Raw genomic sequence first — 54538 nt, forward strand, 5'->3', positions numbered from 1 at the left:
GATGCGCGAGGGCTCGGATCTGATTCGTTTCTCGCAGACCTATCCCGAGCGTTACTACGACGTGGCGATCGCCGAGCAGCATGCGGTGACGCTGGCGGCGGGCATGGCCTGCGAGGCGATGAAGCCGGTCGTCGCGATCTATTCGACCTTCCTGCAGCGCGGCTACGACCAGCTGATTCACGATGTCGCCGTCCAGCACCTCGATGTGACCTTTGCCATCGACCGCGCCGGTCTCGTCGGCGAGGATGGCCCCACCCACCACGGTGCCCTGGATCTCTCCTATCTGCGCTGCGTGCCGGAGATGATCATTCTGGCGCCGGCGGACGAGGCCGAGTGCCGCGCGATGCTGTCGACCGCCTACCACCATCCCGGCCCCGCCGCGGTGCGCTATCCGCGCGGTACCGGGCCCGGCAGCGAGCTGCCGACGGATCTGGCCGCTCGGGTGCCGATCGGCAGGGCCGAACGGCGGCGTGAATCGGCCGCGTCGGAGAAGCGCGTTGCGCTGTTGGCCTTCGGCAGTCTCAACACGCCGGCGGCCGAAGTCGCCGAGCGGCTCGATGCGACGCACCTCAACATGCGCTCGGTCAAGCCACTGGACCGGGAGGCGATCCTGGCGGCCGCACGAGATCACGACTTGCTGGTGACGCTGGAGGAGAACGTGGTGGCCGGCGGCGCGGGCAGCGCCGTCAACGAACTGCTGGCGGCGGAAGGCGTCGAGGCCCAGGTGCTCAACCTGGGCATTCCCGATGCTTTCGTCGAACATGGCAAGCCCGCCGAGCTACTGCGCGATTGCGGCCTGGACGCCACGGGAATCGAGGCCGCCATCCGCCAACGCTTGAACACCAACAACGACCGATAGGACTTTCATGTCAATTGCCATTCTGATCGGCGCCGTCATCGGCTATCTCTTCGGCAAGCTGCCGGGCCTTCTGATCGGTGCCGCCATCGGCTGGTGGATCAGCCGCAAGCTGCGCAGCTCGCTGGTGGGACGGGTCGTCAATATCCAGCACCAGTTCCTGGAGTCGACCTTCGCGGTGATGGGGTGCGTGTGCAAGGTCGACGGCCATATCACCCAGGACGAGATCCGCACCGCCGAGATGCTGTTCGATCGCCTCAATCTGAGCGGACAGATGCGCGAGCGGGCCAAGGCGGCCTTCAATCGCGGCAAGTCGCCGGAGTTCGACCTCGACGCCGAGGTGGAAACGGTGCGCCGCGTTACCGGCGGCCAGCGCGCGCTGCTGCAGGTGTTCCTGCAGGTGCAGCTGGCGGCCATCGCCGCCGACGGCCAGATGCACCCCGCTGAGCACGACATGCTGCTTCGCGTGGCCCGGGGCCTCGGCTTCTCCGAAGCGGAGATCCAGCAGATCGAAGCGATGTTGCGCGGTGGCGCCCAGCAGGGGGCCGGCGGGGCGAGCAGCGGTCAGTCGCTGGAGGACGCCTATCGCGTGCTGGGCGTCTCCGAGGATGCCTCCGATGCCGAGCTCAAGCGCGCCTATCGCAAGCTGATGAGCGAGAACCATCCCGACAAGCTGGCCGGCAAGGGCTTGCCCGAGAGCATGCGCGAGATGGCCAAGGAGCGGACCAGCGAGATCAGCAACGCCTACGATCTGATCAAGAAGACACGGGAGCAGCGCGCGGGCTGAAGCCGTCCCGCGCCGAGATCGGTCGCTATTGTCTCGTGGCAGGTAACACGCTTAGATAGAGGTACGAACGCCGAGACTCCCACCACAGGGACGTGACTGGATGCCAGCGAAGGCCGATCTCTACCGCACTGCCGCCCGCATGCTGGGCACGATCGACAAGAGTGGATGGATACTGCGTTACCGCTACGGCGACCGGAGACTGCTCGAGGACGTGGTGTTGCCCGCGCTCGACCGCGACCCGGCGGTGGAGTCGCTGCTGCTCGTCGGGTGTGCCTGGTATACCCGCCACTATCCGGCGCTGCTGCCGCGCAAGCAAGTGATGACCATGGAGATCGATCCTGCCAAGGCGGCTTTCGGTGGTGACCCGCACATCGTCGCGAACATGACCGACATCACCGAGCACATCGCTCCGGCAAGCCTCGATGCGGTCATCTGCAACGGTGTACTGGGATGGGGGCTGGACGAGCCCGACGCGGTGGAGACGGCTTTTGCTGGCGCGGCGGTCTGCCTCAGGCCCGGCGGCCTGTTCCTGCTGGGGTGGAACGACATACCGCCGCGTAACGACTGCCCGCCCGACTCCATCGCCGCGCTGGATGGATTGGAGATCGCCGACATCCCCGGCCTCGACACCCACTCGCTGGTTGCCCTCGAGCGCAACCAGCACTGCTATCAGGCGTATCGCAAGCCCGAAGGCTGATCAGTCCGCCTTCACGCCCGCCCAGAATACCGACCAGACGCCTTCGAACCGGCGCTCCAGTTCAGGCCTTTCATACATGAAAGTTTCCGATAGCAGCCCGTCGACGACGCAGTAGAAGGCGGCGACGAAGTGATCGTCAGCCAAGGTCTCGCGCAAGGCGCCGGTTCGGTGTCCCGCCTGGACGAAGGCGAGCAGGCGCCGATCGATTCGTGATTCGCCCTGCTCGGTGATCGCCTCGGTCTCGGCGACGAGGTCGTGAGGAGGAAACAGCAGGAAACGCTTGTAGAAAACGCCTTGATGCTCACGATAGGCGAAGGTTGCGCACTGCTGCAGCAGGTGTCGCAGCCGCCGTTCGAACGGGGCGTCCGCCATCTCGGCCAGGCTGGCGTCGATCAGCGCGATCATGTCGTCGTCGGCATCGCGGGACAGCTCCAGGAACAGCGCGGCCTTGCTGTCGAAGTGATTGTAGATCGAGGGCTTCTTGATGCCCGCTGCGGAGGCGATCTGGGCCAGCGTCGTGGCTTCGTAGCCGTGGCGGGCGAACAGCGAGAGGCCGATCTGCTTGAGGCGGTCGCGGGTCTTCAAGGGTCGTCTTCCAGTGGGGTAGAGGGCGTAGCTTGCCAAGTTTGATGGGGTGAAATAAACTAACGACCGTTAGTTAGTCATTCTTTGCCGATGGGTGCAAGTCATGATGCGACCGCAGTGGATCATCCTGCCGCTGGCGGGCCTGGCCGAGGTCGGCTGGGCAGCCGGCCTGAAGCATGCCGAAACCGTGCCGGACTGGGTGCTCACCGTCGTGCTGGCGGTCACCAGCCTGTGGCTGGCCTCGAGGGCGGTGCGCTACATGCCCACCAGCACCGTCTATACGGTCTTCGTCGGCCTGGGCGCGGCGGGCACGGCCGTCGCCGACTGGCTGCTGTTCGGCGTGGCGTTTCACTGGCCGGTCTTGGCCTTCATCGCGCTGCTGCTGACCGGCGTGATCGGATTGCAACGGGTGAGCGACTGATGGAACCGACCACACTGCACTGGATCGCCCTGCTGGTGTCGGGCGCTTTCGAGATCGTCGGCGTCGCCGGCTTCGACCGCCTCAATCGCGGCCAGCGTCTGCACGGCCTGCTGCTGCTCGTCGTTGGTTTCGGCAGTTCGCTGGGCCTGCTGTCGATCGCCATGCGCTCGATCGACATGGGCGTGGCCTATGCCATCTTCACCGGGATCGGCACCCTCGGCAGCACGCTGATGGGCATGCTGCTGTGGGGTGAGTCGCGCAGACCGCTGCGCCTCGCCTTCGTGGCGATGATCGTCTCGGCGGTGGTGGGGCTGAAACTGGTGAGCTGAGTCGTTCTTGATCGAGAGCCTGTGCTGGGATCGGGGCGTCACGGCTGGCGGCATCGGCACAAGCCGCCTAGGCTGACAGATCGCTGCTCACTCGTTCACGGGGTTCGTTCATGCCGCCTGTCCTGCACACCATCGTCGTCGGCATCATCAGCTATCTGGTCCTGATCGCCATCATCCGACTGTCCGGCAAGCGTACGCTATCGAAATGGAATGCCTTCGATTTCGTGGTCACCATCGCCTTGGGGTCGACGCTGTCGACGGCGCTGGTATCCACGCAAGTATCGCTGGCGCAAAGCATCACCGCCTTCCTGTTGATCGTGCTGTTGCAGTTCGCGATCACGTTCACGTCCGTCCGCTCCCGCGCGATCAAGAACCTGGTCAAGTCGCAGCCGACGCTGCTGCTCTTCCAGGGGTGTTTTCAGCAGGCGACCATGACCCGGGAGCGCGTCGCCGAAGCCGAGGTTCGCGCGGCCATCCGCGAGAACGGGATCGCCGACGTCGAAGGCGTCCATGCCGTGGTGCTGGAGACCGACGGCACCTTCAGCGTGATTCCGGACGCTGGCCGCAGCGACTCGGCGCTGCAGGGGGTATCGGGACTGCCCTCCTACCGAAGCTGACCGCGCCGGTTCCCACCGCGCGGCCTGGCTCAGCGAACCTCCTGTGTCGATGGCGGCGCGGCTTCCGCTTCCAGGAAGCCGCCGGACTGGCGCCGCCACAGCCGCGCGTAGAGACCGTTGTGGCGGATCAGTTCGGCATGGCTGCCCTGTTCGACGATGCGTCCTTGCTCCATCACCACCAGCCGGTCCATGGCCGCGATGGTGGAGAGCCGGTGAGCGATGGCGATCACCGTCTTGCCCCGCATCAACTGGTCGAGGTTTTCCTGGATCGCCGCCTCGACATCGGAGTCCAGCGCCGAGGTAGCCTCGTCGAGGATCAGGATCGGCGCATCCTTGAGCATCACCCGGGCGATGGCGAGCCGCTGGCGCTGGCCGCCCGAGAGCTTGACCCCGCGCTCGCCGACATGCGCCTCGAACCCCTCTCGACCGTGAACGTCGCGCAGTGACTCGATGAAGTCCGAGACGTGGGCCTGCTTCGCCGCCTGCCAGGCCATCTCGTCGCTGGCGTCGGGGCGACCGTAGAGCAGGTTGTCGCGCACCGAGCGGTGCAGCAGCGAGGTGTCCTGGGTGACCATGCCGATCTTGGCGCGCAGACTCTCCTGGATGACCTCGGCGATATCCTGGCCATCGATGCGGATGGCCCCGCCCTCCAGCTCGTAGAAGCGCAGCAGCAGGTTGACCAGGGTCGACTTGCCGGCGCCGCTCGGGCCGATCAGGCCGATCTTCTCGCCGGGCCGGATGGTCAGCGACAGGTCGTCGATCACGCCGCCGCCCTTGCCGTAGTGGAAGCGGATATGGTCGAACGCGATCTCGCCGCGATCGATGGCCAGCGGCCGTGCCTCGGGTGCGTCCTCGATCTGGCGCGGCAGCGACAGCGTCGCCATGCCGTCCTGGACCGTGCCGATGTTCTCGAACAGGCCCGAAACCTCCCACATGATCCACTGCGACATGCCCCACAGCCGCATCACCAGGCCCAGCGCCACGGCGACGGCACCCACGCTGATCGCTTCCCCCAGCCACAGCGCGATGGAGAGCCAGCCGACGCTGAACAGCAGTAGCGCATTGAGCAGGTAGAGCATCCCGTAGAGCCCTGTCACCAGGCGCATCTGACGGTACACGGTGACCAGGAAACCGTGCATGCCCTCCTTGGCGAACGACGCCTCCCGCTGGGCGTGGGAGAACAGCTTGACGGTCTGGATGTTGCTGTAGCTGTCGACGATGCGTCCGGTCATGCGCGAGCGGGCGTCGGCCTGGGATTTCGACACCCGGCCCATGATCGGCACGAATACCCGCAGCAGCAGCAGGTAGCCGGCCAGCCAGGCCACCAGCGGCATCGCCAGGCGCCAGTCGGCATTGCCCACCAGCAGCAGCGTGCCCAGGAAATAGACGCTGACGTAGTTGAGCACGTCGAACAGCTTGATCACGCATTCGCGCACGGCCAGCGAGGTCTGCATCACCTTGGTGGCGATGCGTCCGGCGAACTCGTCCTGGTAGAAGTGCATCGACTGGCGCAGCAGGTAGCGGTGCGCCTGCCAGCGGATACGCATGGGGAAATTGCCCATCATCGTCTGCTGCTGGAACAGCGAGTGCAGCCACACCATGCCGGGCAGCAGGATCAGCACCACGAAGGCCATGCCGGCCAGTTTCCAGCCCTGGCTGGCCAGGAACGTCTCCCGATCCTGGGCGGCAAGCCAGTCGACGATGTTGCCCAGAAAGCCGAACATCCACACCTCGATGCCGGCGATCAGTGCCATCAGCGCCGTCGCCGTCAGCAAGTAAGGCCAGGCACCCCGGGTATAGTGGAGGCAGAAGGCGACCAGGGTATCGGGGGGACGCTGAGGTTCCTGGGGCGGAAAGGGATCGAGGCGGTTTTCGAACCAGCGAAACATGGCAATCCTGGAGTCTGGTTTCATGATCGGGGCGACGACTCGCGAGCGCGGTCGTTCGGTCGCCCGGGGGGCAGCCTTGATTGTACGCCGGTTCGGCTACCCTGGAGTCATCGATTGGCCCCTGCGTGACCTGGCTTTACTGCCGGAGACGAGGGTAACCACGGCAGCTGGCGGCGGTCGAGCGTGTCGAGAACTGCCCCGGCTCGGCGGTTGAGGCGTATCGGATGGCATGGTGTCGCTCGCTTGCGAGAAGGTTGGAATCGCTGCACTCTAATTCCTCAAGCAAGCTTGAGGTCAAGCGTGGAACATGACGACGAGAGCACCGCGGAGGGGGGCGATCTCCGCCACCAAACAGGCATTGAGCGTCGGTGATGTGGCCCGGCGAAGCGGCGTTGCGGTATCGACGCTGCACTTCTACGAGACCAGGGGATTGATCCACAGCTGGCGCAACGCCGGCAATCAGCGGCGCTATACCCGAGACGTGCTGCGCCGTGTGGCGGTGATCAAGATCGCCCAGCGTACCGGTGTGCCGTTGACGGAAATCCGCGAGGCACTGGCAGCGCTACCCGACTCGCGCACCCCCACGGCGGCGGACTGGCGGCGGCTGTCGGAGCGCTGGCGCGCGGCCCTGGACGAGCGCATCGCCCAGCTCACCCTGCTGCGCGACCAGCTCGATGGCTGTATCGGCTGCGGTTGCCTGTCGCTGTCGCAGTGTCCGTTGCGCAATCCGGGCGACGTGCTGGGCGGTAACGGGGGCGATTGATAGCGTCTGGAGCGAGATCGCCGGAGGCCAGTTCAGGTCTCGAACGGCAGCACTGCGGTGTAGACGGCCAGGAAGTGACAGACGCTGCCACCGATGACGAACAGGTGCCAGATCGCGTGATGGAACGGGATTGCCCGGATGGCGTAGAAGATCACGCCCACGGTGTAGGTGATGCCGCCAGCCACCAGCAGGGCGAGGCCGTTGGGGGACAGCTGTGCAGTGAGGCTGTCGGAGGCGATCAGGATCAGCCAGCCCATGATCAGGTAGATGAACACGCGCAGTATGTCGAATCGATGGGGCCAGATCAGACGCAGCGCGATACCGCCGAGTGCCAGGCTCCAGATGACGGCAAACAGCGCCCAGCCCATCGGCCCGCGCAGGTTGACCAGCAGGAAGGGGGTGTAGGTGCCGGCGATCAGCAGGTAGATGGCGCAGTGATCGAAGGCCTGGAAGACGCGCTTTAGGCGCTGGCCGCGAAAGCCGTGGTAGAGGGTCGAGGCGGTGTAGAGCAGCAGCAGGCAACTGCCGTAGAGCGAGACGCTGACGATCTTCCAGGGGTCGACGTGGGCGGCGACGCTGGCGAGCACGATCAATACGATCATGCCGACGAGACTCAGCGCCGCGCCGATGCCGTGGCTGATGCTGTGCAACCACTCCTCTAACCGGGAGAATTCGTCGAGTTCATGCGCGCTGGCGGACTCTGGCGGCTGATCGGACATGATTTTCGAGACCTCACTGTTCGAGGCGGCTGCCACTACGGCGGCAGAATTCGGAAAGCTGTCTCTTATGTGACTGAATCGAGACCTCGGCGTTCAGTCTGTGTGGCCATGATGACGCCAATATGACGCCGGAAGAAGTTCGCGGGTGAGGAGGCGGTCGTTCAGGCGTCGCGTTCGATATCCACGTCGCTGGCGGGCGTGAAATCGTCGAGATCCATCATGTGGTCGAGCTTGCCGACCTTGGTGGTCAGGTAGTGCTCGTTGAACGGGTTGCGACCGGTGGTGATCGGCAGGCGCTCGTGGATCTCGACGCCATCCTGGCTCAGCGCCTCGACCTTGCGCGGGTTGTTGGTCATCAGCCGCAGCGACCGAATGCCCAGGTGTTCCAGCATCGGCACACAGATATCGTAGCGGCGCTGGTCGGCACCGAAACCCAGGCGCTCATTGGCTTCGACGGTGTCGGCGCCATCGTCCTGCAGCGCATAGGCACGGATCTTGTTGAGCAGGCCGATGCCGCGGCCTTCCTGACGCAGGTAGAGCAGGGCGCCGCGCCCCTCGTCGGCGATCCGCTTGAGCGCTTCCTGAAGCTGATAGCCGCAGTCGCAGCGCATCGAGAACAGGGCATCGCCGGTCAGGCATTCGGAGTGCACCCGCGCCAGCACCGGTTCCGACGTGGTGACGTCGCCAAGGGTGAGCACGACGTGCTCCTTGCCGGTGGCCTCTTCCTGGAAGCCGTGCAGCATGAACGTCGCCCAGGGAGTGGGTAGTTGCGATGCGGCGATGAAGCGGATCGTCACGATGACCTCGCGGTAGGAGGGGCTCCGGCGTCGAATGCTGGCCGAGAGCGCCGGACAATTAAAAAGGGCGGCATTATAACAGGCCTGGCGGCCGATCCGTTACAATGCCGGCAAATCTCGAACGCAAAAGGCCGTCATGACTCTGTCCCGTGATTCCCAGTCGCAGGCGCTTTCCGACGCTGTCCAGCCGCCGGCGCTGCATAACGACCGCCTGCTGCGGGCGCTGGCCCGCCAGCCGGTGGACCGCACGCCGGTCTGGATGATGCGACAGGCGGGCCGCTATCTGCCGGAGTATCGTCAGACCCGGGCCCACGCCGGCAGTTTCATGGATCTGTGTCGCAACGCCGAACTGGCCTGCGAGGTAACGCTGCAGCCGCTCGAGCGTTATCCGCTGGATGCCGCCATTCTGTTCTCGGATATCCTGACCATTCCGGACGCCATGGGGCTCGGGCTCTATTTCGAGACAGGGGAAGGCCCCAAGTTCCGCAAGACGGTGCGCTCCGCCGCCGAGGTGGCCGCGCTGAGCGCGCCGAACGCCGAGCGCGATCTCGACTACGTGATGAACGCCGTCTCCACGATCCGTCGCGAGCTCGGTGGCCGGGTGCCGCTTATCGGCTTTTCCGGTAGCCCGTGGACGCTGGCGACCTATATGGTCGAAGGCGGCTCGAGCAAGGATTTCCGCCACCTCAAGGCGATGCTCTACGGCGACCCCGACACCCTTCATGCGTTACTCGGCGTACTCGCCACCGCGGTCACCGACTACCTGAATACCCAGATTCGCGCCGGCGCCCAGGTGGTGCAGATCTTCGACACCTGGGGCGGGGCATTGTCGACGCCGGCCTATCGCGAGTTCTCCCTGGCCTACATGCAGCGCATCGTCGATGGCCTGATTCGCGAGCACGACGGCCGCCGGGTGCCGGTTATCCTGTTTACCAAGAACGGCGGGCAGTGGCTCGAGTCGATCGCCGACAGCGGCTGCGACGCGGTGGGCCTGGACTGGACCACCGAGCTGAGCGACGCCCGTCGGCGCGTCGGCGAACGGGTGGCGCTGCAGGGCAATCTCGACCCCAACGTGCTGTTTGCGCCGCCGTCGCGGATCCGCGAGGAGGTTGCCCGCATCCTCGAAAGTTTCGGCCCGGGCGAAGGTCATGTCTTCAACCTGGGACACGGCATCAGTCAGTTCACCGATCCGGATCACGTCACGGCGTTCATGGATGCCCTGCATGAGCTCAGCCCCGCCTATCATCGATGAGTCCGCTGGCGGCGAGGCCGGCAATGGCCTGCTGCTGTTCGATGCCGACTGCCCGTTCTGTCGGCGTTCGGTTCGCTGGCTGCTGGCCCGCGAAAGGCCGGACAGCCGGCTGCGCATCGCGGGGCTGGAGGGCTCGGTCTCGCATCGGCTCGGCGAGCATTTCGGCATCGACTTCGCGCGTTCAGACAGCATCTGGTGCTTCGCCGACGGCGAACCCCGCCGTAACAGCGATGCCGTCTGGCGCCTGGCCGCCCGGCTGCGGGGTGGTTGGCAGCGACTCGAGTGGTTGCGCTGGATTCCGCGTCCTCTGCGCGATGGCGGCTACCGTCTCGTCGGCAACCACCGGCATCGACTCTCGTCGCTTGGTGCCGCGCGTCTCGAGGATCATCCACGCTGGGTGAATCATCTCTCTGCCGGGCTCTGCCATCGCTGCGGGCTGCCTGGCGAACTGGCGGACGAGCCATGAAAGCCGGCCGCCGCCGAGAGTGGGACGACGCTGGGCCATCGCGCTGGCCAAGAGTGGCCGCGGTGGTGGCGACGCTGGTCTGGGCGGCGGGGATCGCCTGGGGAAGCTTGAGTCCCGCTCAAGAGTTGCCGCAGCACCTGCCCTGGGACAAGTTCAACCACTTCATCGCCTACGCCGGCCTGGCGCTAGGGCTGCGTCTCTCCGGGTGCCGCTGGCTGTCGGCCTGGCTGGCGGCGGTGACATTCAGTATCGCCATCGAATACCTGCAGCTCTACGTGCCGGGGCGTCAAGGCGGTGACTGGGACGATATTCTCGCCAATGCGCTCGGCGCCAGCGTCGCCCTGGGCGTGTCATCGATCGGATCGCGGTACCGACGCGGTCGCGGAATTCAACGTTAGTCGAATCAAGCACCAGGGTCTCCCGGCGGGCATGGGTCCGGGAAGGATCTTCAGCGCGGGCACCACCATGGTGCAGGTGTGTTATTTAGGCACTGTTTTGAAACAATTTGTTGTCATTTCGGCGCCCCGGGCGGTCCGCCGAACTGGATGTGGGCAGGATCGTCGAGGCTAGGGTAGCGTTGAAACAGGGTTTTACGGCCCTCGGCGCGAAAGTGGAACGAACTTTGCTAATTTCATCTGGGCATGTTCCGGCATGCACTCAAATGATAATGCGAGGGAGTTGATTCCATATGCGCCACAAGAACAAAAGCCTGATCGTACTGCCAGCCGCCATGCTTGCCGCGGCTGCCGTCACCCAAGTTCAGGCTGCCACTCTGGATGATGTCAAAAGCAGCGGCGAGTTCACCTGTGGTGTCAGCACGGGGCTGACCGGGTTCTCGTCTCCCGATGAAAATGGCAAATGGACCGGTATCGACGTTGAAGTCTGCCGTGCCGTTGGCGCGGCCGTCCTGGGCGACCCGGAAGCCGTTGTTTTCTCCCCGCTGACCGCCAAGGAGCGTTTCACCGCGCTGCAGTCCGGTGAAGTCGACGTGCTGTCCCGCAATACGACCTGGACCGCCACCCGCGACAACTCGCTGGGGCTAAACTTCACCGGGGTCAACTTCTATGACGGCCAGGGTTTCCTGGTGCGCAAGGATCTCGGCGTCAAGAGCGCCAAGGAACTGGATGGCGCTTCCATCTGCGTGCAGGCCGGTACCACCACCGAACTCAACATGGCCGACTACTTCAAGGCCAACGACATGCAGTTCCAGCAGGTCGCCTTCGATACCTCCGACCAGACCGCCCAGGGCTTCGACAGCGGCCGCTGCGACGTGCTGACCTCCGACTCCTCGCAGCTGGCCGCCCTGCGTCTGCAGCTGGCGGATCCGGACGGTGTCGTGATTCTGCCGGAACGGATCTCCAAGGAGCCGCTGGGCCCGGTCGTGCGTCAGGGCGACGATCAGTGGTTCAACATCGTCAAGTGGACGTTGTTCGCCATGCTCGACGCCGAAGAGCTCGGCATCACCAGCGAGAACGTCGACGAAATGCGCGAAACCCCGCCGAATCCGGACGTCGCCCGCCTGCTGGGCAAGGACGGCAACTTCGGCGAGCAGATGGGCATCAGCAACGACTGGGCCTATAACATCGTCAAGATGGTGGGCAACTACGGTGAGGTGTTCGACCGCACCGTGGGCGCCGACTCGCCGATGGGACTCGAACGCGGCATCAACGCACTGTGGAACGACGGCGGCATCCAGTACGCACCGCCGGTTCGCTAAGCGTTACCTCGTGCTCTCGACACCGCGCCCCTTCGGTCTGAGCGCCGGGGCGCGGTGCCTCTCCACGCTCGAGTAGAGACAACTCATGCTGCGTCCATCCACTACCTTACCGCGACGGGGGCACGGGCCCTTGTGGCGGAACCCCGCCATACGCGCCCTGATCGTTCAGGCCGTGCTGTTTCTGGTACTGGCGGCTTTCATCGGTTATCTGGTTCACAACACGCTGCTCAACCTGGAAGCCCGCGGTATTCATACCGGTTTCGGCTTTCTGGAGGGGCGAGCCGGCTTCTCGATTCCACAGACGCTGATCGAGTACACCAGCGACAGTACCTATGGCAGAACCTTCGTCATCGGCCTGCTCAATACGCTGCTGGTGTCGGCGCTGGGTATCGTCGCCGCCACGATCATCGGGTTTCTGGTCGGAATCGCGCGCCTGTCGCCCAACTGGCTGCTGGCGCGCCTGGCGACGATCTACGTCGAAACCTTCCGCAATATCCCGCTGCTGGTTCAGATCCTGTTCTGGTACTACGCCGTACTGCGGGCCCTCCCGTCGCCACGACAGAGTCTGTCGCTGTTCGACGCCTTCTTCTTCAACGTGCGGGGCATGGTGATGCCAGACCCGCAGCCGCTGGATGGCTTTGCCGCCACGCCCTGGGCACTGCTGGTTGCCGTCGTCGTCACGATCCTGTTCGGCGTGTTCGCCAAGCGTCGCCAAGCGAGCACGGGCAAGTCGCTTCCCGTCTACTGGATTGGCCTGACGATCATCGTCGGGCTGCCGCTGATCGTCTTCCTGGCTACCGGGTCACCGCTCGAGTGGACGCTGCCGGAAATGGCGGGTTTCAACTTCCGCGGCGGTATCAACATCCTGCCGGAACTGCTGGCGCTGTGGCTGGCGCTGTCGATCTACACGGCGGCGTTCATCGCCGAGATCGTGCGGTCGGGCATTCTGTCGGTCTCCCACGGTCAGACGGAAGCCGCACGCTCGCTGAGCCTGCCGGAGGCGATCACGCTGCGCAAGGTCGTCATTCCTCAGGCGATGCGCGTGATCATCCCGCAGATGACCAGCCAGTATCTCAATCTGATCAAGAACTCGTCACTGGCGACCGCCATCGGCTATCCCGATCTCGTGGCGGTATTCGCCGGTACCACGCTGAACCAGACCGGGCAGGCGATCGAGATCATCGCCATGACCATGGCGGTCTATCTGGTCATCAGCCTGACGGTCTCGTTTTTGATGAATCTCTATAACGCGCGCACGCTGCTGAAGGAGCGTTGAGATGACGACTGACTCTACCTTCCGCACTGAAATGATCGAAGCGCGTGATGCGCCTGATCAGCGTCGGGGTGTGATCGGCTGGTTTCGAGCCAATCTGTTCAACGGCCCTATCAACAGTATCGTCTCGATCGTCGTCATCTACCTGCTGGCACGACTGATCTGGCCGTTCCTCGAATGGGCGGTGATCGACGCTGACTGGATCGGTACCACGCGGGACGCTTGTACCGGCCAGGGCGCCTGCTGGGTGTTCATCTCGGCGCGCTTCGAATCCATCATCTACGGCTTCTATCCGGAAGCCGCGCGCTGGCGCGTCGACATCGTGTTCGCGCTGTTGGCGATCCTGGTCGCCTGGCTGGCGGTCCCCAAGCTTCCCTACAAGAAATGGGTGGCGCTGTTTGCGCTTATCGGTCTGCCGATCATCGCCTACTTCCTGCTGGTGGGGGGCTCGTTCGGGCTCGAGTACGTGCCGACGCGCGCCTGGGGTGGCCTGATGCTGACGCTGACGATCGCCGTGCTGGGCATCGTCGGTTCGCTACCGCTGGGGATCATTCTGGCCCTCGGTCGACGCTCCAAGATGCCGTTCGTCAAAGGCATCTGCGTGATCTTCATCGAGTTCTGGCGCGGCGTTCCGTTGATCACGGTACTGTTCATGGCCTCGGTCATGCTGCCCCTGTTCGTGCCCGGGAATTTCGATTTCGACAAGCTGCTGCGTGCACTGATCGGGATCATGTTCTTCTGGAGCGCCTACATGGCGGAGGTGATCCGCAGCGGCCTTCAGGCGATCGGCAAGGGGCAGACGGAAGCGGGCCAGGCGCTGGGTCTGAACTACTGGCAGAGGACCGGCCTGATCGTGCTGCCGCAGGCACTCAAGCTGGTGATCCCGGGGATCGTCAATACCTTTATCGCGCTGTTCAAGGATACGTCGCTGGTGCTGATCATCGGCCTTTTCGATCTGCTGGCGATCATTCGCGCCGGCCTCACCGACTCCAACTGGCTGGGCTTTTCCACGGAAGGCTATGTCTTTGCGGCGGCCGTCTACTGGATATTCTGCTTCAGCATGTCCCGCTACAGCCTGTACATCGAGCGACGTCTGAACACCGGACATAAACGGTGAGTGCGACCAGCGACTGCGCCTTCACGCACTCCCATAACAAGATTGTCATCAGGAAATCATTGCCATGAGCGAAGCGACAGCGTCTCAGACAACCGCGTCCGGCAGCGACCGACCGATGATCGAAATCGATCATCTCAACAAGTGGTACGGCAGTTTCCATGTGCTGCGCGACATCAACCTGACCGTGACCAAGGGCGAGCGGATCGTCATCTGTGGCCCTTCCGGCTCTGGCAAGTCGACGATGATCCGCTGCATCAATCACCTCGAGGAGCACCAGCAGGGCTCTATCGTGGTCAACGGCGTACCGATGACCAACGACGTCAAGCGGATCGAGCAGATCCGCCGCAACGTCGGCATGGTCTTCCAGCACTTCAATCTGTTCCCGCACCTGACCGTGCTCGAGAACTGCTGCCTATCTCAGATCTGGGTACAGAAGAAGCCGCGTGCCGAGGCGGAGAAGACCGCGATGGAATATCTGGAGCGGGTTCAGATCGCCAATCAGGCGCTGAAATATCCCGGTCAGCTCTCGGGGGGGCAGCAGCAGCGGGTGGCGATCGCCCGGGCGCTCTGCATGCGCCCGGAGGTGATGCTGTTCGACGAGCCGACTTCGGCGCTCGATCCGGAGATGATCAAGGAAGTGCTCGACGTCATGATCGAGCTTGCCCACGAAGGCATGACGATGCTCTGCGTCACCCATGAGATGGGCTTCGCCAAGACCGTCGCCGATCGGGTGATCTTCATGGATCAGGGGCAGATCATCGAAGAAGCGCCGCCGCACGAGTTCTTCAACAACCCGCGCTCCGAGCGAACCCAGCTGTTCCTGAGCCAGATTCTGGGGCATTGAGGATAGATCAGATGGGTATCGAAAAACTTTTCGTCAGCGGCGCCCCGCAGCCGATCGCACCGTTCTCCCACGCCTGCAAGGTGGGGGAGCTGGTCTTCATCACCGGCCAGATGCCGACAGTGCCGGAGACCAACGAGATGCTGCTGGGCACGTTCACCGAGCAGACGCACCGGGTGATGCAGAATCTGGAGATCGTCCTAAAAGCCGCCGGCACCAGCTTCGAGCATGTGGTCCAGAGCCGTGTCTTCATCACCAACATGGGGCACTTCGAGGAGGTGAACGGTGTCTACGCCAGCTATTTTGTGGACCCGCTGCCAACGCGAACCTGCATCGGTGTCACCGGCCTCGCCGGCGGTGCCGATGTCGAGGTGGACATGATTGCCTGGATTCCGCCTGTGGAATGATCGACCGACGTTCGGTCTTGGCGACTTCGCCCCGCACCTGCGGGGCGAAGTCGTTTCTGTCGGCGTGAAGGTTGAGCGATGAAGGAATCTCTACCAAGCTTGGATCACGATCCACGGAACAGGAGAGAGTGATCATGGAAAAGACCTTCGTCGTTGCTGCCGACGCGTCCCGCGCGCGTATTTTCGCCCTGGAGGCTCGGGTGCTGCGTGAAATCGAGACACTGACGCATCCGGAATCCCGGCTGCATACGGGGGATCTGCGCACGGGAGGCGAGGGGGCGGTCACTTCCGGGCCCAGTCAGCGTCAAACCGGCAACGACAATGCCACCTCGGAGAAACAGGCGATGTTTTTCGCCAAGGAGGTCGCCGGCTACCTGCGCAAAGCGAGAACCCAGGGCAAGGCCGACAAGTTCGTGCTGATTGCCGCGCCGCAGTTCCTGGGCCATCTGCGCGACAAGCTCGACAAGCCAACGCTCGACTGCGTGGTCCAGACGCTCGACAAGGACCTCTCGAAAGCCAACGAGGACGAGATCATCAGCAAGCTCGATTGATCTTCGATCAGGGCCGACGATGACTCTCTGTCAGGGGATCGTCGGCAGGTCGATCTCGTCGCTGCGCTGAATGCCGGTTGTCATCTCGCGACACAGGCGCAGGAACTCGCGCATGCCGGTCGTCAGGTATTTCTGACGATGCCAGATGAAGGCGAAGCGGCGGGAAAGATCCAGCTCCGGTGTCGCGATCGGCACCAGGCTGCCGCGTCGGAAAGCGTCTCTCAGCGCCAGGCGAGAGACGCAGCCGATGCCGAGACCGGACTCCACGGCGCGCTTGATCCCTTCGGTATGCTCCAGTTCGAGCAGAATATTGAAACGCCCTCGGCGGTGACGCATGGCATGTTCCAGCGTCCGACGCGTGCCTGAACCCACTTCGCGCATGATCCACGCCTCGCGCAGCAGCCGTTCGACATCGGCGCTTCCAGCCTCGGCCAGAGGGTGGCGTGGCGAGCAGAACACCGTCAGGTCGTCTTCGATCCAGGGTTGGATGACGACGTCGTCGTGCTGGCAGTCACCCTCGATCAGGCCCAGGTCCAGCTCGTGCAGCGCGATGCGCTCGACGATGGAGGCGGTGTTGCGGACGTGCAGCCGGACCCGGCTTTCCGGGTAGCGCTGCATGAAATCGCTGATCAACAGTGTCGCCAGGTAATTGCCGATCGTCAGCGTCGCGCCCACCTCCAGCGAGCTGATACCGCTCTGGCCCTGCAGCAGTTCCTCGATCTCCTCGCCGCGATCCAGTAGCGCGACCGCCTTGGGCAGCAGTTGAAAGCCCAGCGCATTCAGCTTGAGGCGCTTGCCGAGCCGATCCAGCAGTTGGCAGTCGAACTGTCTTTCCAGTTCCGCCAATGCGGTACTCGTTGCCGACTGCGACATCGACAGAGTCTGCGCGGCCCGAGACACGCTCTGATGCTGGGCAATCGCCACGAAAACCTCGAGCTGTCGCAGGGTGTAGCGCATGAGTTGCGGCCCTTATCGATTTTATGGATATAGGATATCCAAATAACCCACTTAACAGAATACCTACGCTTTCTTATAGTCGTCACATCTACTCGGCATCCCGTTTATGCCTTTTCGCTATTATTGATTAACGTCATCGCAAGGAGCCGGTCATGAGCAAATTTGCGCTGGAAGAAGTCTTGAGCGTTCACCACTGGAACGACACCCTGTTCAGCTTCCGGACCACGCGTGAGCGCAGCCTGCGCTTCAAGAACGGGCAGTTCGTGATGATCGGCCTGGAAGTGAACGGCAAGCCGTTGGTGCGTGCCTACTCCGTCGCCAGCCCCAATTACGAAGACCACCTGGAGTTCTTCAGCATCAAGGTCCAGGACGGTCCGCTGACGTCGCGCCTGCAGCATCTCAAGGTCGGCGACCAGATCATGGTCAGCCGCAAGCCCACGGGTACGCTGGTCTGCGACGATCTGCTGCCGGGGCGCAATCTCTACATGCTCTCCACTGGCACTGGCCTTGCGCCGTTCATGAGCCTGATCCAGGATCCCGAGGTTTACGAGCGTTACGAGAAGGTCGTGCTGATCCACGGCGTGCGTACCGTCAGCGAACTGGCCTATGCGGACTTCATCTCCAAGGAGCTGCCGGCACACGAGTACCTGGGCGACGAGATTCGCGACAAGCTGGTCTACTACCCGACGGTGACCCGTGAGGAATTTCATACCATGGGCCGTCTGACCGACCATATCCGCAGTGGCAAACTGGTCGAGGATACCGGCCTGCCGCCGCTGGATCCGAAACAGGACCGGGCCATGATCTGCGGCAGCCCGGCGATGCTCGAAGAGACCAGCGAGCTGCTCGACGAACTCGGATTTGCCATCTCGCCGCGCATGGGCGAGCCGGGCGATTACGTCATCGAGCGGGCCTTTGTCGAAAAGTAAGGTCGAAAAGTAAGGTCGAGAAGTAACCCTAGCCAAGAGTCGCGAGCTACGGGCTTCGCGCAAGACCAAAAGCCGGTTCCCAGTTCCGAACGAAAGATGCCAGCAACGCTATCGTCGCTGGCATCTTCTCGTTCAAGGGCAATATTCTGATTTTCGTGGCTCGTGGCTCGTGGCTCGTGGCTCGTGGCTCGTGGCTCGTGGCTCGTGGCTCGTGGCTCGTGGCTCGTGGCTCGTGGCTCGTGGCTCGTGGCTTTAGACGGCGTCCTTGCCGGTTTCACCAGTACGAATCCGAATGACCTGCTCCAGCGGCGAGACGAAGATCTTGCCGTCGCCGATCTTGCCGGTATTGGCCACCTTGGTGATGGCATCGATTACCTGGTCGCTCATGCCGTCGTCGACGGCGACTTCCAGCTTGATCTTGGGAAGGAAGTCGACCACGTATTCGGCGCCACGGTAGAGCTCGGTGTGGCCCTTCTGGCGACCGAAGCCCTTGACCTCGGTCACGGTGACGCCCTGCACGCCGATCTCGGACAGAGACTCACGCACGTCGTCCAGCTTGAACGGTTTGATAATGGCGGTAACCAGTTTCATGGAAGTTCTCCTCACGTGCGATAGGCGGATGATGTGCGCTCAACTCATCGAGTGGCCGTTCGAATGCCCGACGACTAGTAGTTTAAGCATACACCGCCGATCGCGGGAATTAAAAAAGGCCCCCCGAAGGGGGCCAGGGGAGCACGCCAGCTCACTCGGTGTGTCGGCTCACTTCTTGCCGACGTTGAATTCAGGATAGGCTTCCATACCGCATTCCGCGATATCGACGCCTTCATATTCTTCTTCTTCGGAGACTCGGATACCCATCACGGCCTTGATGATGCCCCACACCACCAGGCTGGCGATGAAGGTCCAGGCGAAGATGGTCGCGATACCCAGGAGCTGAGCGCCGAACGTGGCGTCGCCGTTGGAGAGCGGTACGGCGAGCAGGCCCCAGATGCCGACGACGCCATGGACCGAGATCGCGCCGACCGGGTCGTCGATCTTCACCTTGTCGAGCGTCACGATGGCGATGACCACCAGCAGACCACCGACAGCGCCGATCAGCGTTGCGCCAAGGGCAGTGGGAGCCAGCGGCTCGGCGGTGATGGCGACCAGGCCGGCCAGCGCGCCATTCAGCGCCATGGTCAGGTCCGCCTTGCGGAACCACAGCTTGGCCAGAATGATCGCGGCGATGACACCGCCGGCAGCCGCCGCGTTGGTGTTGACGAAGACCTGAGCAACGGCGTTGGCTTCATCGACATTGGACACCATCAGTTCGGAGCCGCCGTTGAAGCCGAACCAGCCCAGCCACAGGATGAAGGTCCCGAGCGTTGCCAGCGGCAGGTTGGAGCCAGGGATCGCGTAGATGGCGCCGTTCTTGCCGTACTTGCCCTTGCGAGCGCCCAGCAGCAGCACACCGGCGAACGCGGCCGTGGCACCACAGAGGTGGACGACGCCAGAGCCGGCGAAATCCTGGAAACCGGCCGCGTCGAGGAAGCCGCCACCCCATTTCCAGTAGCCCTGAATCGGGTAGATGAAGCCGGTCATGACGACTGCGAAGAGCATGAATGCCCACAGTTTCATACGCTCGGCGACGGCGCCGGAGACGATCGACATTGCGGTGGCAACGAAGACGACCTGGAAGAAGAAGTCGGAGCGTGCGGAGTAGTAGACGTCGCCGCCGCTGGACATCACGTCGTCGACGCTGTTCTCTGCGCCGATCAGGAAGCCGAGGTTGGGCAGGAAGCCACCGCTCTCGCTGGAGTACATGATGTGATAGCCCACCAGCAGGTACATGGTGCAGGCGATGGCGTAGAGAACGACGTTCTTGGTCAGGATCTCGGTGGTGTTCTTGGCGCGGACCAGTCCCGCCTCGAGCATGGCGAACCCTGCCGCCATCCACATCACCAGGGCGCCCGTCACCAGAAAGTAGAAGGTGTCGAGTGCGTAGGAAAGTTGAACTACTTGATCATTCATTCTTTTGTCTCCTCGTTCCGCGCCGTCAAACGGCGTCGGCCCCGCGTTCCCCGGTACGAATCCGGATCACATCTTCGAGTGGCGTGACGAATAGTTTGCCGTCGCCGATCTTGCCGCTGTTGGCGGCATTGCGGATCGAGTCCAGCACACCATCGACACGATCGTCTTCGACAGCGATCTCCACTTTCACCTTCGGCAGGAAATCGACGACATACTCCGCGCCGCGGTAAAGCTCTGTATGGCCTTTTTGACGACCGAACCCTTTCACTTCGGTGACGGTGATGCCTTGCACGCCGTTATCGGCCAGCGCTTCGCGCACATCGTCGAGCTTGAAGGGTTTAATGATGGCGGTGATGAGTTTCATCCCTTGTCTCTCCCGTAATCGGCTTGCGCCTTCAGGTGATAGGCAGGACACATGCCATTTGCCGATGAGGGTAAAAAAATCAATAAGTTGTTGGTGGTCTCGAGTGCGGCCGCTAGCGATGCGTCGCCGCCGAGACCGGTGGTTGCACCAGAATCATGCAGACCGGTTTTGTGGCTGCACCTTTTATGCGCAGGCGTAAAGCCGGGAGTTTACGTTATGCGCAGGCGTAAAGCCGGGAGTTTGCGTAGACTTGAGTGACAGGCCATCGAAGACATCGGGAAATCAAGGAGACAATTTCATGTCGGCACAGGATCGGTTCGAGCGTCTGACCAGGCAGCTGAGTGACAAGCTCCATGGTGCCTCCCAGGCGCCGGGTGACATCCAGCGCAACGTGCAGGGGGTATTGCGGGGCGCCATGGAGCGTATGGAGATCGTTTCCCGGGAAGATTTCGACATCATGATGGAAGTGCTCCAGCGCACGCGTGAGCGTGTCGAGGCGCTGGAGGAGCAGGTGGCGGCGCTGGAGAACACACTGCAGAGCGAGCAGGCGGCCCAGCCCCGCGTGGAGCCCAGCACTCCGCCAGGCGACGACACCGATGGCAGCGCCCACGGAACCAAACCCTGACCACGCCGGAGCTGACTCCAGTTGATTCGTGTCGCCGCCGGGCATCCTCGCCCGGCTGGTGGCGGCGATCGAGTTGCGATATCACGTAACATTATGTAGTTGTAGGGCCATGAAGGATGTCGCCCCGGCATCTCCTGGCCTGCGGCAACTGCCCAGGTGCCGACCTGGGAGCTCCCATGACGCTTGCCATCGTGCGCGCCCGCGCCAGCCTCGGACTCGAGGCCCCCGAAGTGCTGATCGAGGTTCATCTGAGTAACGGTTTGCCAGGGTTGACGCTGGTGGGCCTGCCCGAGGCCGCGGTCAAGGAGAGTCGCGAACGGGTTCGCAGCGCGCTCATCAACGCCGGTTTCGAGTTTCCTTCACGTCGCATCACGCTCAACCTGGCGCCTGCCGACCTGCCCAAGGATGGCGGTCGCTTCGATCTGCCCATTGCGCTGGGCATTCTGATGGCGTCCGGCCAGGTTCCCGTCGAGGCGGCCGAACGGCTCGAAGTCGTCGGCGAGCTGGCGCTGGACGGTGCGCTGCGGCCGGTCACGGGCGCACTCCCGACGGCACTGGCGGCGCGGCGCTCAGGCCGGGGGCTTATCGTTCCGCTCGCCAATGCCGATGAGGCGGCATTGGCCGACGGCGTCGAGGTGTTCGCGGCGGGGCATCTGCTCGAGGTCGTGGGCCATTTACTCGGTCGCGAGAAGCTCGTTGCGCACCAATTTGGCGCGCCCGTCAACGCGGAACTGCCCCAACCGGACATGGCAGATGTCAAAGGGCAGCATCAGGCGCGCCGGGCACTGGAGGTCGCGGCGGCGGGTGGTCACAACCTGTTGCTGGCGGGGCCGCCAGGCACGGGCAAGACCATGTTGGCGAGCCGGCTGGCCGGCATTCTGCCACCGCTGACACAGGATGAGTCGCTCGAGGTGGCGGCGGTACGGTCGGTGTGCGGGCTGCCGATCATGGAGCGCTGGGGGCAGCGGCCGTTTCGCAATCCGCACCACACCTCGAGCAGCGTGGCGCTGGTGGGCGGCGGTGCGCGGCCGCGGCCCGGCGAGATCTCGCTCGCGCACCAGGGCGTGCTGTTTCTGGATGAACTGCCGGAGTTCGACCGCCACGTGCTGGAAGTGCTGCGGGAGCCGATGGAGTCGGCGCAGATCCTGATCTCCCGGGCCAATCATCAGCGCCGCTTTCCGGCCCGTTTTCAGCTCGTCGCGGCGATGAACCCCTGCCCCTGTGGCCATCTCGGCGATCCGCGTCAGCGCTGCCACTGCAGCTCCGCCCAGATCCAGCGCTACCAGTCGCGTCTGTCCGGCCCCTTGCTGGACCGGATCGATCTGCAGGTCGAGGTGCCGGCGCTGCCGGCCACCCAACTGACCGATCAGACGCCTGGTGAGTCTTCCGCCAGCGTGAGGAAGCGGGTTCTCGCCGCCCGCCGGCGCCAGCAAGCGCGGGGCCATCTCAACGCCCATCTGCCCGGCCCCGAGCTGGAAGCCGCCTGCGCCTTGTCCGCGTATGAGCGGCAGTGGTTCGCCAGCGTGCTGGATCGACTCAATCTTTCCGCGCGGGCCTATCACCGCGTATTACGGGTGGCGCTGACCCTGGCCGACCTCGGCGGGGAAGCGCGGGTCGGCAAGGCGCAACTGATGGAGGCGATCGGCTATCGCCAGCTGGACCGCATGCTGAAGTCCAACGATCCCATGCGAGCGTAATTCGGGATACGACTCATCCCCCGTTCCGCAGTGTCGACGCCAATGTCTCGAGCCTGCCCGGCACCAGGGCGTCATCCAGCGCGCTGATCCGCAGTAGATGGCCCAGGGCCGGATGCGCCGGGCGGTGGATCACCGTGCCTTCCCCCAGCAGTTGCCGATGGATCGCGCTGGCGCGCTCGGCGTCGCTCAGACGCAGCGCCACGAAATTGGTCGTGCTGGGGAGCACATCGCCGCCGCATTCCCGCAGCCAGGCACTCAGGGCCTCGCGCCGGTTTACCACCGCGGTCACGTGCTCGCGGGTCTCGTCGGGGTGCGCGAGAACGGTCTCCGCGGCCGCCAGGGCCAGCGACGAGACGGCGTAGTGAATCCTCACTTTCAGCAGCATGGCGTGGGTTTCCGGCGTGGCGATGGCGTAGCCCACGCGCAGCCCGGCGAGGCCATGGGCCTTCGAGAAGGTGCGCAGGCGAATCACCCCTGGCCACACCGCACTCGCCGCTGGTGCCCAGGCGTCGTCGCGGAAATCATGATAGGCCTCGTCGAGGACCAGGGTGCAGTCGTCGGGGAGGGCGTCGCGAAGCGCCAGCACGTCGGCGTCGTCGTGGAGATGGCCGCTGGGATTGTCGGGGTTGGCGAGATAGACCACGCGGGCACGCTCGCGATTGGCCTCGGCCGCCAGGGCGGCGAGATCCGGCGCCAGCAGGTCTGCGCGACTGGTGTAAGCGACTTCCCGTTGGCGGCAGCCGTGTCCCTGCACGAAGTAGCTCCAGGTGGGGTAGGTACCGGCGCTGGTGACCACGGTATCGCCCGGTTCGCAGAGGGCGCGCAGTGTCAGCGCCATCAGGCTGTCCGCGCCCGCATCCACCAGCAGCGCCTCCATCGGCAACCCCAGGGTCTCGGCCAGTCGCTGGCGAACCTGCCACGCCTCGGCATCGCCGTAGGTGCGGGCGAGGTCGGCGACATCCTTTCCGAACCGGGCCTTCAGAGCCCGATGCGGCATGTCGAGTCCTTCGTTGGAGCCGATACGGTGCGGCAGGGCATGCCCTAACCTGCGCTCCAGCGCCTGCAACCCGGGGAAGGGGTTGTGGGGGCCATCTTGATTGCCGAGGTGGCGAGCAAAGCGTGACATGAATATCTCTCTCGGACGTGAAAATCAGGGGGATTCGGTGGTTCTGGGCAGGGCATCGGGGTCGAGGGCGCCACTGGCTTGCCACTGCCAGTGCTCACCGCCGGGCTGGGAGAGATCGAACTGCAGACGATAGGGCTGCAAGGTCCGGTCGCTCAATCGCAGCGGGGGCGAGTCGGCCGTCAGTTCGGCCTGGAGCAGCCATTGTCCGTCGACTCGCGCCGACATCGAGGCTGGCGCCCAATCCAGGACATGTGGAGCATTCTCGTTGCTCAGCAGCGCCCGCCCCAGTGCCTCGTTCAGCGCAGCCGGGGTGATCGGCAGCGTCTCGGCGACTTCCGCGGGGCGCAGCAGGATCGTGATTGCCGGGGTGTCCTGCGCGGGCCAGGGGGGAGAGGCCAGCAATCCACGGGCGGCGTTGGCGGCGAGGCCCTTCAGTGCCTCGCGGGCGTCCGGCGGCGACTGGCTGAGACCGGCGCATCCGCCCAGCATGAGCAACACGAGCCCGGTGATCAGCGATTTCATGGCGCGGGCAGCGGGTCGGGGGGATGGGTCGCGGCGAAGCGCGTCAGAAAATCGTCGAGCGCCTCGAACAGCAGGCGGCGAATCGACTCCGCCTCGTTGACCAGATGGTGGCGGGCATCGGGATGACGCACGATCTCGGCGCGGGGGAACTTCCTGCGGAGCGCCTTGAGATTCCAACTCCAGTCGACGGTCAGGTCCTGTTCTCCCTGCAGGATCAGCACCGGCAACTCGCTGGGTGGCCGCTTGAGCAGGGTCGGCATCCAGCGGCGCATGGCCGTGACCCAGGTCAGGGCCAGATGGTCATCCTGCAGGGGGTCGTGCAGACGCAGGAAGTCGGCGAAATCGAGATTGGTGGTATTGGCGCGATACTTTCGCGGGATGGTATCCACGAAAGGACTGGCGATACGGTGTAGCCAGCGGGACTGATTCCAGCCCCAGGGGCGGACCAGGGGCGCCAGCAGCACCAGCCCTTGCCACGGTGCCTGGTCGCCGCGCGCCAGCGCGTCGGTGGCCACGATCGACGCACCGGTGCTCTGGCCGATCGCCAGCCACGGCCCCGGCGCCAGATGTCGTTCCGCGATCTGGCGTTCGATATCGTTGAAGCACTTCACGTAGTCGGTGAAGTCGTCGATGGTGGCACGGGCCCCGCTGGAGAGCCCATGGCCGGGCAGATCCCACATCACCACCTGCCAGCCGAGCGTCAGCAGGCGTTCGAGCAGGTGACCGTAGAGACCGAGGTGATCGAAGTAGCCGTGGACCACGAAGATCGTTCCCCGAGGCGACGGGGGCGCCCAGACCTGGACCCAGAGGTCGAACCTCCTCTCCTGCTCTCCCTCGGCCTGGAGAAAGCCGGCATGGAGCTCCAGGTTCTCGATGCTGCCCAGCAGCGCCGATAGCCGGTAGTGGTCGAGGTAGTCGGCCAAGGGCGAATCGGAGGGCGTCTTGATGTGATGAAGCGGGCCAACCGCCTTCAATGGCGAAAAGTCGAGCATGTACGTGTCTCCTGATCCACCTATGCTACTCGTCGTGCGCTACCGAGACCATGACAGGGTGCGGGAGACGATGATCGATAGCTCGGGATGCGAAGGGAGGACGAAGGTCGGGGGAGACAACGCCCGAGCGGCTGACTATGATGCCGTATATTCTATGGAAATATTTTCCACAAACGGTCCAGTGGGCACGATGGCGTCGCGATCGAGGCGGCGGACGTGGCCTGAGCGACTACCGATCTGGAGGCGAACATGACATCCGACACGACGAAACGTACCACTCATCACCGGCTGCGGGTAGCGACAGCGCTCGAGCGCTTCATTGTCGACGAAGTCCTGCCGGGTACCGATATCGACGTCGATGCCTTCTGGGCCGGCTTCGACGCGCTGATCCACGATCTCGCTCCACGTAATCGCGAGCTGTTGGCCGAGCGCGATCGTCTCCAGCAACAACTCGACGACTGGCATCGCGACAATCCCGGCGAGATCAAGGATATGGCGGCCTATCGCGCCTTCCTCAAGAAGATCGGCTATCTGGTGGACGCCCCCGCGAAGGTCCAGGCCACCACGACCAACGTGGATGACGAGATCGCGCGGCAGGCCGGGCCTCAACTGGTGGTGCCGGTCAATAACGCCCGCTATGCGCTCAACGCTGCCAACGCCCGCTGGGGAAGCCTCTACGATGCGCTATACGGCACCGACGTGATCAGCGAGGCCGATGGCGCCGAGAAGGGGAGCGCCTACAACCCCAAGCGCGGCGACAAGGTGATCGCCTACGCCCGCAACGTGCTCGATATGGCCGCCCCGCTGGCGACCGGTTCGCATCGGGAAGCGGTCGGTTATGTCGTTCGTGACGGTCGGCTGTCGGTCAAGCTGGAGGGCGGACGAGACACCGGCCTGAAGAATCCGGGCCAGTTCGTCGGCTTCCAAGGCGAGGCGCCATCGCCCGACGCGATCCTGCTCTCCAATCACGGCCTGCATCTCGAGATCCAGATCGACGCCGAGCACCCGATCGGCAAGACCGATCCGGCGCACGTCAAGGACCTGCTGGTCGAGGCGGCGGTGACCACGATCATGGATTGCGAGGATTCGGTGGCGGCAGTCGATGCCGAGGACAAGACGCTGGTCTATCGCAACTGGCTCGGGCTGATGAAAGGCGATCTCGAGGAGCGCTTCGACAAGGGCGGCAAGACCGTCACCCGCCGACTCAACCCGGATCGCGACTACACCTTGCCGGACGGCGGCTCCCTGACCCTGCCGGGCCGTTCGCTGATGTTCGTGCGTAACGTCGGCCATCTGATGACCACGCCAGCCATTCTCGACGACGAGGGTAACGAGATCCCCGAGGGCATACTGGATGCGGTGATGACCTCGCTGATCGGTCTGCACGACCTGAAGCGGGAGCGCGGCAACTCGCGCGCCGGTTCGCTCTACATCGTCAAGCCCAAGATGCACGGGCCGAAGGAAGTCGCCTTCGCCGACGAGCTGTTCGGACGCGTCGAACAGCTGCTCGGGCTGCCGACGGCCACGCTGAAGATGGGCATCATGGACGAGGAGCGCCGGACCTCGGTCAACCTGAAAGCCTGTATCGACGCAGCAGCCTCGCGTGTCGCCTTCATCAACACCGGTTTCCTGGACCGCACCGGCGACGAGATGCACACCGCGATGAACGCGGGACCGATGCTGCGCAAGGGCGACATGAAGGGCAGCCGCTGGATCGGCGCCTACGAGCGCAGCAACGTCCAGATCGGCCTGGCCTGCGGACTGCGGGGCCGAGCCCAGATCGGCAAGGGCATGTGGGCGATGCCGGATCTGATGGCGGCCATGCTCGAACAGAAAGTGGGCCATCCCAAGGCGGGTGCCAATACCGCCTGGGTGCCGTCACCCACCGCGGCGGTACTGCATGCGCTGCACTACCACCAGATCGACGTGGGGGCGATTCAGCGCGATATGGAGGAGCAGGGCGAAGTGGATCTTCTCGACGATCTGCTGACCGTGCCGGTCGACCCCGAGGCGGCCTGGAGCGCCGAGGAGATCCAGCAGGAGCTCGACAACAACTGCCAGGGCATCCTTGGCTACGTGGTGCGCTGGGTCGAGCACGGGGTGGGCTGCTCCAAGGTGCCGGACATCCACGATGTCGGCCTGATGGAGGATCGTGCCACGCTGCGCATCTCCAGCCAGCACATCGCCAACTGGCTGCATCACGGCATCGTCGACGAGGCCCAGGTGCGCGAGACACTGGAGCGCATGGCCAAGGTGGTCGACGGCCAGAATGCCGACGATCCGGGCTATACGGCGATGACATCGCATCTGGCGGACTCCACCGCCTTCCAGGCGGCGTCGGACCTGATCTTCAAGGGCCGCGAGCAGCCTTCCGGCTACACCGAGCCGTTGCTGCATCACTGGCGGGCGGTGGACAAGGCCAAGGGCTGAGAACCCTTTACAAACGCCTGCATGGGCGTCGGGGGCAAGGCGAAGCGAGGGTCCTCGGCCAGGGATGGCAAAGGTAGCGCCCGGGGATGGGTCTACAGCGCCCTCGCAACGCCTTGCCATCGAGCAAGTCCATTCCGGCCACCGGTGTGAAAGAAACAGTAGGCAAAGCCCGACAACCGTCCGACTTCGACGCCAGCGACCCCGGTCGCTGGCGTCGGCGTGTGTGGGGCGGCGCTGCGGTCGCGATGATCGATGGGATGGGCCGGTGCGTCCGGCTGTGCCTGATGCGCGGCTTGCGCTATCTTGGGCGCAACGTTCTCGAGCGTCCTGTGCCTGGGCATGAGGTCCGGCGTGCCGAGAACCGCTGCCGGGGGGAGAGTTCGATGACCGTGATGACCGCCGCCGAGATCGAGGATTACCTCGACGACGTCTTTCCACACCGCCAGGGGACCATCGAAGCGGTCGACCACCTGCGCGCCACCATGAGCCTGGCGATCGAGGACGAACACCTCCGCCCCGGCGCCAGCGTATCGGGGCCATCGATGATGGGGCTGGCCGACGTCTGTCTCTACGTGGCGATCCTGGCCGAGATCGGGCCCGAGGCGATGGCCGTGACCAGCAGCCTCAACTGCCACTTCCTGCGCCGTGCCCGCGGCGACCGGGACCTGATCGCCAATGCGCGCATCCTCAAGCTGGGCCGACGGTTGGCGGTGGGGGAGGTGCAGCTCTTTTCCACCGGCGACGACGATCCCGTGGCACTGGTCACGGCGACCTATGTGCTGCCGGATCGCGACGATTGATCGAGGGCCCCAGGGTTACGGCGAGCACACCTGTCCATTCTCGATCACTGGGGCACTCAACGTGGTAGACGCCATAGGCGCCCCACGGCGAGTATCTGGAGTGCGATCATCAGCGAAAAGGTCCAGCGCCAGGCGGCTTCCGGGTAGTGCCCGTTGGTTTGCGACCAGAGTTCTATCATCCAACCTACGGCGTACTGGAGCATGAATCCTCCCAAGGTTGCGGCCATATTGAGCAGGCTGATCAGCCGTCCGGATAGGTGTGACGGTAATTCGGCCGCGAGCCAGGCGTAGGTGAGAATAGGGCCGACGGTGAGCAGCCCGAATGCGATCCACAGCAGATTGATGCCAGGCAACGGCAACCAGACGATCATGCCCTGCACCGCGACGAAACCGATCGACATGAGTCTCATCGGTCGAATCAACGGTACGCCACGCCGGAGCAAGCGGTCGGTGATCGCGCTGAGCAATAGCTGGCCTACCACGATGGCTGTCGCCAAGCCCAGCAGGTAGAGAGCGGTGACTCTCTCGCTCAATCCGGCCACTTCGCGCATCCACCCGCCCGCCCAGAGCCCTTGCCAAGCCAGCCAACTACCTTCACAAAGCAGCGTCATCGGCCAGAGTCGCATGAACAGTGGGTGGCGCATCACCGCCATGAGCCCGCCCAACGAGGCGCCACTGGTCTCGCGCTCGGCGGGGTGGGTGGGCACCACCGCCCAGATCAAGAGGGCAAGTAGCAGCGTAACCACCGCCAGCGCGTGAAAGAGCGTTTGCCAATCGAGAACCCTGAGCAGCGCCTCGGTGGGCAGGGTAGCCAGTAGCGCACCCAATCCCGCCAAGCCCAGCAGCGTGCCGTTCGCCAGCGCCAGCCGCTCGGCAGGCCACCACAGTACATTGGCCCGGTAGGCACCTGCCCAGCAGGCGCCCAAACCCACTCCCATCAGCAGTCGTCCAGCCAGGGCGGCCCGGTAGTCTGGAACGGTGAACAGCCAGGCGCCCAGTGCCGCCACGACCATGAAGGAAGCGACGGTTCGGCGTGAGCCAAAACGATCCAGCAACAGGCCTGACGGAATCTGCACCAGCGCCAGTGCCAACAGGAAGACGCTGGAGAGAAGTCCCAACTGCTCGGGGCCGATATCGAGATTCTGGCGCAGCGCCGGCGCGATCACGCCATTGACGTTGCGATAGAGCTCCGAGATCAGGTAGGCCAGCATGAAGGGAGTAAACACCAGCAAGAGACGCGCTCTGCCGGAGATGTGATTATCGCAGGTTTTCACGGTGTCTCGCGGCCATTGGAATTTGCTGAAATCGTAGTATCTGGCTGCGACGACGACGATCGCGTAATACGCTGGCAAAACCTGCAACTTTTTCAGGTATCGAAATGACACGAAGCACGCTTCCCTACCATGCCCTTCACGTCTTGGTGGCCGTGGCCGATCGTGGCAGCATTCGCGCTGCCGCAAGACACATTGGCCGTTCGGAGTCTGCCGTCAGTCACCTGCTCAAGGATCTGGAGCGACGTCTGGGGAGGACATTGCTGGAACGTAAAGGGCGCGGCATCGAACTGACGCCGCTGGCTTTGCGCTATGTGAGCCGGCTGCGCGAGCCCTTTCACCACATCGACCAGGCAACGACAGAATTCGTCGCCGAGCCGCTACCCCAGCATGTCGTGCTGACGCTGCCACCGGCGCTTGCCACGCTGTGGCTGGTGCCAGCCATTACCGATTTCGAGCAGTCGCTGCCGGAGGTCGAGCTGCGTCTGGTCACGACCAATCGGACGCTGGATCTCTATCGCGACGGTATCGATCTGGCGATCCGCTACCGCGCCGATGGCCGCTCTGGCGGGCAGGCCATGCTGACGCTACCGGAGTACGCCTTTCCGGTCTGCGCCCCGTCGCTGGCCGAGCGGCTGCGACTGCAGCCGTCGGCGCTGGGGGAGATGCGGCGTCTGATCAACGACGCCCATTACGAAGAATGGTCCCTCTGGCAACGCACTCTGGATGAGCCGGTCGTACTTTCCGCATGGACCGAGCGGTTGGCCGACTCCACCCTGACGTTGGAAGCGGCGGCGCAGGGATATGCCTTGGCCATGGGACGTACGCCGTTGGTCAATGGCCTGCTGACGTCGGGTCGCCTGTCCGCACCGCTGGGAACCCACTATCCCACTGGTGCCATCTATGAGGTGGTGTTCAACGAGCGGTCCGCGCGTTCGGAGGCCTGTCGACGAGTCACCGACTGGATCGGCCAGCAATTCGCTCTTTCCTCCCGGACAGGGGAAACGTCGACATCCATACCGTCGTCTTGAACGGCGATACCCTGTTGGTTCCTGATTTCCCCGTCTCGACGATGACCCCGTGGCGCTGATCACGGCGACCTATGGGCTGCCGGATCGCGACGATGGATCTCCGTTGACTCGACCACGGTCACGACCTGGGCCCTGTCCGGGAAGGGCAGCGCTCGCGCATGTGGCGTTGAAACGTGGCTCACGGAACAAGGTTCAGAACGTCCGAAGGACGACCCGAAGGGCGAGCGGGGCGAATCACCGGCTCATTTGCCCCCGTCCACCAGGGCACCAACCCGATCTGCTCTCGGCTCGCCACATCCTTGTCGCTCGTGCTTCGTGCGGCGGCGTAGCCCCAATCGTCGATCTTGACGATGGGTCACCGACTTTTGCCTTGCCTCTCCTTTGGTCGTCGACTTTTCAGGCAATACCTAGCGCGTGGCCGGACGCTGTCGCCATGCGCTCCACGCCAGCACCAGCCACCCCGCCATCAGCAACAGGCCGCCGAAGGGCGTGACGATCCCCAGCGCTCGCATTCCGCCGAGCACCAGCAAGTAGAGCGAACCGCTGAACAGCACCATCCCCGCGAACCACAGCCAGATCGCCAGCCTCTGGCCGCGCAGGGCCTGCTTCCCCTGCCAGCCGAGCACGGCCATGACCGCCAGCGTGTGCCACGCCTGGTAGCGCACGGCAGTATGAAAGACCTCGAGATCGCGCGGCGACAGCGTGTTCGCCAGCGCGTGAGCGCCGAAGGCACCGGCCGCCACGATCAGGAACCCACTCAGGGCGGCAAGAAACCAGGGCCACTTTTGGTGCATGTTGCGACTCCTCGATGGCGGCTATGCTTCTAGAGGGCGTCAGCCGCGGAATTGACGCTCGCTAGTCTAGCGCGTAAAAAACCGGCTCGGCAGCCGCCTGCCAGCGTTTGCGACGTCATCGTTACCCATAAGGACTTCCGAAATGGAATTCATCAACACGCTTCACGACGCGGTCTATGCGGTCATGACCCCGCTCAGCGATTTTGTCTGGACCTACATCCTGCTGTACCTGTTGCTGGGCGCCGGGCTTCTGTTCACCGTGCTCACGCGCTTCATGCAGTTCCGGCTTTTCGGTCACATGGCGCGGGTCACTTTCAATAGTCGCGGCTCGGGTTCGGGTGTCAGCGGTTTTCAGGCCTTCGCCACTTCACTGGCGGCCAGGGTCGGTACCGGCAACCTGGCTGGCGTGGCGATAGCGCTGTGGGTCGGTGGTCCCGGGGCGATCTTCTGGATGTGGATGACGGCGCTGGTCGGCTTTGCCACGTCGTTCATCGAGTCGACCCTGGCCCAGACCTACAAGAAGCGCAACGAGGATGGCGTCTTCCGCGGCGGCCCTGCCTACTACATCGAACGGGCGCTGGGACAGCGCTGGATGAGCGTACTGTTCGCGATCTTCCTGCTGATCGCCTACGGGCTGGCGTTCAATGGCGCGCAGTCCAATACCATCGCCCAGGGCCTCTCCCAGGCGTTCTCGATTCCCAACTGGATGACCGGCGTCGCGCTGGTGATCATCACCGCGCTGGTCATCTACGGCGGGCTCAAGTCCGTGGCGCGTACCGCCGAGAAGATCGTGCCGATCATGGCCATCGGTTACTTCCTGGTGGCGCTGTACGTGCTGGTGGTGAACATCAGTGAAGTGCCCGCGATGCTGGAACTGATCGTCAAGAGTGCTTTCGGCTACGGCCCCGCCGTCGGCGGTGCGGTGGGCTACACCATCAAGATCGCGATGGAAAACGGCATCAAGCGCGGGCTGTTCTCCAACGAGGCGGGCATGGGCTCGGCGCCCAACGCCGCTGCCCAGGCCGACGTCAAGCACCCGGCGGCACAGGGACTGGTCCAATCTTTCGGCGTGTTCATCGATACCCTCGTGATCTGCAGCTGCACCGCTGTCGTGATTCTGCTTTCCGGCGTCTACGAGCGCCTGATGAGCACGTCGCCGGGTCAGGACATCGTCGGCATTCAGCTGACCCAGGACGCGATGGTCGATCATTTGGGCAGCTTCGGTGAGATCTTCATCGCGATTGCCATCTTCCTGTTCGCGTTCACTTCGATCATTGCCAACTTCTCCTACTCGCAGATCAATATCGAGTACCTGTTCAAGCGCCATGCCAAGCTGGCGGTATCGGTGTTGCGCGTCGCCGTGCTGGCGATGGTGATGATCGGCTCCGTCGCGCAACTGCAGTTCGTGTGGGACTTCGCCGATCTCGCCATGGGGCTGATGGCCACGACCAACCTCATCGCGATCCTGCTGCTGTGCCCGGTCGCCCTGCGCGTGCTCAAGGACTACGAGCGCCAGCGCAAGGATGGCGTGCGCGAGCCGACCTTCGATCCCAAGGGCGTGCTCAAGCGTCCCGAGCAAGTCGACGCCGATGTCTGGCCGGCGCGCGAAAGCACCGTCTGAATCCAGCATGGCGCCCGATCGGGATGCCTGAAGCGGCGTGAGGCGCTACAATGCGCCTCCTCGAGATCTGCTTCAGGGAGGCCGCCATGCAGATTCAGCTCAACGGTGAGCCCAGCCATTTCGACGGCGAGCCGACGCTGGCCCAACTGGTCGACTCGCTCGGCCTGTCGGGCCGGCGTATCGCCATCGAGGTCAACGAAGAGATCGTGCCACGCAGCCTGCACGCGCAGACGCGCCTGCAGGACGGCGACAGCGTGGAGATCGTGCACGCCATCGGTGGCGGCTGAGTCGCCGTCAGATTCACGACCAGGAGCCAACCATGACCCAGTCGATTCAGGACGCCCCGTTGATCGTAGCCGGACGCCGCTTCGCGTCTCGCCTGCTGGTTGGCACCGGCAAGTATCGCGACTTCGAGGAAACCGCCGCGGCGATCGAGGCCAGCGCTGCCGATGTGGTGACGTTCGCGGTTCGCCGGACCAACCTGGGCCAGAATCCGGACGAGCCCAATCTGCTCGACGCCATTTCGCCGTCACGCTATACGCTGCTGCCCAACACCGCCGGCTGCTACACCGCCAAGGACGCCGTGCGTACCTGCAAGCTCGCCCGCGAGCTGCTCGATGGCCACAATCTGGTCAAGCTCGAGGTCCTGGGTGACGACAAGACGCTCTATCCCAATGTGGTCGAGACGCTGGCGGCCGCGGAAACGCTGGTCAACGACGGCTTCGATGTCATGGTCTATACCAGCGACGACCCGATCGTGGCCAAGGAGCTCGAGCGTCGTGGCTGCTGCGCGGTGATGCCGCTGGGATCGCTGATCGGCTCCGGCAACGGCCTGCTCAATCCGGCAACGCTGGCGCTCATCCTCGAGCACGCCGAGGTGCCGGTGCTGGTCGATGCGGGTATCGGTACGGCGTCCGATGCGGCGCTGGCGATGGAGATGGGCTGCGATGGCGTACTGATGAACTCCGCCATCGCCCACGCCAGGCATCCGGTGATGATGGCCCATGCCATGCGCAAGGCGGTCGAAGCCGGACGCGAGGCGTTTCTCGCCGAGCGCATGCCACGTCGCCAGAGCGCCAGCCCCTCTTCGCCGTTCGCCGGACGCATCAACGGCTGAGCCTTCCCGTCGACGCCCATGGGGCCGCCGCTCGATCGGCGGCCATTTTCCTTTCCCCTGCCTGTTGATTCCCCTGCATGACTGACAAGACGACGCCCGACAACGAATCCGTCACCGACGCGCCCGCGCGCCGGGGCATCAAGAGCTACGTGCTGCGGGCCGGCCGCATGACGGCGGCGCAGGAGCGCGGCCTGAAGGAGGTATGGCCCAGGTGGGGGCTGACGCTGGCCGATGGCCGCCAGGACCTCGAGCAACTGTTCGGCCGCAAGGCACCCTGCGTGGTGGAGATCGGTTTCGGCATGGGCAAGTCGCTGGTCGAGCAGGCGGAGAGCCATCCCGAGACCGACTTCATCGGCATCGAGGTCCACGCGCCCGGGGTGGGCAAGCTGCTCGACGAGGCCGACAAGCGCGGGCTCACCAACCTGCGGGTCTATCGTGAGGATGCGCTGGCCGTACTGGCGGACTGTCTGCCGGAGGCGAGCATCGATACGCTGCAGCTCTTTTTCCCCGATCCGTGGCCCAAGAAGAAACATCACAAGCGGCGTATCGTGCAGCTGCCGTTCGTCGAGCTGGTGCGCTCCCGCCTCGAGCCGGGCGGCAAGCTGCACATGGCGACCGACTGGCAGGCCTACGCCGAGTTCATGGCAGAGGTCATGGCCGAGGCGCCGGGGTTCGTCAACACCGCGCCGGCCGAGACCGCGCCCTTCGTCGAGCGTCCCGCTTTTCGGCCGCTGACCAAGTTCGAACAGCGCGGCGAGCGGCTGGGGCACGGCGTCTGGGATCTCATCTATCGTCGGGATTGATCATCCCGGCGTCCGCCTGGCAACGCTTCAATGCGTACAGCCATCGAGGGGCCGCAAGCGGTGCTGGGCGATCAGCGCGACCGCCACGCCCAGCAGCGCCAGGGCCATCCCGCCGAGCTGGAGCGTCTCCACGCGCTCGCCGAACATCCCCGCACTCCACGCCAGGGTCACCGGCGGCGTCAGGTAGATGGCGCTGGAGACCGCATTGACGCCGAGACGTCGCAGACAGACGGTGAAGAAGCCGTAGCCGCCGAAACTCGACAGCAGCACCAGCCAACCCAGCGTCTGCCAGGTCAGCAGCGCGTTGCCCGGCAGCGCCAGGCCGCCCGTGCTCGCCGCGGCCAGGCCGAAAATCAGGGCCGCCGCGCTCAATTGCGCGGTCAGCGAGGCCGCCAGCCCCAATCCCGAAGGGCGTCGGGCGGCGAGCAGACTGCCCGCGGTCACGCTGATCACCGCGAGAATCGGTAGTGCGTAGGCCCAGCCGCCGGCGCTGCCCGCCCCCTGCCAGTCACCCGCGATGCAGAGCACCACGCCGCTGCCGGCCAGGCCGAGGCCGAGCCAGGCGACCGCCGGTAGCTGCTCGCGCAGCCACAGCGTGGCGATCGCCGCCGCCAGTAGCGGCTGCTGGGCGGTGATCAGCGCGGTGACGCTGGCGCTGACGCCCTCGCCGATGGCGAGCATCACGCACAGCAGATAGCCCCCCATGGTGAGGGCGCCGACAGCCATCTCGCGCAGCCAGCCTGACAGTGCCAGCGGGCGCCGGTCGTGAAGGCGCCACCAGAGCGCAGCCAGCACGGCGGCGATGACGAAGCGCCAGGCGAACAGGTCCAGCGCGTTCAGGGGGGCGCGACTGGCCAGCTCGCTGCCGATGAAACCGGAACTCCAGCAGATGACGAATCCTGTCATCAACATCACGTTCAGCGATAGCTCGCGCATGTCAGGCCCCCCGTGCCGGTCTGTTCGAAGTGGCTTGAGTCTGCGCGCGCTTGAGGATTCAATGAATCGAATAAAAATCTATTAGGGTTCAATATGATTGAAGTCAGCTCCATGCTCGATCTCGAACTGCTTCGGACCTTCCAGGTCGTCGCCCGGACGGGCTCGCTGGCGGCGACGGCGGAGATCCGCCACCGCACGCTCAGTGCCATCAGCATGCAGATGAAGCGACTGGAGGCCGAGCTGGACGTGCGGCTGCTCGAGCGTGGTCCGAGAGGCGTATCGCTGACCTCGAGTGGCGAGGTGCTGCTGCAGGAAGCCCGCGAATTGCTCCGCGTTCACGACACCCTGGTCAGCCGGTTCAGCGGCGAGCGCCTGAGTGGCCGCGTTCGACTGGGAATCCCCGAGGACTATGCCCGCGAGCTGCTCGACGATACCTTGCCCCAGTTCATGGCGCGCTACCCGGGCATTCTGCTGGACGTCAACACCGATACCAGCGGCCGTCTGGCGCGGGCACTCCGGAAGCGTCAGCTCGACCTGGGCATCGTGCTCGATCATGCCTCGGGGCTGGAGGGCGGCGAAACGCTATGGCATCCCACGCCGGTATGGGCGGCACCGATTCAGGGCGCCATCCATCGGGAGGCGGTCGTGCCCCTGGCGGTGCATCCCGAGCAGTGCCCCTATCGTCATCTGGCGATCGAGGGACTGGATTCGATCCAGCGACCGTGGCGGACCGTCTTCACCAGCACCAGTATCCACGCGGTGGAGAAGGCCATCGAGACCGGCATGGCGATCGGGGTGCTCGATCGCGAACGGGTTACCACGGCGATGCGGGCGCTGGACGAGAGCGACGGCCTGCCGCCGATCCGGCGGTGTGTCGCCCGGCTGCACTTCGCCCGGGGAATCGATGATGCATCGCAGCCCGCTGTCGAGGCGCTGGCCCAGCTGCTCCGGGAGCGACTGCGCGGTCGCGGGCCCTGGCAGCGGGACGCCTTGAGTGGACGCGATGGCGGACAGCGGCCCTGAGCATAAAAAAGCCGCCCCTGGCGGGGCGGCACTAAGGACCGTGACTAGCTTGATGAGGAGATAACCATGGCAGGAACCTGACATTCGCTGCTGTGGTCAGTGGCGTTTGGCGACGCCACGAGAGAAAGGTTAATCATTCTCATTTGTGATTGCAAGCGTAACGAGAATCTTTTTTATTTGCGGCTGTCAACTCACGCCGAAGGTGTGCAGCAGCAAGGGCAGGGTCGCCATCGCCAGTAGCGTCTGCCCGGTGATCACGGCGGCCATCAGCTCGGCGTCGCCGCCCAACTGACGAGCCAGAATGTAGGCAGAGGTTGCGGTCGGCAGCGCGGCGAACAGTAGTGCCACGTCGCGATCCGCGCCGTGGAGACCGACGGCCCAGGCCAGTGCCGCCACGATCAATGGCGTCGCGATCAGCTTGAGCCCGCTCGACAGCCAGAATGCCTTGCCGCTGCGCCAGAGCGCCTGAGGCCGCAGGGCAACGCCCACCGCGACCAGCCCCAGCGGCAGTGCGGCATCGCCGAGCAGGCCGATGGCCTCGAAGCTCCAGCCGGGCAGACCGATGCCGCCGAGGTTCAGGGCAATGCCCAGCAGGCAGGCGAGAATCAACGGATTGCGCAGCAACGCCATGGCGCTGCGGCCCAGGCTGGCGCTACCCAGCGTGCCGGAAGCGATGAACGCCAGCACGCAGAGGATGTTGGCCGCGGGAACCATCAGCGCGACCGCGACGGCCGCTACCGTGGTGCCGGCGGCGCCATGCAGGGCCGTGGCACCGGCGACGCCGACGTAGGTATTGAAGCGGACCACGCCCTGGAAGGCGGAGGTGAAGGCGGCAGGCGCCAGCTGGAGGCGATGCCGCATCAGCCATAGCCCCGCGCCCATCAGCGTCATCGTGCCGAGTAGCGTCACTCCGAGTCGAATGACCGGTACCTGACTGACGTCGGCGGTGGCCAGTGTCGCCACCAGCATGGCCGGAAACAGCAGGTAGTAGATGAAGCGTTCGAGCCGTGGCCAGAAATCGCCGCCCGGAAAACGTGCCCATCCCAGCCCTGCACCGAGTAAAATCAACAGAAATAGCGGGCCCAGGGCGTTCGCGATGTCGCTCATGTGTCATCCTTGTCGAGCGCTTCGGTGATGTGTAGCGCCGGTGACGGCCAGTCTATCGACTAATGCCCAACGCTTGGAGTCTCTGAAAGTCCATGGCTGCCTACGAAGAGGAAACTGCCCGACCTCGCATGCTCAATCTGCTGATCGGGGTCACCCTGATGACGATCGTCATCGCGCTCTGGTATCTGCTCGATTACTACTATCTGCGGGAGTCGACCCGGGACGTGACCTGGTATCCGCCGGCACAGGGCTGCGTACTGCTGAAGGGCGGTTGTCACGCCAGCCTGGGGGTCGACTCGTCGGTAGCGTTCGCGCTGCAGGAGGCGCATGACGAGAGCGGCACGCTGACGTTCGAGGCGCGTGTCCAGGGCCGGTCGCCGCAGTCGGTGACGGTCCAGTTCATCGGCCGCGACATGAACGTGCAGTCACGCCGTCTCACGTTGCAGTCGAAGGGGGATGGACTGTTCGTCGGAGAGGGTAATCTGGGGCTCTGCAGCGCGCATGTGGACGCCTGGCGGGCCCAGGTGGTCGTGCTCAGCGATCACGGCCTCAAAGGGAGCTGGTTCGATTTCGACAGCCAGCAGCCGGGAGGCGGGACGATGGGGCGGGAAGACCAGCGCTGCCTGTAAACACCGACGCCGGCCCGCAGGGGCCGGCGTCGATGAAGAAGACATACGGGACAGCGTTCAGCTGTCGTCGTTGTCCCCGTCGTCGCTGCTGCCAGCGTCGGCGGCATCGTCGGGATTGACCGCGAGCAGTTCGACCTTGAACTGCAGCGCCTGGTTGGGGCCGATGGGGCCGCCGGTGCCGGCCGGGCCGTAGGCCAGGTCGGAGGGGACGGTGATTTCCCAGGTGTCGCCGACGTGCATCATCTTCAGCGCTTCCTGCCAGCCCGGAATGACCTGGTCGACCTTGAACGAGATCGGCTCGCCGCGCTTGTAGGAGCTGTCGAAGACGGTGCCGTCGGGCAGGGTGCCCTCGTAGTTGACGCGCACGGTGTCGTCGGCACTCGGGGATTCGCCGTCACCGGATTCGAGAATCTGGTACTGCAAGCCGGAGTCGGTGGTCTTCACCCCATCCTTCTTGGCGTTCTCCGCGAGGAAGGCTTCGCTCTTCTTGCGGTTCTCGTCGGCGACTTTCTTCTGCTCGGCCTTCTGTTCGGCCACTTTCTTCTGCTGATACTGGGTCAGGGTGGTGCTGATCTCGTCCTGGCTCATCTGCAGGTCGTCATCGCCATAGACATCCTTGATCGCTGCCGCGAACGCATCGACGTCGAGATCCTTGATGTCCTTGGACAGGCCCTGACCGAGTGTGGCGCCGATGCTGTAGCTGAGCTTCGCCTGATCGCTGTCGAGGTCGACCTTGTCCTGGGCGAGGGCCGTCAACGGCATGGCCATGATGCTGCCGAGGGCGACGGCGGTTACCAAACGTTTCATGCAAACTCCTTGGGTCAGGAATGAAACCGATGCTGGCCAGTATGCGAAAGAAGCCTCAAACACCGGTGGATAGTCGTGATGTGACTCTAACAGGTGGCTTTTGGTTCCGCATCCGGGGCATCGATTATCCAACGCGCCAGCAGGTGGCGTAACGGTGGGTAAGCCTCGGGCGGGATCTCGCGCAGCGTTCGGCAACTCTCCAGCGCCTGTTCGAGGGCCGTATCCGTGGTGGCGGCGAGTGCAGGCAGGGCGGCCAGTCGCGCCAGCATTTCTCGCTCGGCCTGCAGCTCCGCCTGCTTGAGGGTCTGGCGCAACGGCTCCAGTCGGGGGTGGTGCGAAACCTCGGCCTTCAGCCCTCGGCGGCGACTGCGCAACGGCACGGTCATGGTGTGTTGCCAGCGTCTTGCCGCGGCCAGGGCCTGGCCGGCTGCGGGATCGGGGCGCAGCCGGCGCTCGCTCAGCCAGGCCACCCACAGCAGTTCGCAGATATCCCAGCCATGCTCATCCTGAAGCCTGAGGCATTCGGCTTCGACGCCAGGGCGGGCGTAGCGCTCCAGGGCGTAGGCCCAGAGCGAATCGGATAGATCGTCGACGGGCATGGCACTCCATACCGGTGGCGGATGGCTGGTAGAATGAGCGCCCATTCGACGCGCCCTGGAGCCCGGCATGATCGCATTTCGCCAACTCGCCCTGCAACGCGGCACCCGACGGCTGTTCGAGGGTGCCGACCTGGTGCTGCACGAAGGCCAGAAGGTCGGCATCGTTGGTGCCAACGGCGCCGGCAAATCGAGCCTGTTCGCGCTGATCCGGGGGGAGCTGGGCGCGGATGCCGGCAGCGTCGAGATTGCCGGTGGCAAACGCATCGCTCATATGGCGCAGGAAGTCTCGGCCATCGAGCGGCCGCTGGTGGAGTTCGTGCTCGACGGCGACGTGACCCTGCGCGAGACGGAAGCGGCGCTGGCCGAGGCGCAGGCCAGTGGCGACGCGCAGCGCGAGGCGTCGCTGCATGGCCAGATCGAGGCGCTCGACGGCTATACGGCCCGGTCGCGGGCCGAGCAGCTACTGGCCGGTCTGGGGTTCGCGCAGGCGGATCTCTATCGTCCGCTGGCGGCGTTCTCCGGTGGCTGGCGGATGCGGGTGGGGCTGGCCCGGACCCTGTTCACCCCCTCCGAGATCCTGCTGCTGGACGAGCCGACCAACCACCTGGACCTGGATGCACTGCTGTGGCTCGAGCAGTGGCTGACCCGTTACCCCGGCACGCTGATGCTGATCTCCCACGATCGCGATTTTCTCGACGCGGTCTGCGATCACATCCTGCATATCGACCAGGCGCAACTGATGCTCTATCGCGGCCATTACAGCGCCTTCGAACGCGCCCGCGCCGAGCGGCTGGCCCAGCAGCAGGCGGCATTCGAGAAACAGCAGGCCCGGCGCGCCGAGATCGAGGGCTTCGTCGAGCGCTTCCGGGCCAAGGCAACCAAGGCGCGCCAGGCCCAGAGCCGTCTGAAAATGCTCGAGCGGATGGAGAACATCGCTGCCGCCCGCGCCGACTCCCCGTTTCGCTTTCGACTGCCCTGTGCGGACAAGACCTCCACGCCACTGCTGTCGCTGGACCAGGCGGCGCTGGGCTATCCCGACCGCACGATCCTCGATGAGGTGAAGGTCTCGATCCTGCCCGGTGAGCGCATCGGTCTGCTGGGGCCCAATGGGGCGGGCAAGTCGACGCTGATCAAGACCCTGATCGGTGACCTGCCGCCGCTCGCCGGCTCGCGCGTGCCGGGCGACAACCTGGTGGTGGGCTACTACGCCCAGCATCAGCTCGAGCATCTGGATGTGACCGCCACGCCGTTCATGCATGTGCAGCGGCTCTCGCCGACGGCCAGCGATCTCTCGATACGCAATTTCCTGGGTGGTTTCGGTTTCCGTGGCGATGACGTGTTCGGAGACGTCTCGCGCTTCTCCGGCGGGGAGAAGGCGCGGCTGGCGCTGTCGCTGGTGGCGTGGGAAAAGCCCAACCTGCTGCTGCTGGACGAGCCGACCAACCATCTCGACCTGGACATGCGCGAGGCGTTGGCCGAGGCGCTGGCGGAGTACGAAGGCGCGGTGATCATCGTCTCCCACGATCGCCATCTGCTGCGGGCCAGCGTCGATACCTTCTGGCGTGTCGTGGACGGGCGGGTCGACCCCTTCGACGGCGATCTCGACGACTACCATCAGTGGCTCAAGTCCCGTGAGACGGAACGCCGACGCGATCTGAAGCAGGAGGCGCGTCAGGAGAAACGGCCGACGGAGGGTGGCGATCGCAAGGCGGTGCGACGGGCGGCCGCCGAACGGCGCGAGCAGATGAAGCCGCTGCGCAAGCAGCGCGACGCGGCGGAGAAGCGGCTCGACAAGGCGCAGGCGGCGCTGTCGGCACTGGATGCGCGGCTGGCCGACCCGGACATCTACGACGCCGGGCGCAAGGAGGAGCTGGCAAAGCTGGTGCGTGAACAGGGCGAACGTCAGGCCGAGGTTGAGGCGCTCGAGAGCGAATGGATGGCAGCAGAAGAGGCGTTGGAAGCGCTGGAGGCGGAACTGATGCAGGCGGAATCCTGAGCCGTCCTCGACGTCTGTCCCGAGCGTCTACACTGAGCAGGAACGTCGTACTCAAGGAGAGAGTCCATGCCTTACGATTCCCGCGATGATATCCCTGAAAGCGCGCGCAAGGTGCTGCCGCCGCACGCCCGCACGATCTACAAGGAGGCGTTCAACAACGCCTGGGAAGAGTACAAGAATCCCGAGGACCGGCGGGGCGACAGCTCTCGAGAAGAGGTCGCCCACGCCGTGGCCTGGAAGGCCGTCGAAGCGAAGTACGCGAAGGGCGACGACGGCAACTGGCATCCGAAGGCTTGAGCCACGAGCTACGAGCTACGAGCTACGAGCTACGAGCTACGAGCTACGAGCTACGAGCTACGAGCTACGAGCTACGAGCTACGAGCTACGAGCTACGAGCTACGAGCTACGAGCTACGAGAAGGGCCAGCGACTGAAGTCGCTGGCCCTTCTCGCAATAAGCCCGTTTTGGCTTTCGCGGCTAGTCGGCGTAGATCATCTTCTTGGTCATCCCGCCATCGACGCTGATGTGCTGGCCGGTGATGAAGCCCGCCTTGTCGCTGGCGAGAAAAGCCACCGTGGCGGCGACATCGGCCGGTTCGCCGACGCGACCCACCGGATGCTGTTCGCGATCGACATCGCGATGGTCCGCCTGTGTCTGGCGACCGCTTTTCTGCCACGGCCCGGTCTCGATCCAGCCCGGGCAGATCGCGTTGACGCGGATATCCGGGCCCAGGCTGACGGCCAACGCGTGGGTCATGGAGAGCAGTCCGCCCTTGGCGGCTGCGTAGGATTCGCAATGGGGCTCCGACTGCAGCGCTCGGGTCGAGGCGATATTGACGATGGCGCCATGGCGCTGGCGCAGGCCGGGGACGGCGGCGCGAGTGCACAGGAAGGCGCCGGTCAAATGGCTCTCCTGCCATAACCGCCAGTCCGCCAGCGACAGCGCTTCGATCGGCCCGCAGACCGGGTCGGCCAGCCCGGCATTGTTGACCAGCAAATCCACTCCAGTGGACTGGTCGTTCTCCTGCTGCCAATGGGTGAGGTGGTGAAACGCTTCCTTGACCTGCAGCTCGTCACCGACATCGACGACCATCGACAGAAGCGTCGACGCGGGATGTGCCTCGTCGAGCTCCGCCACGGCCTCGGCGTCGCGATCCAGGGCGGCGACCCGCCAGCCTTCGGTCAGCAGCAGTTCCACCGTGGCGCGTCCGATGCCCTGGGCGCCGCCGGTGATGATGGCAAGGGGAATGGTCATGGGTCAGGTTCCTTCCTTTCTCGCTTACGGCGTGTGCCGCGTTTCCCTGTCGTATGAGGCGGCGCCGAGTCTGGCGGTCGCCATGGTCAGCCGAATCGCCGAAGCCCCTATGTCTCCAGCATGAACGTCACTGGGCCGTCGTTGATCAGCGCCACCTGCATCTCGGCGCCGAACCGGCCTGTCTCGACTCGCGGCCACGCCTGGAGGGCCTGGGCCACCAGGTAGTCGAACATCGCCTGCCCGTGTGCCGGCGGGGCGGCACTGGAGAAGCTCGGGCGCAGGCCCTTGTCGGTCGCCGCCACCAGCGTGAACTGGGACACCAACAGCAAGCCTCCGTCGATCTGCTGCAGGTTGCGGTTCATGCGGCCAGTGTCGTCGGCGAACACGCGATAGTGCAGCAGCTTGTGCAGCAGGCGGTCGGCGCGGGCTCGGTCATCGGTCGCCGTGACCCCGACGAGTGCCAGCAACCCCGTACCGATACCTCCCACGATCTCGCCTTCGACGCTTACCGACGCCTGGCTGACCCGTTGAATCAGAGCTCGCATCGCAGCTTGGCATCCCTGTGAAAATCGGGGTGGAAAGTTGGACGAAAGGTTAGCACGCCGGAGCGACATTGGAATGATCGAGATCAATAGCAAGCAAAGCGTTATTGAAAACGGACGCTACTAGAACGTATGTTTATGTTACTGGCGTCTCGAGGAAGAGATGATGGCCTGGAACGGGCGAAATCCGGTTCTCTGACCATTGCCGGCAGCGAAAAAACGGGGTCGAATCCCCGGTCCGAGTGGTTATTGGGGCGCCATTGTCATGAGTCAATAAAGGCTTTGACGCCCGCCGCTGGGGTGGTGCTACTATCCAAGCGGATCAAACTTTTGCGAATTGTCCTGGTTTGTGGTTCTAGGATCATGACAATTATGCCAGGGCCACGCCGGCCTGGGCGTGATGACAAGCGATAACGCGCCCATCATCGAGAACTCGAGTCGAGGGCGACCCGTTGATACGGGTCTGAATCTTGTAGACGGAGAATCTGAACGATGCGATACAACATCAATAAAGGCGTCACGACACTGATTGCCGGTTCCGTGCTTTCCTGCCTGGCCGTCGGGGTCGCGCAGGCCGCTTCACTCCAGGAGATCAAGGACTCCGGCTCGGTCAAGATCGCCGTGGCCAACGAAATTCCCTACGGCTACATGGACATGAGCGGGGAAGCCAAGGGTGCGGGCCCCGATGTCATCCGCCATATCATGAACGAGATGGGTGTCGACGACATCGAGTGGGTCACCACCAACTTCAGCTCGCTGATCCCTGGCCTGCAGGCCAATCGCTTCGACATCGCCGCGGCCGAGATGGCGGTGCTGCCGGATCGCTGCCAGCAGGTGATCTACTCCGAGCCGAACTCATCCTACGGGGAGGGGCTGCTGGTCAAGGAGGGTAATCCAAAGGATCTGCACGCCTTCAGCGACTTCGTCGACGGTGATGCCAAGGTCGCCATCATGGCGGGTGCCGACCAGCTCGACATGCTGCAGGCGCTCGGCGTGCCGCAGGACAACATGGTCACCATCTCCAGCAACGCCGATGCGATCTCGACCGTATCGACCGGCCGCGCGGATGCCTACGCTGCCACCAGCCTGACGGTCAGCGAGCTGGCCGACAAGAGCGGCGACGTCGAGTCCGCCGGTGATTTCAAGGATCCGGTCATCGATGGCGAAGAGGTGCGAAGCTGGGGCGCGTTCGCGTTCAACAGCGACAACACCGAGTTGCGCGACGCGGTCAACCAGGCGCTGGAGAAGTACAAGCAGACGGACACATGGCGTGAAACCCTGATGGGCTACGGTTTCAGCCAGGCTGATGTCGATGGTTCGAGCCATCACACGACGGAAGAGCTCTGCACCGCGGATTCGTGAATTCAGCCAGTTTCTGAACGCGATATGACTGCGCATGTCCGCTGAGATCCTCCTCGCGCGGGCATGCGTGCCGTGATTGATGGTCCCGGTTCGGCCGGGACCCTTCGTCAGCGACTGCGGGGTCTTCCCGATGGAATGGACGAGCTATCTCGCCCCCCTCTCCCAGGGTGCGTGGGTGACCGTGCAGCTCACGGTCTACTCGACGATTCTGGGAGCTCTCTGTGCCTTCGTGTTCGGTCTCGGCAAGCTGTCCCACAACCCCTTGGTCAAGGGGGTCAGCGTTGCCTACATCGAGATCTTCCGCGGCACATCCCTGTTGGTGCAACTGTTCTGGATCTACTTCGCGCTACCCATCATGGGGCAGGCGATCGGGCTCGACCTGCGCTTCCCGCCGGTGGTGGCGGGGGTCGTCGCGCTGGCGCTGAATATCGGCGCCTATGGTGCCGAAGTGGTTCGCGGCGCCGTGCAGGCGGTACCCAAGGAGCAGTACGAAGCGGCGACCGCGCTCAATTTCACCGGGCGCAAGCGACTGTGGCGCATCACCCTGCCGCAGGCGATTCCGGAGATGATGCCGACCTTCGGCAATCTCGCGGTCCAGAACCTCAAGGACACGGCGCTGGTGTCGCTTATCTCTCTGGGCGACATGGCCTTTCGGGCCGAGCAGATCCGTAATTTCACCCAGGACAGCGTGACCGTCTACACCCTGGTCCTGTTCATGTACTTCGGCATGGCGCTGGTGCTCACGGCCTGCATGAAGCTGCTGGAACGCTACGTTGGCCGCTGGCGCGCGGCGGGGAGATAACGCATGTTTTTCGGCATCGAATGGGATACCAGCAGCCAGTGGGCTTTTGCGGTCTCGATCTTCCCGATTCTGCTGCACGGTCTGGTGGTGACACTGCAGGCCACCGTGGTCGGCTTCTTCATCGCCCTGATCCTGGGCCTGGTGCTGGCGGCGCTGAAGAGCGCGCCGACCCGCTTCATCCGCTGGCCGGCCAAGCTGGTGACCGAGTTCATTCGGGATACCCCGCTGTTGATCCAGCTATTCTTCCTGTTCTACGTGCTGCCCGAATTCGGGTTGACGCTGCCGGCATTTCTGACCGGTGCGCTGGCGCTGGGCGTGCAGTACAGCGCCTATACCTCCGAGGTCTACCGCGCCGGCCTGGAGGCGGTGGCCAAGGGGCAGCGCGAGGCGGCCCGCGCGCTCAATCTGGCGTCCGCCAGGACCTTTACCCATATCATCCTGCCGCAGGCGATCCCGCGCATCATTCCCGCGCTGGGCAACTATCTGGTCTCGATCATGAAAGACGTGCCCGTGCTGTCGGTCGTGACCGTGCTGGAGATGCTCGGCGTGGCCAAGATCATCGGCGATCGCACCGGTGGCTACCTGATCCCGCTCTCCATGGTTGGCGGCCTCTATCTGGTGATGACGATCATTGCCTCCTTCGGCGTGCGCTACCTGGATACCCATCTGCCCAAGCGAGGCCTCTCCCTCAAATGAACGACGCCACCGACAATCGCGGCCCCATCATCAAATTCGACAAGGTCGTCAAGCGCTTCGGCGATCATGTGGTTCTCGACGAGCTCGATTTCGAGGTCCAGCGAGGCGAGAAAGTGACGATCATCGGCCCCTCCGGCTCGGGCAAGTCGACGGTGCTGCGCATCCTGATGACACTGGAGGAGATCAACGGCGGTGTCGTCTACGTCGGCGGCGAGCCGCTCTGGCATCAGCGCAAGGGCGAATCACTCGAACCGGCTGGCGAGCAGCACCTGCGCCAGATGCGAAGCCACCTGGGCATGGTGTTCCAGCAGTTCAACCTGTTCCCGCACATGACGGTGCTGCGCAACTTGACCGAAGCGCCGGTCCAGGTGCTCGGCGTCAGCAAGGCCGAAGCGAAGCAGCGCGGCATGGAGCTGCTGGAGATGGTGGGACTGACCGACCAGGCCACCAAGTACCCCCACCAGCTCTCCGGTGGTCAGCAGCAGCGAGTGGGCATTGCCCGGGCACTGGCAATGCGGCCCAAGATCATGCTGTTCGACGAGCCGACCTCTGCGCTGGATCCAGAGCTGGTGGGAGAGGTGTTGAACGTCATCCGGACGCTGGCCGACGAGCACGACCTGACCATGCTGCTGGTGACTCACGAAATGCATTTCGCGCGTCAGGTCTCCGACCGTATCTGCTTCTTCGACAAGGGGCGGATCAAGGAGCAGGGCAAGCCGGAGGAGATCTTCACCGCCCCGAAGGAGGCGCGTACCAAGGCCTTCCTGAAGGCGGTTCTCGACCCGGACGATTGAGTGGCGGGCTTTGGGCTTCGGGCTTCGGGCTTCGGGCTTCGGGCTTCGGGCTTCGGGCTTCGGGCTTCGGGCTTCGGGCTTCGGGCGAAAAATGCCAGCGACGCTGACATTTTTCGCTCAACGGCAACACCCTGATCTTCGCGGCTCGCGGCTCGCGGCTCGCGGCTCGCGGCTCGCGGCTCGCGGCTCGCGGCTCGCGGCTCGCGGCTCGCGGCTCGCGGCTCGCTCTCTACCACCAGGCGTGGAAATGGTTTGGCGGCCCCTTGCCCTGGCCAACGGTGAGGCGATCGCTGGCCTCCAGAGCCTGGAGGAGCCACTGCTTGGCATCGCCGATGGCCTGTTCGACGTCGGGGTGGGTGGGGGGCAAGTGCGCCAGGTGGGCCGCGATCGCCGATGAGAGCGCGCAGCCCGCGCCATGGAGGTTGCGTGTCCGCAGCCGTGGCGCATCCAGCCAGCGCGTGGCGTTCGGCACCCACAGCAGGTCCGGGCAGCGATCCAGCGGTAGATGGCCTCCCTTCAGCAGGCCGTAAGGGGCCCCCAATGCCGCGAGATCGCCTACCATCGCCTCCATGGCAGCGAGGTCTCGTGGCACCTCGGTCCCGAGCAGGGCCGCGGCCTCGGGCAGATTGGGCGTGATCACGTCGGCCAGCGGGACCAGGATGTCGCGCACGGCGCGCAGCCCCTCGTCGTCCACCAGTCGGTCGCCGCTCTTGGCGACCATCACCGGGTCGAGCACGATCCAGCGCGGCCGGCGTCGCGCCAGCGCCGCGGCAATCGCTTGCGCCACCTCGCGGCTGGCAACCATGCCGATCTTGACCGTGTCGATCTCGACGTCGTCGAGCAGGTTGTCCAGTTGGGTGCGGATCAGCCCCACCGATACCGGCTCGACCGCCACCACGCCTCGCGTGTTCTGCGCGATTACGGCGGTAATCACGTTGGTGGCATAGACGCCGAGGGCCGAGAAGGTCTTGATATCGGCCTGCAGTCCGGCGCCACCGGACGGGTCGGATCCGGCGATCGTCAAAGCATTGGGAATCGAGCGAGAAACCATGGGTGGACATTGCAAGCAGCGGGAAAGCGTCTAGCCTAAGACAAGATGCCGTCATTGCCCAACGGCAATAGGTGGATTGAAGGCCAGAGTGGCGAAGACGATGGTCCGGCAGCGGCCCGCCAGATTTACCGACAGGCTGCAATAGGACTAATTAGCAGACTTGTTACCCAGTCGTCATCGTGTAAACTCGTAAACTTACGAACCTGTCAGTTTGGTTCGATATCCATCATGTTCGGGTTCCATCACGTCTGCGAGGGAAGGCATGTCCGATCCGGTCTCCGCATGGATTGCCAGCTACTGGGCTACCGGCTTTTTCGTGGTGGCCGTGGTGGCGCTCTGTGGATTGATGATCGGCGCTGCCAGCCTGCTCGGTGGCAAGAGCCACGGACGCAGCAAGTCCCTGCCGTTCGAGTCCGGCATCGTGGGTGCCGGGTCCGCGCGCCAGCGGTTCTCGGTCAAGTTCTATCTCGTTGCCATGCTGTTCGTCATCTTCGATATCGAAGCCGTCTACCTGTTCGGCTGGGCCGTCTCCGTGCGCGAGGTGGGCTGGACGGGATTCGCCGGGGCGGCGGTATTCATCCTTATTCTACTGGCAGGCCTGGTCTACGATGCCCGCGTCGGCGCGCTCGACTGGGCGCCGCGCAAGCGCGGGCGCGAAGACGCGTCGCGTGCCCGCGAGCTGGCTGCCGTGCCGGGGGTCGAGCGTCGTGCACGCTGAATCCGCCCGTTGCCTCGAGACGCAACGCGTAAAGCAGGATCGCGGTATCGATCGACAAGATTATAACGATGGGAGCCAGGCATCCGTGACTGATCTGCGCTTCCTCGACCGTTTTTCTATCAGGTTTGTTGAGGCCCACTATGCAGTACACCCTGACCCGTGCGGAGGGAGGCGATTCCTCGGCTGATCGTTACCCACTCGGCGAGCGCGAGATCGTCGATGATCCGATGAAACAGCAGGTTCATCGCAACGTCTTCATGGGCAAGCTCGAGGACGTGCTTCACTCGGCCGTCAACTGGGGGCGCAAGAACTCGTTGTGGCCCTACAACTTCGGGCTCTCGTGCTGCTACGTGGAAATGACCACGGCGTTCACCGCGCCCCACGACGTTGCCCGTTTCGGGGCCGAGGTCATCCGCGCCTCGCCACGCCAAGCCGATTTCATGGTCATTGCCGGCACCTGCTTCATCAAGATGGCGCCCGTCATCCAGCAGCTCTACGACCAGATGCTCGAGCCCAAGTGGGTCATATCGATGGGTTCCTGCGCCAACTCCGGCGGCATGTACGACATCTATTCGGTGGTCCAGGGGGTCGACAAGTTCCTGCCCGTGGATGTCTATGTGCCCGGCTGCCCGCCGCGCCCCGAAGCGTTTCTCCAAGGTCTTCAGCTCCTGCAGGACTCGATTCAGGAGGAGCGTCGTCCGCTCTCCTGGGTGGTCGGGGACCAGGGCGTCTATCGTGCCGAGATGCCGTCGCAGCGGGAAAAGCATCGCGACAGGCGCATTGCGGTCAAGGAGCTGCGCACCCCCGATGGCATCTAGCCCGGTCGTCCACGTCGATCGTTACTGCCATTGATCCTTGTGGTCGTTTTCGACCATTGATTCTGCACCCGGGGGCCGCCAGACCATGACCGCAGCCGATGATTCTCGAAACGAGAGCGCGACGACTTCCAGCGCCTCCCATGCCGCCGGTCAACCCGACGTCATGGACGAACTGGCGCGCCAGTTCGGCGAGGCCGCCTTTACGCCGCAGGCGACGCTGACCGGCATGCCGGTCATCTGGGTCGCTCGCGAACAACTCCGAGATGTGCTCGGCTTTCTGCGGCGCGTGACCGGTCCGTTCTCGATGCTCTTCGATCTGAGCGCCGTGGACGAGCGCCTGCGGACCCATCGCCGCGGCCTGCCGCCATCCGATTTCACCGTCTTCTACCAGTTGCTGTCGGTGGAGCGGAACGCCGACCTGATGATCAAGGTGGCGCTGCACGAGCGAGACCTGGCGCTGCCCTCGATCAGCGACATCTTCGTCAATGCCAACTGGTACGAGCGCGAGGTCTTCGATCTCTTCGGCATCCACTTCAGCGGCCACCCGCATCTGACCCGGATCATGATGCCGCCGACCTGGACCGGTCATCCGCTGCGCAAGGACTACTCCGCCCGCGCCACCGAATTCGACCCCTACACGCTGACGGTGAAGGGCCAGGAGGTGGAGCAGGAGGCGCTGCGTTTCGATCCCGCGGCCTGGGGCATGAAGCACGAGGGCGAAGAGACCGAGTTCATGTTCCTGAACCTCGGGCCCAACCACCCCTCGGCCCACGGCGCCTTCCGCATCGTGCTGCAGCTCGACGGCGAGGAGGTGGTCGACTGCGTGCCGGACATCGGCTATCACCACCGCGGCGCCGAGAAGATGGCCGAGCGCCAGTCGTGGCACAGCTTCATCCCCTATACCGATCGTATCGACTATACCGGCGGGGTGATGAACAACCTGCCCTACGTGCTGGCGGTGGAGAAGCTGGCCGGGATCACCGTCACCGACCGCGCCAAGACCATCCGGGTGATGATGGCGGAGATGTTCCGCATCAACAGCCACCTGCTGTTCCTGGGGACCTATCTACAGGATCTGGGCGCCATGACGCCGGTCTTCTTCACCTTCACCGACCGCCAGAAGGCCTACGAGGTGATCGAAGCGATCACCGGTTTCCGCATGCACCCGGCGTGGTATCGCATCGGCGGCACCGCCCATGATCTGCCCAAGGGCTGGGACAAGCTGGTGCAGGGCTTCGTCGACTGGATGCCCAAGCGCCTGGCCGAGTACGAGAAGGCGATGATGGACAACGCCATCGTGCGCGACCGCACCCGCTTCGTCGCCGCTTTCGATACCCGGCAGGCGCTGGAGTGGGGCGTCACCGGTCCCAACCTGCGCGCCACCGGGCTCGACTTCGACCTGCGCAAGAAGCGCCCCTATTCCGGCTACGAGAATTTCGATTTCGAGGTGCCCACCGCCGTCAACGGCGACGCCTTCGATCGCGGCATGATGCGGATCGAGGAGATGCGCCAGAGCGTGCGCATTCTCCAGCAGTGCATCGATCACATGCCGGCTGGCGACTACAAGGCTGACCATCCGCTGACCACGCCGCCGCCGCGGGAGAAGATGCTGCAGCACATCGAGACCCTGATCACCCACTTCCTGCAGGTCTCGTGGGGGCCGGTGCTGCCGGCCGCCGAGTCGATGCAGATGATCGAGGCGACCAAGGGCATCAATAGCTACTACCTGACCAGCGACGGCAGCACCATGAGCTACCGGACACGCATTCGCACGCCCAGCTTTCCGCATCTGCAGCAGATCCCCGCCGTCATGCGCGGCGGGTTCGTGCCGGATCTGATCGCGCACCTGGGCAGTATCGACTTCGTCATGGCCGACGTGGACCGATGAGGCAGCCATCATGACTACTACCGCGACCATTGGGACGACTATCGCCAGCGACGGTTTCGTCCTCGACCCCGCCGACCGCGCGGCGATTCTCGAGGAGCGGGCGCACTACCCCTATCCGCAGGCGGCGAGCATCGAGGCACTGAAGATCGTGCAGAAGCGCCACGGCCACGTGCCGGATGGCGCGATCCCGGCGATCGCCGAGACGCTGGGCATTCGCGTCGCCGACGTCGAGGGCGTGGCGACCTTCTACAGCCTGATCTTCCGGCAGCCGGTCGGCCGTCACGTCATCCTGATCTGCGACAGCAGCTCGTGCTTTCTTACCGACTATGAGCAGCTGCGCGACGCCTTCATCGATCATCTCGGTATCCAGATGGGCCAGACCACCGCAGATGGCCGCTTTACCCTGCTGCCGGTGTGCTGTCTCGGTGCCTGCGATCGCGGGCCCACGATTCTGATCGGCGAGGAACTGCACGGTCCGGTGACCCCGGACGAGATCCCCCGACTGCTGGAGGCGTACGCATGACGATCAAGAACCTGATGCGGGAGGGCGAGTCGTGAGTCGCATTCTGCAATCCGCCGGCGAACGCCGCGCCGAGACCCATCCGCTGACCTGGCGCCTGCACGACGACCAGTCGCCGGTGCTGCTCGAGGAGTATCTCGACACCCAGGGCTATGCCGCGGTCACCAAGGCGCTGGAACAGTACACCTACGAGTCGCTGACCGAGGAGGTGAAGGGCGCCAATCTTCGCGGCCGTGGCGGCGCGGGTTTCTCCGCCGGCATGAAGTGGAGCCTGACCGCCAAGGGCGGCGACGCGCCGCGCGGCTATATCGTCTGCAACGCCGACGAGATGGAGCCGGGTACCTTCAAGGACCGCCTGCTGATGGAGCAGCAGCCGCACCTGCTGATCGAGGGCATGATCCTGGCCGGTTACGCCAACCGCTCGAAACAAGGCTATATCTTCCTGCGCGGCGAGTACCACCTGGCGGCCGCCTCGATCCAGCGTGCCCTGGCCGACGCCCGCGCCGATGGCTGGCTGGGTCCGGACGTGCGCGGCAGCGGCTGGGATTTCGATATCTCCCTGCACACCGGTGCCGGGCGCTATATCTGCGGGGAAGAGACCGCGTTGATCAACTCGCTCGAGGGCAAGCGTGCCAATCCGCGAGCCAAACCGCCGTTTCCCGGCCAGTCCGGCGCCTGGGGGCTGCCGACGGTGGTCAACAACGTCGAGACGCTGTGCAACGTGCCGGGCATCGTCAATCATGGCGCCGACTGGTTCCAGGCGCTCTCCGGCGATCTCAGCAGCGACGGCGGCACCAAGCTCTATGGGGTCTCCGGCAAGGTCAACAATCCCGGGCTGTGGGAGTTGCCGATGGGTACCACCGGCAACCGGATCCTTGAGCTCGCCGGCGGCATGCGTGACGGCCTGACCCTCAAGAGCTGGCTGCCCGGCGGTGGCAGTACCGGCTTCCTGCTGCCCGAACACCTGGAGCTGGCGCTCGATTTCGACACCATCGGCAAGACCGGCAGCCGCATGGGAACAGGGCTGCTGACCGTGGTCGCCGACAACCAGAGCATGGTCTCACTGACCCGCAACCTGGAGGAGTTCTTCGCCCGCGAATCCTGCGGCTGGTGCACGCCGTGCCGCGACGGCCTGCCGTGGAGCGTCAAGCTGCTGCGGGCGCTGGAGGCGGGCGAGGGCCAGGCTGGCGATATCGAGCTGCTCGAGCAGATGGCCCGCGACCTGGGACCGGGCAAGACCTTCTGCGCGCATGCGCCGGGGGCGGCGATGCCGCTGGCATCCGCGATCCACTATTTCCGTGACGAGTTCGAGCGCGGCATCACCCGACCCGAGGGTGAGGCGCACGCGGACCCGATCCCGGTCGGCAGCGTGTAGGAGGAGTTCGACGCCATGGCCACTATTCACGTCGACGGCAACGACTACGAAGTCGAAGACAGCGACAACCTGCTCCACGCCTGCCTTTCGCTGGGACTGGATATCCCCTATTTCTGCTGGCATCCGGCGATGGGCAGCGTCGGCGCATGCCGCCAGTGCGCGGTGAAGCAGTACAAGGATGCCGACGACGACCGCGGCATGCTGGTGATGTCGTGCATGGCGCCGGTGAAGGATGACGCCTATATCTCCATCGCCGACGAGGAGGCCAAGGCCTTCCGCGAGACGGTGATCGAGTTCCTGATGGTCAATCACCCCCACGACTGCCCGGTGTGCGAGGAAGGGGGCCACTGCCACCTGCAGGACATGACGGTGATGACCGGCCACGACCGGCGTCGTTACCGCTTCCGCAAGCGCACCCATCGCAACCAGAACCTGGGGCCGTTCATCG

At 64.3% G+C, this 54538-nt stretch carries 60 protein-coding genes (2 of these 60 running past the window's edge); 40 read left to right on the forward strand and 20 right to left on the reverse strand.

What is annotated here, in order from left to right; translation table 11 throughout:
* The 3 genes from dxs to AAGT95_RS07070 all read left to right on the forward strand — a co-directional run.
* Positions 1-859: the 3' end of a 1-deoxy-D-xylulose-5-phosphate synthase gene (gene dxs, locus AAGT95_RS07060; protein WP_342596024.1), read on the forward strand. 1115 nt of this gene lie to the left of the window's left edge; only the last 859 of its 1974 coding nucleotides appear in the window; the start codon falls outside the window, past its left edge; its stop codon occupies positions 857-859.
* A 7-nt stretch (positions 860-866) separates the two neighbouring features.
* The gene (gene djlA / locus AAGT95_RS07065; protein WP_110602046.1) at positions 867-1643 is read left to right on the forward strand and encodes a co-chaperone DjlA; all 777 of its coding nucleotides are present in this window, start codon (positions 867-869) and stop codon (positions 1641-1643) included.
* Positions 1644-1743: 100 nt separating this feature from the next.
* Positions 1744-2340, forward strand: coding sequence for a methyltransferase domain-containing protein (locus AAGT95_RS07070; RefSeq protein ID WP_342596025.1), 597 nt, complete (start codon positions 1744-1746; stop codon positions 2338-2340).
* On the opposite strand, the gene AAGT95_RS07075 is transcribed toward AAGT95_RS07070, so the two are convergent.
* On the reverse strand, positions 2341-2925 hold the full coding sequence (locus AAGT95_RS07075; RefSeq protein ID WP_157958453.1) for a TetR/AcrR family transcriptional regulator: 585 nt from the start codon (positions 2923-2925) through the stop codon (positions 2341-2343). It abuts the gene before it with no gap.
* A 103-nt stretch (positions 2926-3028) separates the two neighbouring features.
* Between AAGT95_RS07075 and AAGT95_RS07080 the strand changes: the two genes are divergently transcribed.
* From AAGT95_RS07080 to AAGT95_RS07090, 3 genes are all read left to right on the forward strand, one after another.
* Positions 3029-3346 (forward strand): DMT family transporter, encoded by a 318-nt coding sequence (locus tag AAGT95_RS07080; RefSeq protein ID WP_110602051.1) that lies wholly within the window; start codon positions 3029-3031, stop codon positions 3344-3346.
* Positions 3346-3675, forward strand: a complete 330-nt coding sequence (locus AAGT95_RS07085) for a DMT family transporter (protein ID WP_205909481.1) — start codon at positions 3346-3348, stop codon at positions 3673-3675. The genes AAGT95_RS07080 and AAGT95_RS07085 overlap by 1 nt, the downstream gene beginning before the upstream one ends.
* 110 nt (positions 3676-3785) lie before the next feature.
* The gene (locus AAGT95_RS07090) at positions 3786-4292 is read left to right on the forward strand and encodes a DUF421 domain-containing protein (protein WP_110602053.1); all 507 of its coding nucleotides are present in this window, start codon (positions 3786-3788) and stop codon (positions 4290-4292) included.
* A 29-nt stretch (positions 4293-4321) separates the two neighbouring features.
* Here the strand turns inward: AAGT95_RS07090 and AAGT95_RS07095 are convergent, their stop codons facing one another.
* Positions 4322-6181, reverse strand: a complete 1860-nt coding sequence (locus AAGT95_RS07095) for an ABC transporter ATP-binding protein (protein WP_342596026.1) — start codon at positions 6179-6181, stop codon at positions 4322-4324.
* A 307-nt stretch (positions 6182-6488) separates the two neighbouring features.
* Between AAGT95_RS07095 and soxR the strand changes: the two genes are divergently transcribed.
* Positions 6489-6944, forward strand: a complete 456-nt coding sequence (gene soxR / locus AAGT95_RS07100; protein ID WP_110602057.1) for a redox-sensitive transcriptional activator SoxR — start codon at positions 6489-6491, stop codon at positions 6942-6944.
* A 32-nt stretch (positions 6945-6976) separates the two neighbouring features.
* Here soxR and trhA read toward each other — a convergent pair whose 3' ends face one another.
* Together trhA and ribA are read right to left on the reverse strand one after the other, a co-directional pair.
* Positions 6977-7663 carry a PAQR family membrane homeostasis protein TrhA gene (trhA, locus tag AAGT95_RS07105; RefSeq protein ID WP_342596027.1) on the reverse strand — a complete coding sequence of 229 codons (687 nt, stop codon included), beginning with the start codon at positions 7661-7663 and terminating at the stop codon, positions 6977-6979.
* Positions 7664-7824: 161 nt separating this feature from the next.
* Positions 7825-8460 (reverse strand): GTP cyclohydrolase II, encoded by a 636-nt coding sequence (ribA, locus tag AAGT95_RS07110; protein ID WP_110602060.1) that lies wholly within the window; start codon positions 8458-8460, stop codon positions 7825-7827.
* A gap of 136 nt (positions 8461-8596) precedes the next feature.
* Here ribA and hemE point away from each other — a divergent pair, with 136 nt between their 5' ends.
* The 9 genes from hemE (at position 8597) to AAGT95_RS07155 (ending at position 16084) form a co-directional block, all read left to right on the forward strand.
* Positions 8597-9712, forward strand: a complete 1116-nt coding sequence (hemE, locus tag AAGT95_RS07115) for a uroporphyrinogen decarboxylase (RefSeq protein WP_342596028.1) — start codon at positions 8597-8599, stop codon at positions 9710-9712.
* Entirely contained in the window at positions 9684-10178 is a 495-nt protein-coding gene (locus AAGT95_RS07120) for a thiol-disulfide oxidoreductase DCC family protein (RefSeq protein WP_157958134.1), read from the forward strand. Before hemE ends, AAGT95_RS07120 begins: the two co-directional genes overlap by 29 nt.
* The gene (locus AAGT95_RS07125; protein ID WP_110707163.1) at positions 10175-10576 is read left to right on the forward strand and encodes a VanZ family protein; all 402 of its coding nucleotides are present in this window, start codon (positions 10175-10177) and stop codon (positions 10574-10576) included. Before AAGT95_RS07120 ends, AAGT95_RS07125 begins: the two co-directional genes overlap by 4 nt.
* A 290-nt stretch (positions 10577-10866) precedes the next feature.
* Entirely contained in the window at positions 10867-11895 is a 1029-nt protein-coding gene (locus AAGT95_RS07130; protein ID WP_110602065.1) for an amino acid ABC transporter substrate-binding protein, read from the forward strand.
* A gap of 85 nt (positions 11896-11980) precedes the next feature.
* The gene (locus AAGT95_RS07135; RefSeq protein WP_110602067.1) at positions 11981-13171 is read left to right on the forward strand and encodes an amino acid ABC transporter permease; all 1191 of its coding nucleotides are present in this window, start codon (positions 11981-11983) and stop codon (positions 13169-13171) included.
* A gap of 1 nt (position 13172) precedes the next feature.
* Positions 13173-14285 (forward strand): amino acid ABC transporter permease, encoded by a 1113-nt coding sequence (locus AAGT95_RS07140; protein ID WP_342596029.1) that lies wholly within the window; start codon positions 13173-13175, stop codon positions 14283-14285.
* Positions 14286-14400: 115 nt separating this feature from the next.
* Positions 14401-15129 (forward strand): amino acid ABC transporter ATP-binding protein, encoded by a 729-nt coding sequence (locus AAGT95_RS07145; RefSeq protein WP_110602129.1) that lies wholly within the window; start codon positions 14401-14403, stop codon positions 15127-15129.
* Between the two features lie 11 nt (positions 15130-15140).
* Positions 15141-15533 (forward strand): Rid family detoxifying hydrolase, encoded by a 393-nt coding sequence (locus tag AAGT95_RS07150; RefSeq protein WP_342596030.1) that lies wholly within the window; start codon positions 15141-15143, stop codon positions 15531-15533.
* Positions 15534-15667: 134 nt separating this feature from the next.
* On the forward strand, positions 15668-16084 hold the full coding sequence (locus AAGT95_RS07155) for a host attachment family protein (protein ID WP_342596031.1): 417 nt from the start codon (positions 15668-15670) through the stop codon (positions 16082-16084).
* A 30-nt stretch (positions 16085-16114) separates the two neighbouring features.
* Here the strand turns inward: AAGT95_RS07155 and AAGT95_RS07160 are convergent, their stop codons facing one another.
* Positions 16115-17041 carry a LysR family transcriptional regulator gene (locus AAGT95_RS07160; protein ID WP_342596032.1) on the reverse strand — a complete coding sequence of 309 codons (927 nt, stop codon included), beginning with the start codon at positions 17039-17041 and terminating at the stop codon, positions 16115-16117.
* 152 nt (positions 17042-17193) lie between these two features.
* On the opposite strand from AAGT95_RS07160, the gene AAGT95_RS07165 reads away from it, so the two are divergent.
* Positions 17194-17970, forward strand: a complete 777-nt coding sequence (locus tag AAGT95_RS07165; protein WP_110602074.1) for a ferredoxin--NADP reductase — start codon at positions 17194-17196, stop codon at positions 17968-17970.
* 252 nt (positions 17971-18222) lie between these two features.
* Here AAGT95_RS07165 and glnK read toward each other — a convergent pair whose 3' ends face one another.
* The 3 genes from glnK to AAGT95_RS07180 all read right to left on the reverse strand — a co-directional run bounded on the left by glnK (position 18223) and on the right by AAGT95_RS07180 (position 20344).
* Positions 18223-18561, reverse strand: coding sequence for a P-II family nitrogen regulator (glnK, locus tag AAGT95_RS07170; protein WP_075568466.1), 339 nt, complete (start codon positions 18559-18561; stop codon positions 18223-18225).
* A 168-nt stretch (positions 18562-18729) separates the two neighbouring features.
* Complete coding sequence (locus AAGT95_RS07175; protein WP_110597807.1) at positions 18730-19980, reverse strand: ammonium transporter; 1251 nt, start codon at positions 19978-19980, stop codon at positions 18730-18732.
* 25 nt (positions 19981-20005) lie between these two features.
* Entirely contained in the window at positions 20006-20344 is a 339-nt protein-coding gene (locus AAGT95_RS07180) for a P-II family nitrogen regulator (RefSeq protein ID WP_110707158.1), read from the reverse strand.
* A gap of 298 nt (positions 20345-20642) precedes the next feature.
* Between AAGT95_RS07180 and AAGT95_RS07185 the strand changes: the two genes are divergently transcribed.
* Both AAGT95_RS07185 and AAGT95_RS07190 read left to right on the forward strand, forming a co-directional pair.
* On the forward strand, positions 20643-20969 hold the full coding sequence (locus AAGT95_RS07185) for an accessory factor UbiK family protein (RefSeq protein ID WP_110597806.1): 327 nt from the start codon (positions 20643-20645) through the stop codon (positions 20967-20969).
* A gap of 176 nt (positions 20970-21145) precedes the next feature.
* Entirely contained in the window at positions 21146-22666 is a 1521-nt protein-coding gene (locus tag AAGT95_RS07190) for a YifB family Mg chelatase-like AAA ATPase (RefSeq protein ID WP_342596033.1), read from the forward strand.
* 13 nt (positions 22667-22679) lie between these two features.
* On the opposite strand, the gene AAGT95_RS07195 is transcribed toward AAGT95_RS07190, so the two are convergent.
* From AAGT95_RS07195 to AAGT95_RS07205, 3 genes are read right to left on the reverse strand one after another with little or no spacing between them, the layout of a single operon-like run.
* Positions 22680-23792 (reverse strand): aminotransferase class I/II-fold pyridoxal phosphate-dependent enzyme, encoded by a 1113-nt coding sequence (locus tag AAGT95_RS07195; RefSeq protein WP_342596034.1) that lies wholly within the window; start codon positions 23790-23792, stop codon positions 22680-22682.
* Positions 23793-23816: 24 nt separating this feature from the next.
* Positions 23817-24314 carry a hypothetical protein gene (locus AAGT95_RS07200; protein WP_342596035.1) on the reverse strand — a complete coding sequence of 166 codons (498 nt, stop codon included), beginning with the start codon at positions 24312-24314 and terminating at the stop codon, positions 23817-23819.
* The gene (locus tag AAGT95_RS07205) at positions 24311-25306 is read right to left on the reverse strand and encodes an alpha/beta hydrolase (RefSeq protein ID WP_342596036.1); all 996 of its coding nucleotides are present in this window, start codon (positions 25304-25306) and stop codon (positions 24311-24313) included. Before AAGT95_RS07205 ends, AAGT95_RS07200 begins: the two co-directional genes overlap by 4 nt.
* Before the next feature lie 249 nt (positions 25307-25555).
* Here AAGT95_RS07205 and AAGT95_RS07210 point away from each other — a divergent pair, with 249 nt between their 5' ends.
* Both AAGT95_RS07210 and AAGT95_RS07215 read left to right on the forward strand, forming a co-directional pair.
* Complete coding sequence (locus AAGT95_RS07210) at positions 25556-27736, forward strand: malate synthase G (RefSeq protein WP_342596037.1); 2181 nt, start codon at positions 25556-25558, stop codon at positions 27734-27736.
* 383 nt (positions 27737-28119) lie between these two features.
* On the forward strand, positions 28120-28536 hold the full coding sequence (locus tag AAGT95_RS07215) for a PaaI family thioesterase (protein ID WP_110597800.1): 417 nt from the start codon (positions 28120-28122) through the stop codon (positions 28534-28536).
* Positions 28537-28592: 56 nt separating this feature from the next.
* Here AAGT95_RS07215 and AAGT95_RS07220 read toward each other — a convergent pair whose 3' ends face one another.
* Positions 28593-29810, reverse strand: coding sequence for an MFS transporter (locus AAGT95_RS07220; RefSeq protein ID WP_342596038.1), 1218 nt, complete (start codon positions 29808-29810; stop codon positions 28593-28595).
* Between the two features lie 104 nt (positions 29811-29914).
* Between AAGT95_RS07220 and AAGT95_RS07225 the strand changes: the two genes are divergently transcribed.
* The gene (locus AAGT95_RS07225; protein ID WP_110597798.1) at positions 29915-30838 is read left to right on the forward strand and encodes a LysR substrate-binding domain-containing protein; all 924 of its coding nucleotides are present in this window, start codon (positions 29915-29917) and stop codon (positions 30836-30838) included.
* A 407-nt stretch (positions 30839-31245) separates the two neighbouring features.
* Here AAGT95_RS07225 and AAGT95_RS07230 read toward each other — a convergent pair whose 3' ends face one another.
* Positions 31246-31632, reverse strand: a complete 387-nt coding sequence (locus AAGT95_RS07230; protein ID WP_342596039.1) for a DUF423 domain-containing protein — start codon at positions 31630-31632, stop codon at positions 31246-31248.
* Positions 31633-31774: 142 nt separating this feature from the next.
* Between AAGT95_RS07230 and AAGT95_RS07235 the strand changes: the two genes are divergently transcribed.
* From AAGT95_RS07235 to trmB, 4 genes are all read left to right on the forward strand, one after another.
* Positions 31775-33253 (forward strand): alanine/glycine:cation symporter family protein, encoded by a 1479-nt coding sequence (locus AAGT95_RS07235; RefSeq protein ID WP_110597796.1) that lies wholly within the window; start codon positions 31775-31777, stop codon positions 33251-33253.
* 86 nt (positions 33254-33339) lie between these two features.
* Positions 33340-33540, forward strand: a complete 201-nt coding sequence (gene thiS, locus AAGT95_RS07240) for a sulfur carrier protein ThiS (RefSeq protein ID WP_110707565.1) — start codon at positions 33340-33342, stop codon at positions 33538-33540.
* 32 nt (positions 33541-33572) lie between these two features.
* A complete protein-coding gene (locus AAGT95_RS07245; RefSeq protein WP_110597795.1) occupies positions 33573-34370 on the forward strand; it encodes a thiazole synthase in 798 nt (265 codons plus the stop codon).
* Positions 34371-34447: 77 nt separating this feature from the next.
* Positions 34448-35173, forward strand: coding sequence for a tRNA (guanosine(46)-N7)-methyltransferase TrmB (gene trmB, locus AAGT95_RS07250; RefSeq protein WP_110597794.1), 726 nt, complete (start codon positions 34448-34450; stop codon positions 35171-35173).
* Between the two features lie 27 nt (positions 35174-35200).
* Here trmB and AAGT95_RS07255 read toward each other — a convergent pair whose 3' ends face one another.
* Positions 35201-36109: a DMT family transporter gene (locus AAGT95_RS07255; RefSeq protein ID WP_342596040.1), complete on the reverse strand. Its 909-nt coding sequence runs from the start codon at positions 36107-36109 to the stop codon at positions 35201-35203.
* Between the two features lie 93 nt (positions 36110-36202).
* Here AAGT95_RS07255 and AAGT95_RS07260 point away from each other — a divergent pair, with 93 nt between their 5' ends.
* On the forward strand, positions 36203-37132 hold the full coding sequence (locus AAGT95_RS07260; protein ID WP_342596041.1) for a LysR family transcriptional regulator: 930 nt from the start codon (positions 36203-36205) through the stop codon (positions 37130-37132).
* A gap of 186 nt (positions 37133-37318) precedes the next feature.
* Here AAGT95_RS07260 and AAGT95_RS07265 read toward each other — a convergent pair whose 3' ends face one another.
* Positions 37319-38239 (reverse strand): AEC family transporter, encoded by a 921-nt coding sequence (locus AAGT95_RS07265; RefSeq protein WP_110597791.1) that lies wholly within the window; start codon positions 38237-38239, stop codon positions 37319-37321.
* A gap of 92 nt (positions 38240-38331) precedes the next feature.
* Between AAGT95_RS07265 and AAGT95_RS07270 the strand changes: the two genes are divergently transcribed.
* Positions 38332-38868 (forward strand): hypothetical protein, encoded by a 537-nt coding sequence (locus tag AAGT95_RS07270; RefSeq protein ID WP_157958323.1) that lies wholly within the window; start codon positions 38332-38334, stop codon positions 38866-38868.
* Between the two features lie 57 nt (positions 38869-38925).
* Here AAGT95_RS07270 and AAGT95_RS07275 read toward each other — a convergent pair whose 3' ends face one another.
* Both AAGT95_RS07275 and AAGT95_RS07280 read right to left on the reverse strand, forming a co-directional pair.
* Positions 38926-39675, reverse strand: coding sequence for an FKBP-type peptidyl-prolyl cis-trans isomerase (locus AAGT95_RS07275; protein ID WP_110597789.1), 750 nt, complete (start codon positions 39673-39675; stop codon positions 38926-38928).
* An 86-nt stretch (positions 39676-39761) separates the two neighbouring features.
* The gene (locus AAGT95_RS07280; protein WP_342596042.1) at positions 39762-40274 is read right to left on the reverse strand and encodes a TIGR02444 family protein; all 513 of its coding nucleotides are present in this window, start codon (positions 40272-40274) and stop codon (positions 39762-39764) included.
* A 67-nt stretch (positions 40275-40341) separates the two neighbouring features.
* Between AAGT95_RS07280 and AAGT95_RS07285 the strand changes: the two genes are divergently transcribed.
* The gene (locus tag AAGT95_RS07285) at positions 40342-42270 is read left to right on the forward strand and encodes an ABC-F family ATP-binding cassette domain-containing protein (protein WP_342596043.1); all 1929 of its coding nucleotides are present in this window, start codon (positions 40342-40344) and stop codon (positions 42268-42270) included.
* A gap of 66 nt (positions 42271-42336) precedes the next feature.
* Positions 42337-42567: a putative cation transport regulator ChaB gene (gene chaB / locus AAGT95_RS07290; RefSeq protein ID WP_342596044.1), complete on the forward strand. Its 231-nt coding sequence runs from the start codon at positions 42337-42339 to the stop codon at positions 42565-42567.
* Between the two features lie 180 nt (positions 42568-42747).
* Here the strand turns inward: chaB and AAGT95_RS07295 are convergent, their stop codons facing one another.
* The gene (locus AAGT95_RS07295; RefSeq protein ID WP_342596045.1) at positions 42748-43524 is read right to left on the reverse strand and encodes an SDR family NAD(P)-dependent oxidoreductase; all 777 of its coding nucleotides are present in this window, start codon (positions 43522-43524) and stop codon (positions 42748-42750) included.
* Positions 43525-43631: 107 nt separating this feature from the next.
* Positions 43632-44069 carry a D-aminoacyl-tRNA deacylase gene (dtd, locus tag AAGT95_RS07300; RefSeq protein ID WP_342596046.1) on the reverse strand — a complete coding sequence of 146 codons (438 nt, stop codon included), beginning with the start codon at positions 44067-44069 and terminating at the stop codon, positions 43632-43634.
* 489 nt (positions 44070-44558) lie between these two features.
* Here dtd and ehuB point away from each other — a divergent pair, with 489 nt between their 5' ends.
* The 4 genes from ehuB to ehuA all read left to right on the forward strand — a co-directional run bounded on the left by ehuB (position 44559) and on the right by ehuA (position 47720).
* Positions 44559-45428 carry an ectoine/hydroxyectoine ABC transporter substrate-binding protein EhuB gene (ehuB, locus tag AAGT95_RS07305; RefSeq protein ID WP_342596047.1) on the forward strand — a complete coding sequence of 290 codons (870 nt, stop codon included), beginning with the start codon at positions 44559-44561 and terminating at the stop codon, positions 45426-45428.
* A 130-nt stretch (positions 45429-45558) separates the two neighbouring features.
* Positions 45559-46230, forward strand: coding sequence for an ectoine/hydroxyectoine ABC transporter permease subunit EhuC (ehuC, locus tag AAGT95_RS07310; protein WP_342596048.1), 672 nt, complete (start codon positions 45559-45561; stop codon positions 46228-46230).
* A gap of 3 nt (positions 46231-46233) precedes the next feature.
* The gene (gene ehuD, locus AAGT95_RS07315; protein ID WP_110597782.1) at positions 46234-46926 is read left to right on the forward strand and encodes an ectoine/hydroxyectoine ABC transporter permease subunit EhuD; all 693 of its coding nucleotides are present in this window, start codon (positions 46234-46236) and stop codon (positions 46924-46926) included.
* Positions 46923-47720 (forward strand): ectoine/hydroxyectoine ABC transporter ATP-binding protein EhuA, encoded by a 798-nt coding sequence (ehuA, locus tag AAGT95_RS07320; protein ID WP_342596049.1) that lies wholly within the window; start codon positions 46923-46925, stop codon positions 47718-47720. Before ehuD ends, ehuA begins: the two co-directional genes overlap by 4 nt.
* A 229-nt stretch (positions 47721-47949) precedes the next feature.
* Here the strand turns inward: ehuA and thiD are convergent, their stop codons facing one another.
* On the reverse strand, positions 47950-48771 hold the full coding sequence (gene thiD / locus AAGT95_RS07325; RefSeq protein WP_342596050.1) for a bifunctional hydroxymethylpyrimidine kinase/phosphomethylpyrimidine kinase: 822 nt from the start codon (positions 48769-48771) through the stop codon (positions 47950-47952).
* Between the two features lie 262 nt (positions 48772-49033).
* Between thiD and ndhC the strand changes: the two genes are divergently transcribed.
* The 6 genes from ndhC to nuoG all read left to right on the forward strand — a co-directional run.
* Positions 49034-49489: an NADH-quinone oxidoreductase subunit A gene (gene ndhC, locus AAGT95_RS07330; RefSeq protein ID WP_110707137.1), complete on the forward strand. Its 456-nt coding sequence runs from the start codon at positions 49034-49036 to the stop codon at positions 49487-49489.
* Between the two features lie 140 nt (positions 49490-49629).
* Complete coding sequence (locus AAGT95_RS07335) at positions 49630-50307, forward strand: NuoB/complex I 20 kDa subunit family protein (protein WP_110597778.1); 678 nt, start codon at positions 49630-49632, stop codon at positions 50305-50307.
* A gap of 163 nt (positions 50308-50470) precedes the next feature.
* Positions 50471-52195 carry an NADH-quinone oxidoreductase subunit C/D gene (gene nuoC / locus AAGT95_RS07340; protein ID WP_342596521.1) on the forward strand — a complete coding sequence of 575 codons (1725 nt, stop codon included), beginning with the start codon at positions 50471-50473 and terminating at the stop codon, positions 52193-52195.
* A 10-nt stretch (positions 52196-52205) separates the two neighbouring features.
* Positions 52206-52718 carry an NADH-quinone oxidoreductase subunit NuoE gene (gene nuoE / locus AAGT95_RS07345; RefSeq protein ID WP_342596051.1) on the forward strand — a complete coding sequence of 171 codons (513 nt, stop codon included), beginning with the start codon at positions 52206-52208 and terminating at the stop codon, positions 52716-52718.
* Positions 52719-52749: 31 nt separating this feature from the next.
* Entirely contained in the window at positions 52750-54090 is a 1341-nt protein-coding gene (gene nuoF / locus AAGT95_RS07350; RefSeq protein WP_342596052.1) for an NADH-quinone oxidoreductase subunit NuoF, read from the forward strand.
* Positions 54091-54105: 15 nt separating this feature from the next.
* Positions 54106-54538 carry the 5' portion of an NADH-quinone oxidoreductase subunit NuoG gene (nuoG, locus tag AAGT95_RS07355; protein WP_342596053.1) on the forward strand. 2339 nt of this gene lie beyond the right edge of the window, so the window shows 433 of its 2772 coding nt (coding positions 1-433); it begins with the start codon at positions 54106-54108; its stop codon lies off the right edge, out of view.

It is taken from the genome of Salinicola lusitanus, assembly GCF_038648475.1.
GTDB classification, from domain to species: domain Bacteria; phylum Pseudomonadota; class Gammaproteobacteria; order Pseudomonadales; family Halomonadaceae; genus Salinicola; species Salinicola lusitanus.

Coding starts and splice junctions, on each gene's coding strand:
- djlA (WP_110602046.1), top strand. CDS start 867: ATGTCAATTGCCATTCTGATCGGCGCCGTCATCGGCTATCTCTTCGGC.
- AAGT95_RS07070 (WP_342596025.1), top strand. CDS start 1,744: ATGCCAGCGAAGGCCGATCTCTACCGCACTGCCGCCCGCATGCTGGGC.
- AAGT95_RS07080 (WP_110602051.1), top strand. CDS start 3,029: ATGATGCGACCGCAGTGGATCATCCTGCCGCTGGCGGGCCTGGCCGAG.
- AAGT95_RS07085 (WP_205909481.1), top strand. CDS start 3,346: ATGGAACCGACCACACTGCACTGGATCGCCCTGCTGGTGTCGGGCGCT.
- AAGT95_RS07090 (WP_110602053.1), top strand. CDS start 3,786: ATGCCGCCTGTCCTGCACACCATCGTCGTCGGCATCATCAGCTATCTG.
- AAGT95_RS07095 (WP_342596026.1), bottom strand. CDS start 6,181: ATGTTTCGCTGGTTCGAAAACCGCCTCGATCCCTTTCCGCCCCAGGAA.
- soxR (WP_110602057.1), top strand. CDS start 6,489: ATGACGACGAGAGCACCGCGGAGGGGGGCGATCTCCGCCACCAAACAG.
- trhA (WP_342596027.1), bottom strand. CDS start 7,663: ATGTCCGATCAGCCGCCAGAGTCCGCCAGCGCGCATGAACTCGACGAA.
- hemE (WP_342596028.1), top strand. CDS start 8,597: ATGACTCTGTCCCGTGATTCCCAGTCGCAGGCGCTTTCCGACGCTGTC.
- AAGT95_RS07120 (WP_157958134.1), top strand. CDS start 9,684: ATGAGCTCAGCCCCGCCTATCATCGATGAGTCCGCTGGCGGCGAGGCC.
- AAGT95_RS07125 (WP_110707163.1), top strand. CDS start 10,175: ATGAAAGCCGGCCGCCGCCGAGAGTGGGACGACGCTGGGCCATCGCGC.
- AAGT95_RS07130 (WP_110602065.1), top strand. CDS start 10,867: ATGCGCCACAAGAACAAAAGCCTGATCGTACTGCCAGCCGCCATGCTT.
- AAGT95_RS07135 (WP_110602067.1), top strand. CDS start 11,981: ATGCTGCGTCCATCCACTACCTTACCGCGACGGGGGCACGGGCCCTTG.
- AAGT95_RS07140 (WP_342596029.1), top strand. CDS start 13,173: ATGACGACTGACTCTACCTTCCGCACTGAAATGATCGAAGCGCGTGAT.
- AAGT95_RS07145 (WP_110602129.1), top strand. CDS start 14,401: ATGATCGAAATCGATCATCTCAACAAGTGGTACGGCAGTTTCCATGTG.
- AAGT95_RS07150 (WP_342596030.1), top strand. CDS start 15,141: ATGGGTATCGAAAAACTTTTCGTCAGCGGCGCCCCGCAGCCGATCGCA.
- AAGT95_RS07155 (WP_342596031.1), top strand. CDS start 15,668: ATGGAAAAGACCTTCGTCGTTGCTGCCGACGCGTCCCGCGCGCGTATT.
- AAGT95_RS07160 (WP_342596032.1), bottom strand. CDS start 17,041: ATGCGCTACACCCTGCGACAGCTCGAGGTTTTCGTGGCGATTGCCCAG.
- AAGT95_RS07165 (WP_110602074.1), top strand. CDS start 17,194: ATGAGCAAATTTGCGCTGGAAGAAGTCTTGAGCGTTCACCACTGGAAC.
- glnK (WP_075568466.1), bottom strand. CDS start 18,561: ATGAAACTGGTTACCGCCATTATCAAACCGTTCAAGCTGGACGACGTG.
- AAGT95_RS07175 (WP_110597807.1), bottom strand. CDS start 19,980: ATGAATGATCAAGTAGTTCAACTTTCCTACGCACTCGACACCTTCTAC.
- AAGT95_RS07180 (WP_110707158.1), bottom strand. CDS start 20,344: ATGAAACTCATCACCGCCATCATTAAACCCTTCAAGCTCGACGATGTG.
- AAGT95_RS07185 (WP_110597806.1), top strand. CDS start 20,643: ATGTCGGCACAGGATCGGTTCGAGCGTCTGACCAGGCAGCTGAGTGAC.
- AAGT95_RS07190 (WP_342596033.1), top strand. CDS start 21,146: ATGACGCTTGCCATCGTGCGCGCCCGCGCCAGCCTCGGACTCGAGGCC.
- AAGT95_RS07195 (WP_342596034.1), bottom strand. CDS start 23,792: ATGTCACGCTTTGCTCGCCACCTCGGCAATCAAGATGGCCCCCACAAC.
- AAGT95_RS07200 (WP_342596035.1), bottom strand. CDS start 24,314: ATGAAATCGCTGATCACCGGGCTCGTGTTGCTCATGCTGGGCGGATGC.
- AAGT95_RS07205 (WP_342596036.1), bottom strand. CDS start 25,306: ATGCTCGACTTTTCGCCATTGAAGGCGGTTGGCCCGCTTCATCACATC.
- AAGT95_RS07210 (WP_342596037.1), top strand. CDS start 25,556: ATGACATCCGACACGACGAAACGTACCACTCATCACCGGCTGCGGGTA.
- AAGT95_RS07215 (WP_110597800.1), top strand. CDS start 28,120: ATGACCGTGATGACCGCCGCCGAGATCGAGGATTACCTCGACGACGTC.
- AAGT95_RS07225 (WP_110597798.1), top strand. CDS start 29,915: ATGACACGAAGCACGCTTCCCTACCATGCCCTTCACGTCTTGGTGGCC.
- AAGT95_RS07230 (WP_342596039.1), bottom strand. CDS start 31,632: ATGCACCAAAAGTGGCCCTGGTTTCTTGCCGCCCTGAGTGGGTTCCTG.
- AAGT95_RS07235 (WP_110597796.1), top strand. CDS start 31,775: ATGGAATTCATCAACACGCTTCACGACGCGGTCTATGCGGTCATGACC.
- thiS (WP_110707565.1), top strand. CDS start 33,340: ATGCAGATTCAGCTCAACGGTGAGCCCAGCCATTTCGACGGCGAGCCG.
- AAGT95_RS07245 (WP_110597795.1), top strand. CDS start 33,573: ATGACCCAGTCGATTCAGGACGCCCCGTTGATCGTAGCCGGACGCCGC.
- trmB (WP_110597794.1), top strand. CDS start 34,448: ATGACTGACAAGACGACGCCCGACAACGAATCCGTCACCGACGCGCCC.
- AAGT95_RS07255 (WP_342596040.1), bottom strand. CDS start 36,109: ATGCGCGAGCTATCGCTGAACGTGATGTTGATGACAGGATTCGTCATC.
- AAGT95_RS07260 (WP_342596041.1), top strand. CDS start 36,203: ATGATTGAAGTCAGCTCCATGCTCGATCTCGAACTGCTTCGGACCTTC.
- AAGT95_RS07265 (WP_110597791.1), bottom strand. CDS start 38,239: ATGAGCGACATCGCGAACGCCCTGGGCCCGCTATTTCTGTTGATTTTA.
- AAGT95_RS07270 (WP_157958323.1), top strand. CDS start 38,332: ATGGCTGCCTACGAAGAGGAAACTGCCCGACCTCGCATGCTCAATCTG.
- AAGT95_RS07275 (WP_110597789.1), bottom strand. CDS start 39,675: ATGAAACGTTTGGTAACCGCCGTCGCCCTCGGCAGCATCATGGCCATG.
- AAGT95_RS07280 (WP_342596042.1), bottom strand. CDS start 40,274: ATGCCCGTCGACGATCTATCCGATTCGCTCTGGGCCTACGCCCTGGAG.
- AAGT95_RS07285 (WP_342596043.1), top strand. CDS start 40,342: ATGATCGCATTTCGCCAACTCGCCCTGCAACGCGGCACCCGACGGCTG.
- chaB (WP_342596044.1), top strand. CDS start 42,337: ATGCCTTACGATTCCCGCGATGATATCCCTGAAAGCGCGCGCAAGGTG.
- AAGT95_RS07295 (WP_342596045.1), bottom strand. CDS start 43,524: ATGACCATTCCCCTTGCCATCATCACCGGCGGCGCCCAGGGCATCGGA.
- dtd (WP_342596046.1), bottom strand. CDS start 44,069: ATGCGAGCTCTGATTCAACGGGTCAGCCAGGCGTCGGTAAGCGTCGAA.
- ehuB (WP_342596047.1), top strand. CDS start 44,559: ATGCGATACAACATCAATAAAGGCGTCACGACACTGATTGCCGGTTCC.
- ehuC (WP_342596048.1), top strand. CDS start 45,559: ATGGAATGGACGAGCTATCTCGCCCCCCTCTCCCAGGGTGCGTGGGTG.
- ehuD (WP_110597782.1), top strand. CDS start 46,234: ATGTTTTTCGGCATCGAATGGGATACCAGCAGCCAGTGGGCTTTTGCG.
- ehuA (WP_342596049.1), top strand. CDS start 46,923: ATGAACGACGCCACCGACAATCGCGGCCCCATCATCAAATTCGACAAG.
- thiD (WP_342596050.1), bottom strand. CDS start 48,771: ATGGTTTCTCGCTCGATTCCCAATGCTTTGACGATCGCCGGATCCGAC.
- ndhC (WP_110707137.1), top strand. CDS start 49,034: ATGTCCGATCCGGTCTCCGCATGGATTGCCAGCTACTGGGCTACCGGC.
- AAGT95_RS07335 (WP_110597778.1), top strand. CDS start 49,630: ATGCAGTACACCCTGACCCGTGCGGAGGGAGGCGATTCCTCGGCTGAT.
- nuoC (WP_342596521.1), top strand. CDS start 50,471: ATGGACGAACTGGCGCGCCAGTTCGGCGAGGCCGCCTTTACGCCGCAG.
- nuoE (WP_342596051.1), top strand. CDS start 52,206: ATGACTACTACCGCGACCATTGGGACGACTATCGCCAGCGACGGTTTC.